At 70.2% G+C, this 57,671-nt stretch carries 43 protein-coding genes and 2 pseudogenes; 26 read left to right on the forward strand and 19 right to left on the reverse strand.

Going from position 1 to position 57,671, the window contains the following annotated elements; translation table 11 throughout:
- Nucleotides 1-778: CofH family radical SAM protein (locus ABZX30_RS17590; RefSeq protein ID WP_355934361.1), on the forward strand; the 778-nt coding region annotated here is incomplete at its 5' end.
- A 217-nt stretch (nt 779-995) separates the two neighbouring features.
- Entirely contained in the window at nt 996-2,120 is a 1,125-nt protein-coding gene (locus ABZX30_RS17595) for an ADP-ribosylglycohydrolase family protein (protein ID WP_355934363.1), read from the forward strand.
- A 14-nt stretch (nt 2,121-2,134) separates the two neighbouring features.
- On the opposite strand, the gene ABZX30_RS17600 is transcribed toward ABZX30_RS17595, so the two are convergent.
- The 3 genes from ABZX30_RS17600 to ABZX30_RS17610 all read right to left on the reverse strand — a co-directional run bounded on the left by ABZX30_RS17600 (nt 2,135) and on the right by ABZX30_RS17610 (nt 5,159).
- The gene (locus tag ABZX30_RS17600; protein ID WP_355934365.1) at nt 2,135-3,706 is read right to left on the reverse strand and encodes a sodium:solute symporter family protein; all 1,572 of its coding nucleotides are present in this window, start codon (nt 3,704-3,706) and stop codon (nt 2,135-2,137) included.
- Nucleotides 3,707-3,944: 238 nt separating this feature from the next.
- Nucleotides 3,945-4,733 (reverse strand): SDR family oxidoreductase, encoded by a 789-nt coding sequence (locus ABZX30_RS17605; protein WP_355934366.1) that lies wholly within the window; start codon nt 4,731-4,733, stop codon nt 3,945-3,947.
- A 156-nt stretch (nt 4,734-4,889) separates the two neighbouring features.
- Nucleotides 4,890-5,159, reverse strand: a complete 270-nt coding sequence (locus tag ABZX30_RS17610) for a hypothetical protein (RefSeq protein WP_355934368.1) — start codon at nt 5,157-5,159, stop codon at nt 4,890-4,892.
- 620 nt (nt 5,160-5,779) lie between these two features.
- Between ABZX30_RS17610 and ABZX30_RS17615 the strand changes: the two genes are divergently transcribed.
- The 8 genes from ABZX30_RS17615 to ABZX30_RS17650 all read left to right on the forward strand — a co-directional run bounded on the left by ABZX30_RS17615 (nt 5,780) and on the right by ABZX30_RS17650 (nt 23,309).
- On the forward strand, nt 5,780-6,079 hold the full coding sequence (locus tag ABZX30_RS17615; protein WP_355934369.1) for a hypothetical protein: 300 nt from the start codon (nt 5,780-5,782) through the stop codon (nt 6,077-6,079).
- 108 nt (nt 6,080-6,187) lie between these two features.
- Complete coding sequence (locus ABZX30_RS17620) at nt 6,188-12,574, forward strand: protein kinase (RefSeq protein WP_355934370.1); 6,387 nt, start codon at nt 6,188-6,190, stop codon at nt 12,572-12,574.
- Nucleotides 12,575-12,603: 29 nt separating this feature from the next.
- A complete protein-coding gene (locus ABZX30_RS17625) occupies nt 12,604-15,585 on the forward strand; it encodes a helicase-related protein (RefSeq protein ID WP_355934372.1) in 2,982 nt (993 codons plus the stop codon).
- Complete coding sequence (locus ABZX30_RS17630) at nt 15,585-19,742, forward strand: DNA methyltransferase (protein ID WP_355934373.1); 4,158 nt, start codon at nt 15,585-15,587, stop codon at nt 19,740-19,742. Before ABZX30_RS17625 ends, ABZX30_RS17630 begins: the two co-directional genes overlap by 1 nt.
- 194 nt (nt 19,743-19,936) lie before the next feature.
- Complete coding sequence (locus ABZX30_RS17635) at nt 19,937-20,959, forward strand: hypothetical protein (RefSeq protein WP_355934375.1); 1,023 nt, start codon at nt 19,937-19,939, stop codon at nt 20,957-20,959.
- Between the two features lie 3 nt (nt 20,960-20,962).
- The gene (locus ABZX30_RS17640) at nt 20,963-21,433 is read left to right on the forward strand and encodes a hypothetical protein (RefSeq protein WP_355934376.1); all 471 of its coding nucleotides are present in this window, start codon (nt 20,963-20,965) and stop codon (nt 21,431-21,433) included.
- Entirely contained in the window at nt 21,426-22,010 is a 585-nt protein-coding gene (locus ABZX30_RS17645; protein ID WP_355934378.1) for a hypothetical protein, read from the forward strand. Before ABZX30_RS17640 ends, ABZX30_RS17645 begins: the two co-directional genes overlap by 8 nt.
- Before the next feature lie 189 nt (nt 22,011-22,199).
- The gene (locus ABZX30_RS17650; RefSeq protein WP_355934379.1) at nt 22,200-23,309 is read left to right on the forward strand and encodes a hypothetical protein; all 1,110 of its coding nucleotides are present in this window, start codon (nt 22,200-22,202) and stop codon (nt 23,307-23,309) included.
- 245 nt (nt 23,310-23,554) lie between these two features.
- On the opposite strand, the gene ABZX30_RS17655 is transcribed toward ABZX30_RS17650, so the two are convergent.
- Complete coding sequence (locus ABZX30_RS17655) at nt 23,555-23,764, reverse strand: DUF397 domain-containing protein (RefSeq protein ID WP_355934381.1); 210 nt, start codon at nt 23,762-23,764, stop codon at nt 23,555-23,557.
- Nucleotides 23,761-24,636 carry a helix-turn-helix transcriptional regulator gene (locus tag ABZX30_RS17660; protein ID WP_355934382.1) on the reverse strand — a complete coding sequence of 292 codons (876 nt, stop codon included), beginning with the start codon at nt 24,634-24,636 and terminating at the stop codon, nt 23,761-23,763. The genes ABZX30_RS17655 and ABZX30_RS17660 overlap by 4 nt, the downstream gene beginning before the upstream one ends.
- 208 nt (nt 24,637-24,844) lie before the next feature.
- Here ABZX30_RS17660 and ABZX30_RS17665 point away from each other — a divergent pair, with 208 nt between their 5' ends.
- The 3 genes from ABZX30_RS17665 (at nt 24,845) to ABZX30_RS17675 (ending at nt 26,157) form a co-directional block, all read left to right on the forward strand.
- A complete protein-coding gene (locus ABZX30_RS17665; RefSeq protein ID WP_355934384.1) occupies nt 24,845-25,330 on the forward strand; it encodes an ATP-binding protein in 486 nt (161 codons plus the stop codon).
- A gap of 219 nt (nt 25,331-25,549) precedes the next feature.
- On the forward strand, nt 25,550-25,903 hold the full coding sequence (locus ABZX30_RS17670) for a hypothetical protein (protein ID WP_355934386.1): 354 nt from the start codon (nt 25,550-25,552) through the stop codon (nt 25,901-25,903).
- The gene (locus ABZX30_RS17675; RefSeq protein ID WP_355934387.1) at nt 25,903-26,157 is read left to right on the forward strand and encodes a hypothetical protein; all 255 of its coding nucleotides are present in this window, start codon (nt 25,903-25,905) and stop codon (nt 26,155-26,157) included. The genes ABZX30_RS17670 and ABZX30_RS17675 overlap by 1 nt, the downstream gene beginning before the upstream one ends.
- A gap of 13 nt (nt 26,158-26,170) precedes the next feature.
- Here ABZX30_RS17675 and ABZX30_RS17680 read toward each other — a convergent pair whose 3' ends face one another.
- Genes ABZX30_RS17680 through ABZX30_RS17690 form a run of 3 tightly spaced genes read right to left on the reverse strand, consistent with a single transcriptional unit; the run spans nt 26,171 to nt 27,773 of the window.
- On the reverse strand, nt 26,171-27,025 hold the full coding sequence (locus ABZX30_RS17680; RefSeq protein WP_355934389.1) for a helix-turn-helix transcriptional regulator: 855 nt from the start codon (nt 27,023-27,025) through the stop codon (nt 26,171-26,173).
- A gap of 6 nt (nt 27,026-27,031) precedes the next feature.
- Complete coding sequence (locus ABZX30_RS17685; RefSeq protein ID WP_355934390.1) at nt 27,032-27,547, reverse strand: DUF6879 family protein; 516 nt, start codon at nt 27,545-27,547, stop codon at nt 27,032-27,034.
- The gene (locus ABZX30_RS17690; protein WP_355934392.1) at nt 27,522-27,773 is read right to left on the reverse strand and encodes a hypothetical protein; all 252 of its coding nucleotides are present in this window, start codon (nt 27,771-27,773) and stop codon (nt 27,522-27,524) included. The genes ABZX30_RS17685 and ABZX30_RS17690 overlap by 26 nt, the downstream gene beginning before the upstream one ends.
- A gap of 309 nt (nt 27,774-28,082) precedes the next feature.
- Here ABZX30_RS17690 and ABZX30_RS17695 point away from each other — a divergent pair, with 309 nt between their 5' ends.
- Together ABZX30_RS17695 and ABZX30_RS17700 are read left to right on the forward strand one after the other, a co-directional pair.
- On the forward strand, nt 28,083-28,583 hold the full coding sequence (locus ABZX30_RS17695) for a hypothetical protein (RefSeq protein ID WP_355934394.1): 501 nt from the start codon (nt 28,083-28,085) through the stop codon (nt 28,581-28,583).
- Between the two features lie 78 nt (nt 28,584-28,661).
- Nucleotides 28,662-29,315, forward strand: coding sequence for a class I SAM-dependent methyltransferase (locus ABZX30_RS17700; RefSeq protein WP_355934396.1), 654 nt, complete (start codon nt 28,662-28,664; stop codon nt 29,313-29,315).
- A gap of 139 nt (nt 29,316-29,454) precedes the next feature.
- Here ABZX30_RS17700 and ABZX30_RS17705 read toward each other — a convergent pair whose 3' ends face one another.
- From ABZX30_RS17705 to ABZX30_RS17725, 5 genes are all read right to left on the reverse strand, one after another.
- Entirely contained in the window at nt 29,455-29,640 is a 186-nt protein-coding gene (locus ABZX30_RS17705) for a DUF397 domain-containing protein (protein ID WP_355934397.1), read from the reverse strand.
- A complete protein-coding gene (locus ABZX30_RS17710) occupies nt 29,637-30,521 on the reverse strand; it encodes a helix-turn-helix transcriptional regulator (protein WP_355934399.1) in 885 nt (294 codons plus the stop codon). The genes ABZX30_RS17705 and ABZX30_RS17710 overlap by 4 nt, the downstream gene beginning before the upstream one ends.
- A 207-nt stretch (nt 30,522-30,728) precedes the next feature.
- Nucleotides 30,729-31,928: an ATP-grasp peptide maturase system methyltransferase gene (gene tgmC / locus ABZX30_RS17715; protein WP_355934401.1), complete on the reverse strand. Its 1,200-nt coding sequence runs from the start codon at nt 31,926-31,928 to the stop codon at nt 30,729-30,731.
- Nucleotides 31,906-32,907 (reverse strand): ATP-grasp ribosomal peptide maturase, encoded by a 1,002-nt coding sequence (gene tgmB, locus ABZX30_RS17720; RefSeq protein WP_355934402.1) that lies wholly within the window; start codon nt 32,905-32,907, stop codon nt 31,906-31,908. The genes tgmC and tgmB overlap by 23 nt, the downstream gene beginning before the upstream one ends.
- A gap of 3 nt (nt 32,908-32,910) precedes the next feature.
- On the reverse strand, nt 32,911-33,177 hold the full coding sequence (locus tag ABZX30_RS17725; protein ID WP_355934404.1) for a putative ATP-grasp-modified RiPP: 267 nt from the start codon (nt 33,175-33,177) through the stop codon (nt 32,911-32,913).
- Nucleotides 33,178-33,336: 159 nt separating this feature from the next.
- Between ABZX30_RS17725 and ABZX30_RS17730 the strand changes: the two genes are divergently transcribed.
- The 3 genes and pseudogenes from ABZX30_RS17730 to ABZX30_RS17740 form a co-directional block, all read left to right on the forward strand.
- Nucleotides 33,337-34,707, forward strand: coding sequence for a Tat pathway signal protein (locus ABZX30_RS17730; protein WP_355934405.1), 1,371 nt, complete (start codon nt 33,337-33,339; stop codon nt 34,705-34,707).
- 70 nt (nt 34,708-34,777) lie between these two features.
- Entirely contained in the window at nt 34,778-35,017 is a 240-nt protein-coding gene (locus ABZX30_RS17735) for a DUF6087 family protein (protein ID WP_355934406.1), read from the forward strand.
- A 101-nt stretch (nt 35,018-35,118) separates the two neighbouring features.
- Nucleotides 35,119-35,412 (forward strand): annotated as a pseudogene (locus ABZX30_RS17740) (ATP-binding protein); the annotation flags it as partial.
- Nucleotides 35,413-35,607: 195 nt separating this feature from the next.
- Here ABZX30_RS17740 and ABZX30_RS17745 read toward each other — a convergent pair.
- Both ABZX30_RS17745 and ABZX30_RS17750 read right to left on the reverse strand, forming a co-directional pair.
- Nucleotides 35,608-37,752, reverse strand: a complete 2,145-nt coding sequence (locus tag ABZX30_RS17745) for a tetratricopeptide repeat protein (RefSeq protein WP_355934408.1) — start codon at nt 37,750-37,752, stop codon at nt 35,608-35,610.
- Nucleotides 37,749-38,159 carry a hypothetical protein gene (locus tag ABZX30_RS17750; RefSeq protein WP_355934409.1) on the reverse strand — a complete coding sequence of 137 codons (411 nt, stop codon included), beginning with the start codon at nt 38,157-38,159 and terminating at the stop codon, nt 37,749-37,751. The genes ABZX30_RS17745 and ABZX30_RS17750 overlap by 4 nt, the downstream gene beginning before the upstream one ends.
- A 237-nt stretch (nt 38,160-38,396) precedes the next feature.
- On the opposite strand from ABZX30_RS17750, the gene ABZX30_RS17755 reads away from it, so the two are divergent.
- The 7 genes from ABZX30_RS17755 to ABZX30_RS17785 all read left to right on the forward strand — a co-directional run bounded on the left by ABZX30_RS17755 (nt 38,397) and on the right by ABZX30_RS17785 (nt 48,360).
- Nucleotides 38,397-38,666 carry a hypothetical protein gene (locus ABZX30_RS17755; RefSeq protein WP_355934465.1) on the forward strand — a complete coding sequence of 90 codons (270 nt, stop codon included), beginning with the start codon at nt 38,397-38,399 and terminating at the stop codon, nt 38,664-38,666.
- Complete coding sequence (locus ABZX30_RS17760; protein ID WP_355934411.1) at nt 38,659-39,270, forward strand: DUF6879 family protein; 612 nt, start codon at nt 38,659-38,661, stop codon at nt 39,268-39,270. Before ABZX30_RS17755 ends, ABZX30_RS17760 begins: the two co-directional genes overlap by 8 nt.
- Before the next feature lie 954 nt (nt 39,271-40,224).
- Entirely contained in the window at nt 40,225-42,645 is a 2,421-nt protein-coding gene (locus tag ABZX30_RS17765) for an AAA family ATPase (protein ID WP_355934413.1), read from the forward strand.
- Nucleotides 42,642-43,049 carry a hypothetical protein gene (locus ABZX30_RS17770; RefSeq protein ID WP_355934415.1) on the forward strand — a complete coding sequence of 136 codons (408 nt, stop codon included), beginning with the start codon at nt 42,642-42,644 and terminating at the stop codon, nt 43,047-43,049. Before ABZX30_RS17765 ends, ABZX30_RS17770 begins: the two co-directional genes overlap by 4 nt.
- Nucleotides 43,050-43,158: 109 nt before the next feature.
- The gene (locus ABZX30_RS17775; protein ID WP_355934416.1) at nt 43,159-44,976 is read left to right on the forward strand and encodes a DUF4357 domain-containing protein; all 1,818 of its coding nucleotides are present in this window, start codon (nt 43,159-43,161) and stop codon (nt 44,974-44,976) included.
- On the forward strand, nt 44,973-46,184 hold the full coding sequence (locus ABZX30_RS17780; RefSeq protein ID WP_355934417.1) for a restriction endonuclease: 1,212 nt from the start codon (nt 44,973-44,975) through the stop codon (nt 46,182-46,184). Before ABZX30_RS17775 ends, ABZX30_RS17780 begins: the two co-directional genes overlap by 4 nt.
- Nucleotides 46,185-46,224: 40 nt before the next feature.
- Nucleotides 46,225-48,360, forward strand: coding sequence for a UvrD-helicase domain-containing protein (locus tag ABZX30_RS17785; protein WP_355934419.1), 2,136 nt, complete (start codon nt 46,225-46,227; stop codon nt 48,358-48,360).
- Nucleotides 48,361-48,389: 29 nt separating this feature from the next.
- Here ABZX30_RS17785 and ABZX30_RS17790 read toward each other — a convergent pair whose 3' ends face one another.
- Together ABZX30_RS17790 and ABZX30_RS17795 are read right to left on the reverse strand one after the other, a co-directional pair.
- A complete protein-coding gene (locus tag ABZX30_RS17790) occupies nt 48,390-50,051 on the reverse strand; it encodes an N-6 DNA methylase (RefSeq protein WP_355934421.1) in 1,662 nt (553 codons plus the stop codon).
- A 141-nt stretch (nt 50,052-50,192) separates the two neighbouring features.
- On the reverse strand, nt 50,193-51,050 hold the full coding sequence (locus ABZX30_RS17795; protein WP_355934423.1) for a hypothetical protein: 858 nt from the start codon (nt 51,048-51,050) through the stop codon (nt 50,193-50,195).
- Nucleotides 51,051-51,226: 176 nt separating this feature from the next.
- On the opposite strand from ABZX30_RS17795, the pseudogene ABZX30_RS17800 reads away from it, so the two are divergent.
- Nucleotides 51,227-51,777, forward strand: a pseudogene (locus ABZX30_RS17800) (hypothetical protein); the annotation flags it as partial.
- Here the strand turns inward: ABZX30_RS17800 and ABZX30_RS17805 are convergent.
- On the reverse strand, nt 51,728-56,677 hold the full coding sequence (locus ABZX30_RS17805) for a trypsin-like peptidase domain-containing protein (protein ID WP_355934424.1): 4,950 nt from the start codon (nt 56,675-56,677) through the stop codon (nt 51,728-51,730). The pseudogene ABZX30_RS17800 and the gene ABZX30_RS17805 sit on opposite strands and share 50 nt — an antisense overlap.
- Complete coding sequence (locus ABZX30_RS17810; protein WP_355934426.1) at nt 56,667-57,671, reverse strand: serine protease; 1,005 nt, start codon at nt 57,669-57,671, stop codon at nt 56,667-56,669. Before ABZX30_RS17810 ends, ABZX30_RS17805 begins: the two co-directional genes overlap by 11 nt.

Genomic DNA, 57,671 nt, shown 5'->3' on the forward strand with positions numbered 1-57,671 from the left:
GGCGGTCAAGTCCCGGGTCCCCGGCATGCACGTGCACGCCTTCTCCCCGATGGAGATCGTCAACGGCGCCACCCGCACCGGCCTGTCCGTCCGCGAGTGGCTGACCGCCGCGAAGGAGGCCGGCCTGGACTCCCTCCCGGGCACGGCGGCGGAGATCCTCGACGACGAGGTCCGCTGGGTGCTCACCAAGGGCAAGCTGCCCACGGCCACCTGGATCGAGGTCGTCACGACCGCCCACGAGCTGGGCATCCGCTCCTCCTCCACGATGATGTACGGCCACGTCGACCAGCCCCGCCACTGGCTCGGCCACCTGCGCACCCTCGCCCGCATCCAGCAGCGGACCGGCGGCTTCACCGAGTTCGTCACCCTCCCCTTCATCCACACCAACGCCCCGGTCTACCTGGCCGGCATCGCCCGCCCGGGCCCCACGACGCGGGACAACCGCGCGGTCACCGCCATGGCCCGTCTCCTCCTGCACCCCTGGATCCCCAACATCCAGACCAGCTGGGTGAAACTCGGCACCGACGGCGCGGCGCAGATGCTCCGCTCCGGCGCGAACGACCTCGGCGGCACCCTGATGGAGGAGACCATCTCCCGCATGGCGGGCTCCTCCTACGGCTCCTACAAATCCGTACAGGACCTGATCGCGGTCGCGGACACCGCGGGCCGCCCCGCCCGGCCCCGCACCACCCTCTACGGCGAGGTACCGCAGGAACGACAGCGAGCGGCGGCGGCCTCGGACGGACACCTGCCCGAGCTGCTGCCGGTGCTGGACTGACACCCGGGTGCCGCGGTGATGCCGATCGCCGCGACCTTGCGGACGGTGATCACCGCGGCGGCCACCAGGATGCTGTCCCAGGAGACCTCCGGCACCCACCTCCCGCGTTCACCCGACCCACACCCCGCCCCCCGGTCCGGCCCCTCTACCGACCGTCTCCGTTCGATTACAGTGCTGGGGCGTCGTACGTGCGGACGGTGCCGTGTGGGAGGTCAGGGTGGGTGCGACAGCCGGTGCCGGGGCCGTCTGGGGGCGGGCCGAGCAGCAGGACTTCCGCAGCCGGGTGCGCGGGACGCTGCTCGGGGTGGCCGTCGGGGACGCGCTGGGGGCGCCGGTCGACGGGCTCGGGACCGAGGAGATCAGGGCGGGGTACGGGGCGGACGGCCTGGTCGACCTGGCGGTGGGGTACGGGCGGCGCGGTGCCGTCACCCATCACACGCAGCTCACCCTCTTCACCGTGGACGGGCTGATACGGGCCCAGGTGCGGCGGGACACCGGGGCCTGGCATCCGCCGACCGACGTGCACCGGGCGTATCTGAGGTGGGCGGCGACGCAGCGGGACTGGGGGCCCGACGAGCGGCGCAAGGAGGACGGGTGGCTGGCGCGGGAGGAGTGGCTGTACGCGCGGCGGGACCCTACGCGGGCGCTGCTGCTGGGGCTCGGTGACGAGACCATGGGCACGCTGGAGTCGCCCAAGAACGCGGAGGAGCTGGGGCCCGAGGCCGTGGCCCGTTCCGCGCCGTTCGGGCTGCTCGTCGGCTGGGAGCCGCAGCTGGTGGTGCAGCTGGCCGTGGAGTGCGCGGCCCAGACCCACGGGCACCCCGTCTCCTGTCTGTCGGCGGGCGCGTACGCGGTGATCGTGCACGCGCTGGCCCGCGGCGAGAGCCTGGACGGCGCCGTGCAGCGGGCGCTGGCCCTGCTCGCCGCCCGGCCGGGGCACCAGCCCGTGTCCGACGCCCTCCAGTACGCGCTGGGCGCGGTACGGCAGGGGATGCCGTCGCCGGCCCGGGTGGAGGAGCTGGTGGGGGACGGGGCGGCGGACGGGATGCTGGCCGGCGCGGTGTACTGCGCGCTGGTGGGGGAGGACGTGCGGCACGGGCTGTGCCTGGCGGTGAACCAGGCCGGGCCCTCCGGTGCCGCCGGGGCGCTGACCGGTGGGCTGCTGGGGGCCCTGCACGGCGAGACGGCCCTCCCGCCGGCCTGGCTGGCCGAGCTGGAGGGCCGTCCCACGATCCTGGAGCTGGCCGACGACTTCGCGATGGAGATGACCCAGGGGCCCGCGCTGCACGGGCCGGCCGGGTCTTCTCCGGGGTGGCTGGCGCGCTACCCGCGGGGCGGGTAGCCGGCCGCGCGGGGTCAGTCCTTGACGGGGGCGCCGACCATGTCGTCGTCCGCACCGGAGGGTGCCGGGACCGCTGCCGCCGCCCCGTCGTCGTCGGTGTTGATCTTCTCGATGACCGCCAGGCGTTCCGGGGTGTCCTCCGGCTTGAGGTAGCCGACGAGGATGTACAGGACCAGCGAGACGGCCAGCGGGACGGAGACCTGGTACTGCAGCGGGACGCCGCCGTCGACGCTCCAGTTGATCGGGTAGTTGACCAGCCAGAAGGCCAGCAGGCCCATCGCCCAGCTGGTGAGCGCGGCCGTCGGGCCGGAGCGGCGGAACTGGCGCAGCAGGCCGAGCATCATCGGGATCGCGATCGGGCCCATCAGTCCGGCCACCCACTTGATGACGACGGTGATGATGTCCTTGAAGGTGGGGGAGTTGACCTGGGTGGCCACCGCCATGGACAGGCCGAGGAAGACCACCGTGGTGACGCGGGCGGCGATCAGGCCGGACCGTTCGCCCCACGCCCGGGCCCGCTGCGACAGCACCGGTGCCACGTCCCGGGTGAAGACGGCGGCGATGGCGTTGGCGTCGGAGGAGCACATGGCCATGGTGTGGGAGAAGAAGCCGACGATGACCAGTCCCAGCAGGCCGTGCGGGAGGAGCTGTTCGGTCATCAGGCCGTAGGAGTCGGAGCCGTCCGGCTTCTGCGCGTGGACCAGGAGCGGGGACATCCACATGGGGAAGAAGAGGACGACCGGCCACACCAGCCACAGGACCGCCGACAGCCGCGCCGACCGCTCGGCCTCCCGGGCGCTGCCCGTCGCCATGTAGCGCTGCGCCTGGTTGAGCATGCCGCCGTTGTACTCGAACAGCTTGATGAAGAGGAAGGCGAGCAGGAAGACGGTGCCGTACGGGCCGACGATGGGCTTGGCGTGGTCGTGCAGGGCGGGCTCGCTCCAGGCGTCGAAGAAGCCGATGCCCTTGTCGTTCAGCTTCAGCACGACCGCGACGAACATGGAGACGCCGGCCAGCAACTGGATGATGAACTGGCCCAGTTCGGTGAGCGCGTCCGCCCACAGGCCGCCGATGGTGCAGTAGACGGCGGTGATCGCGCCGGTGATGAGGATGCCCTGGTTCAGGCTCACCCCGGTGAAGACGGACAGCAGGGTCGCGATCGCGGCCCACTTGGCGCCGACGTCGACGATCTTCAGCAGCATGCCGGACCAGGCGAGGGCCTGCTGGGTGGGCAGGTTGTAACGGTTCTTCAGGTACTCCAGGGGCGAGGCGACATGGAGCCTCGACCGCAGCCGGTTGATGCGCGGTGCGAACAGCTTGGAGCCGACGGCGATGCCGAGGGCGATGGGGAAGGACCAGGTGACGAAGGAGGTGACGCCGTAGGTGTAGGCGATGCCCGCGTACCCGGTGAACAGCACCGCGCTGTAGCCCGACATGTGGTGCGAGATACCGGACAGCCACCAGGGCATCTTGCCGCCCGCGGTGAAGAAGTCGCTCACGTCGTCCACGCGCTTGTGCGACCAGACGCCGATCGCGACCATCACTCCGAAATAGCCGATGAGCACGACCCAGTCGAGACTGTTCATGCGCCCCCCTTCAGGGTCCGCCTTGTGAACTCCACTCAGCTGGCTGGCACTTCGCATGAGCGGAGTGTGGACGGGGAAGGCCGCGAAGTGCCCGCTCATCGTGGTTGCGGTTACGCGGGCACGACAAGCGAGCGTAAGGTCAAGAGCAGGCAAAAATGTTCTGCTTACTGACCTCGGTTCACCCATATGAACAGTTTGTGTGGCTGAAAATGAGCGCTCCCGCTTCCTGGGCAGGGGCTCAGCGCATCAACTCCCCGGCGTTCACCAGCAGCGACTGTCCCGTGATGGCCCGCGCCCGGTCCGAGGCCAGGAAGGCGGCCGCGTCGGCCACGTCCCCGTCCGTGGCCAGGTCGGGCAGCGCCATCCGGCCGGTCAGCCGGCCCAGCACCTCCGCCTCCGGGACGCCCTCCGTGTGCGCCGTGAACTGCACGTACGCCTGCACCGGCGGCCCCCACATCCAGCCAGGCAGCACCGTGTTGACCCGGATCCGGTACGGCCCCAGTTCCCGCGCCAGCGAGTACATCGCACTGGTCAGTGCCCCCTTGGAGGCCGCGTACGCCGCCTGCTTCACCTGGGTGGGCGCGGCCACCGCCGACTGCGTGCCGATGAACACCACCGAACCGCCGCCGCCCTCCTTCAGGGCCGGCAGGCAGGCCCGGGTCATCCGCAGCGTGCCCAGCAGGTTGACGTCCACGACCGACTGCCAGGTCGTGAAGTCGGCGTCCTCCAGCCCGCCGAAGTACGAGTCCCAGGCGGCCACGTGCACCACGGCGTCGATCCCGCCGAACCGCTCCCGCGCCAGGGCGGCCAGCGCCTCGCACTGCCGCTCGTCGGTGATGTCGGTCGCCCGGTACGCGGTCCGGGCCCCCTCCGGGTCGATCTCGGCCGCGCTCTTGGCGAGGTTCGCCCCGGTGCGGGCGCCGAGCACCGCGTTCCCCCCGTCCCGCACGACGGCGGCGGCGACCTGGTGGCCGAGCCCGGCCCCGACCCCCGACACGACGACCGTCTTGCCCTCGAGCAGTGACATGGCCGACCTCCCGACTCCGCCCGCTTGAGCTGATGACCCGTCAGATTAGGCGGGAGCGCGGGAAGGTGGAAGAGGGCCGGTGCGGCCCGGCCTCGACGCACGCCGGCACCGCCCGAGGGGCGGAGCCGGCGGATGTTCACGGCCTCACGGGGAGGGTCAGGGATCGGTGGCGGCGTCGGTGTGCGCGTCGGGGATGAAGACGGTGTCGAAGCCGAGGCCCTTGGCGCTTCTCCGATGGACCAGGACGACGCCGGGACGGCCGAGGTCCAGGCGGTGGTAGCGGCCTCCCTTCGCATCGGAGGTGTAGAGCTGCGGTCTGAGCCTGGGTGCCTTGTTCTGCAGTGTGCCGAGCAGCGAGAACTGCGTGTGCTTGGAGTGGGCTATCACGCCGATGGTGTGCTGCGGGTGCTGCTTGGTGAGCAGCATCACCAGGTCGGCGGCCCCGCGCTGCGGAAGGCGGTGCAGCCGTGCGGGCGGGCCGTCCCGTTCGGGGATCGGAGGCAGACCGGTTCCGGTGTGGAAGTGGGCCGCGAAGGACGCGATCTGCCGGGTGTTGCGGTGGTTGCCGTCGAGTTCGTGGCGCGCGCAGCGGCCCAGGCGCTCGGCGATCTCCGCGAGTGTGGAGTTGGCGTCGCCACGGCGTCGGCGAATTCGCCGGTTTCCGGCAGGACCTCCTGCTCCGCCGCCCCCGGCCCGCTCTCCGCCGTTCCCGGTTCGCCCTCCGCCGCCCCCGGCCCGCTCTCCGCCGCCTCCGGTTCGCCCTCCGGCGGCGACGAGACCACCTCCGCTGTGGGCTCTTCAGCCGGGGTTACGGCATCCCTCACCCTTGCCCCGGACCGAAGCTCGTCCGCTTCACGTGCGGTCAGCCCGGCCAGCCGGATCACTCCGTCGAGCGTCTGGGACGTCACATATCCGTCGGCGTCCGTGTAGCGCATCAGGAGCGCTCGCACCCGCCCGACACGGGCCGACACATTTTCTTCACGGAATCTTGCAACCTTTTCTGCATCTGACGAGTCCGCGTCTACGTGCACACGTGCGTCACGGACATGCAGACCCAGTCGGCCCAGCTCGCTTCGCAGCCGGTCCTGCTCGACCTGACCGAGCCTCATGGGGCGCACGTGCTGCGCGAAGGTCGACTCCGGCACGACGCCGTCCACGGCCGCATGTCTCAGTCGAGCCAGCAGCTCCCCGATCGCGACCTTCAAGCCGGGCCCGCCCGCCCCGCCTGCGAGTCGATCGTGCACGCCACCCACCCCCGTTCGCTTCACGGCGAGATTAAGGGTGACGTGTTGACGATGTCAACGGATGAATACTCTGTGCAATGCAAAGCGATTCGTGTACTGTGACGGCTGCCTCACTGTCCGTTCTGACACGATGGGCCGTGCGGCAGCAGACCAGGGGGCGCGTTCCGTTCCGGAAGCGCGAGAACGCGAGCAGTAGGCAGAGGAGCGGCAGTGAGCCACGAGCTCGTCGACGGCAGATTCCGCATCGGGCGCGTCATCGGCAGGGGCAACATGGGGGAGGTCCACCGGGCCGAGGACCTGCGCGCTCCCGAGGGCTCGCCCGAGCGCACCGTCGCCGTGAAGACGATCCTGCGTCGTCGCACCGGAGGCCGGATCGACACCGGCGGCGACACCAAGGCCGTGGAGCGCTTCGCCCGTGAAGTGAACATCATGCGCCTGCTGGAGCACCCCAACCTCACCCGGCTCGTCGCGGGCGGCATCGCCACGGACTGCGACGACCTGCCCTATCTCGCCATGGAGTACCTGGACGGCGAGTCGCTGCGTGACCTCATCGAGGAGGAACCGCAGCTCCCGGTCGCCTGGGCCGCCGCCATCGGCGCCCAGATCGCCGCCGGCCTCGCCGCCGCGCACGCGAAGGGCGTGGTCCACCGGGACCTGAAGCCCGCCAACGTCATGCTCACGCGGGGCGGCACGGTCAAGGTGCTCGACTTCGGCATGGGCAGCATCGTCGACGACCCGGACCAGACCCGCCTGACCAGCACCGGCGTCAGCGTGGGCACCGCCCGCTACATGGCCCCCGAACAGTGCCAGGCCAAGCAGGTGACCCAGGCCGCCGACCTGTACGCGCTGGGCTGTGTGCTGTACGAGATGCTGGTCGGCGTTCCTCCGTTCACGAGCGAGTCGGCGTACGAGCTCGCCGAGCGGCATGTCCACCAGGAGCCCAGCCCCGTCCGCGCGATCCGCGGTGACGTCCCCGCCGAACTCGCCCGCCTCGTCGACCGGCTGCTGGCCAAGGACCCGGCGAACCGCCCCGCCGACGCCGTGACCGTACGGGACGCCCTGCTTCCCCTCGCCGTACCGGCGGACGAGACCTGCCTCGTCCCCTCGTGGAGCGAGCAGGACCCGACGCTCCCCCTGCGCGAGGCCGCCCCGGCCCCGGTGACCGTCCCGCTGCAGCAGCCCGCCCCGGTGACCGGCTCCGGCGCCGGCATGGACGTCTTCGGGGTCCACCAGAATCTGATCCGCGACTACCGCTCCTTCACCGAGGGCGGCACCGTCATCCGCGACGAGCGCATCAAGGCGTACGTCGAGAAGGACCTGGACGACAAGTCCCAGTGGCCGAACCCCTGGCTGTCGCTCAACCCGTTCTTCCAGGGCGGCGGCACCGTGGTCGAGCTCGCCCAGCAGAAGGTGCTGCACCCCGAGTGCGCCCGCATCTTCCAGGCCAAGAAGACCGAGGGCGGCACCGTCTGCGACGGCCGGCCGCTGCTCCTGCACCGGCACCAGCGCGACGCCATCGACGCCGCCGCCTCCGGGGCGTCGTACGTCCTGACGACCGGCACCGGCTCCGGCAAGTCGCTCTCCTACATCGTCCCGATCGTCGACAAGGTGCTGCACGAGCGCGACGAGGAGGGGCCGGACGCTCCGAAGCGCGTGCGGGCGATCATCGTGTATCCGATGAACGCGCTCGCCAACAGCCAGTTGCGGGAACTGGAGAAGTACCTCCGCGACGGCTACGGCGCGGGCCGCGAGCCGGTCACCTTCGCCCGCTACACCGGCCAGGAGGACGACGAGAAGCGCAAGGAGATCCGCGACAACCCGCCGGACATCCTGCTCACCAACTACGTGATGCTGGAACTGATGCTGACCCGCCCGGCCGACCGGGCGAGCCTCATCAGGATGGCGCGGGGTCTGGAGTTCCTCGTCTTCGACGAACTGCACACCTACCGCGGCCGCCAGGGCGCCGACGTCGCGCTGCTGATCCGCCGGGTCCGCGAGGCCTGCCAGGCGGAGCACCTGCAGTGCATCGGTACGTCGGCCACCATGTCGACGGAGGGCACGCTGGAGGACCAGCGTCAGGTGGTCGCCGGTGTGGCGAGCACGCTGTTCGGCACCACGGTCCGCCCCGAGCACGTCATCGGCGAGACCCTGGTCCGGGCGACCGGCGAGCCGCCCGCCACCGTACCGGCCGAACGCCTCACCTCCCCGGCCCCGCGGGCCTACGACGACCTGGCGCGCGACCCGCTGGCCCGCTGGATCGAGGACCGCTTCGGCCTCGTCGCGGACGACGCCACGGGCCGCCTGGTACGCCGTCCGCCGACCCAGATCGAGGTCGCGGCACGCGAGTTGCACGAGACCTCGGGCGTCGACGAGGAGAGGTGCGCGAAGGCGATCCGCGCCACCCTGGAGGCCGGCTCGCAGGCGCTCAACCCGCGGAACGAACGGCCGCTGTTCGCGTTCCGCCTGCACCAGTTCCTCTCCAAGGGCGACACCGTCTACGTCACCCTGGAGGACAAGTCCTCCCGCCACCTGACCCGCTCCTACCAGCTCGAACAGCCCGGCAGCGGCGGCAAGGTGCTGATGCCGCTGGCCTTCTGCCGGGAGTGCGGCCAGGAGTACCTGACCGTGTGGCGCACGGAGAAGGACGGCGACGTCCGCTACGAGGCCCGCCGCGACACCTCGGCGACCGGCGGCCGGCAGGGCGACGGCTACCTCTACGTGGACCACGAGCGGGAGTGGCCGTCCAACGTGCAGTACGCGGTGAACGACCGTCGGCTGCCCGAATCCTGGCTGGAGTTGGACGACAAGGGCCAGGAGGTCGTCAAGCGCGCCTACCGCGACCGGGTGCCGAAGACCGTCACCGTCGACCCGTTCGGCCGCGAGGGCCAGGGCGAACTGAAGGCCGCGTTCATCCCCTCGCCGTTCCTGTTCTGCCTGCACTGCGGTGTGGCGTACGAGCAGACGCGCGGTCGGGACTTCGCCAAGCTGGCGACGCTGGACCAGGAGGGCCGCTCCTCCGCGACCTCGCTGGTCTCGGCGTCGATCGTCCGCTCGCTGAAGTCGGTGCCCGAGGAGGCCCTCGACAAGAAGGCGCGCAAGCTCCTCACGTTCGTCGACAACCGGCAGGACGCCTCCCTCCAGGCGGGCCACTTCAACGACTTCGTGCAGATCACCCAGTTGCGCGGGGCCCTGTACCGGGCGGCGCTGGACGCCGGCGAGGACGGGCTGCACCACGAGGAACTGGCCTCGGCGGTGACCAACGCCCTCGCCGTCGCACCCGCCGACTACACCGGCGAGGCCGACCTGCCGCCGTCGCTGGCCCGCAACGCGGCCCGCACACTGCGGGACGTGGTCGCCTTCCGCCTCTACCTGGACCTGGAGCGCGGCTGGCGCATCACCATGCCCAACCTGGAACAGACGGGCCTGCTGGAGATCGACTACGAGGACCTGGACTGGGTCGCCGCCAAACAGGACCGCTGGGAGGGCACGCACCAGGCGCTGCGGGACGCCGACCCGGCGCTGCGGGCCGAGATCACGAAGACCCTGCTGGACGAGATGCGCCGCTCCCTCGCCATCGACGTGTCGTACTTCCGCGACGACGCCTTCGACTCCCTCCAGCGCGCCAGCGAGGAGCGGCTGGTGGACCCGTGGGTGCTCTCCTCCGCGGACAAGCCCCGGATCGGCACCGCCTTCCCGCACCCGTCCCGGCCCGGCACGGACCGTGCGAGCCTGTTCCTCTCGGCGCGCGGCAAGTACGGCAAGTACCTGCGGCGCACGGACCGTGCCTTCCGCGACCTGGACCAGGACGACCTCCAGCTGATCATCGCCGAGCTGCTGAAGGTCCTCACCAAGGCGGGCCTGGTGAAGGAGGTGGAGGCCGCCCCGCAGCGCACCGGCCGCTACCGCCGGACGTCGTCCGGCGCCACGACCGGCTACCGGGTGGCCGCCCAGTCGCTCGTCTGGCGCGCCGGCAAGGGCGAGTCGGGCGCGCACGACCCGCTGACCCGCACCTACCAGAGCGGCGACGGCCCGCGCATCAACACGTTCTTCCTCAAGCTGTACCGGGAGACCGCCGACGCCCTGTCCGGCCTGTACGCCCGCGAGCACACCGCCCAGGTGTCCCCGGAGGACCGTGAGGCACGCGAGGAGGCCTTCCGCAAGGCGGAGCTGAAGCTCCTGTACTGCTCTCCCACGATGGAGCTGGGCGTCGACATCTCCGAGCTCAACGCGGTGATGATGCGCAACGTGCCGCCCACGCCCGCCAACTACGCCCAGCGTTCGGGCCGCGCGGGCCGCAGCGGCCAGCCCGCGCTGGTGACGACGTACTGCGCGACGGGCAACAGCCATGACCAGTACTACTTCCGCCAGCCCTGGCGCATGGTGGCGGGCGCGGTGGCCCCGCCCCGTCTGGACCTGGCCAACGAGGACCTGGTCCTCTCCCACCTCCAGGGCATCTGGATCGCCGAGGCCGGCCTGCGCCTGGGCCGTTCCGTCCCGGACGTGCTCGACGTGTCGTACCCGGACTCCGGCGACCGCCCGGACCCGGCCCTGCACCTGCTGCCGGACATCCGGGACGCGGCCCACGACGACGGCGCCCAGCGGCGCACGGTCGACGCGGCGCTGCGCGTCCTCGGCCCGCTGTTCGGGGACTTCGCGGACACCACGTGGTGGCACGACGACTGGATCGACGACAAGGTCCGCACCGTCGCCGAGCGCTTCGACCGCGCCTTCGACCGCTGGCGCAGCCTGTTCCGGGCCGCCCTGGACGACCAGTACGTCCAGAACAAGCGGCGCCTGGACTACAGCCTCACCGAGGGCGACCGCATCCGCGCCAACGCCCGCCGCCGCGAGGCCGAGACACAGCTGAACCTGCTGATGAACGAGAGTGCCGACAGCAAGTCGGTCCTCTCCGACTTCAACCCCTACCGCTACCTGGCCTCCGAGGGCTTCCTGCCCGGCTACAGCTTCCCGCGCCTGCCGCTGGCCGCGTACATCCCGACGATCGGCCGCCGCCGCGGCGACGGCGACTACCTCCAGCGCCCCCGCTTCCTCGCCATCCGCGAGTTCGGCCCCGGCGCGCTCATCTACCACGAGGGCGCCCGCTACCAGGTCACCCGCATCCAGCTGCCCCCGGACTCCTCCGGCGAGCTGACCACGGGCGAGGCCCGCCGCTGCGCGCACTGCGGCTACCACCACGAGCCCAAGGAACGCGAGGACCGCTGCGGCTTCTGCGGCGAGCCCCTGGGCGCGGCGACCTACGGCCTGCTGCACCTGCACACCGTGTACACCACCCGCCGGGAACGGATCTCCTCGGACGAGGAGGAGCGGCGCCGGGCCGGCTTCCGGCTGGAGACGTCGTACCGCTTCCACGACCACGGCATCCGCAAGGGCCGCCTCAACGCGACGATCGCCGACCCGGACGGGCAGCTGGCGCAGATCGCCTACGGCGACTCCGCGACCGTCCGGATCACCAACACCGGCCGGGTGCGCGCCCGTACGGACGAGCCGCCGGGCTACTGGCTGGACCTGGCCGACGGCCGCTGGATGAAGGACAAGGACGCGGCCGAGGCGGTCGGCGACTTCAGCGAGCTGCCGCCGGTGGACGAGGACGGCAACGAGCGCCGCCGCAGGAAGCGGGTCATCCCGTTCGTGGAGGACCGCCGCAACATCCTCGTCGTCACCCTCGACGAGGCGCTGCCCGAGCCGATCGCGCTCACCCTGATGTACGCGCTGGAGCGGGGCATCGAGGCCGCCTTCGAGCTGGAGGACGCCGAGCTGTCCAGCGAACTGCTGCCGCCGGACGACGGCCCCAGGCGCCGCATCCTCTTCATGGAGGCGGCGGAGGGCGGAGCCGGCGTGCTGCGCCGCCTCCAGGCCGAGGACGACGCCGTCGCCAAGGCGGCCCGCCGCGCCCTGGAGATCTGCCACTTCTCGGCGGACGGCAAGGACGAGGGCGACGAGGCCCACCGCCCGGGGCGGGCCTGCGCGCGCGGCTGCTACGAGTGCCTCCTCACCTACGGCAACCAGCTCGACCACGCCCAGATCAACCGGCACACGGTGGCCGCCCTGCTGGTGCGGTTCGCGTCGGCGACGGCGGCCCGCGCGTCACGCGGGGAGTCCCGGTCGGAGCAGTACCGGCGGCTGCTGGCCGCGTCCCCCGCCGATCCCACGCCGGTCGAGGCGTCGGCGTCCGAGCTGGCCGAACTGGCCGCACAGGGCGAACCGGCCGCACAGGGCGAACCGGCCGCACAGGGCGAACCGGCCGCACAGGGCGAACCGGCCGCACAGGGCGAACCGGCCGCACAGGGCGACTTCCTGGGCTGGGCGAAGGCACGCGGCCTGCGGCTTCCGGACGAGAAGGACGTGTTCCTGACGGAGGCGAACGCGGCACCGGACTTCGTCTACCGGCTGCCGGGCGCGAACGTCGCGGTGTTCGTCGACGACCCGGACGCCGAGGCTGACGCGCTGCGAGACGCCGACGCCGAGGAACGGCTGTTCGACGCCACCTGGGACGTGGTCCGCTTCCCGCACGGCGCCGACTGGGACGCCATCGCCGCCGCCAACACCCGCTACTTCGGCTCCCCGGCCGCCCACTAGGCGCTCATCAGAAGGATGTGACGATCGTTATGGCATTCACGTTCTCCGCCGGATCCCTGGTGAAGGCCCGTGGCCGCGAGTGGGTGGTGCTCCCCGAGAGCGAGCCCGACCTGCTCGTCCTGCGCCCGCTCGGCGGCTCGGACGACGACATCGCCGCCGTGCTCCCGTTCGAGCCCGTCGAGGAGGCCCGCTTCGCGCCGCCCGAGCCGGCCGACCTGGGCGACCAGCGGGCGGCGGGACTCCTGCGTACGGCCCTGCGGGTCGGCTTCCGCTCGGGCGCGGGCCCGTTCCGCTCGCTGGCGGGCATCGCGGTCGAACCACGCGCGTACCAGCTGGTGCCGCTGCTGATGGCCCTGCGCCAGAAGACGGTACGGATGCTGATCTCCGACGACGTCGGTATCGGCAAGACGATCGAGGCGGGCCTGATCGCGAGCGAGATGCTGGCGCAGGGCGAGGCGAGCGGCCTGGCGGTGCTCTGCTCCCCGGCCCTGGCCGAGCAGTGGCAGCAGGAACTGCGCGGCAAGTTCGGCATCGACGCGGAGCTGGTCCTGTCCTCGACGGTGTCGCGGCTGGAGCGCGGCCTGGACCTGGGGCAGTCGTTGTTCGACAGGTACCCGAACGTGATCGTGTCGACGGACTTCATCAAGTCCACGCGCCACCGCGACGACTTCGTGCGCCACTGCCCCGACCTGGTGATCGTCGACGAGGCGCACACGTGCGTGGCCGCCGACGACACCTCGGCGAGCGCGCAGAGCCAGCTGCGCTACGAGCTGCTGCGGCGCGTGGCTGAGGATGCCGAACGCCACCTGCTCCTGGTGACGGCGACCCCGCACAGCGGCAAGGAGTCCGCGTTCCGGAACCTGCTCGGGCTGGTCAAGCCGGAGCTGGCGCACGTGAACCTGGAGTCGGAGACGGGCCGGAAGCTGCTCGCCCAGCACTTCGTGGCCCGCAAGCGGGCGGACGTCCGCCAGTACCTCACGAAGGAGGACGGCCTGGCCGACGACTCCCTCGCCGAGCGCACCGCGTTCCCCTCGGACCGCTTCTTCAAGGACGAGACGTACAAGCTGTCCCCCGAGTACCGGGCCCTGCTGGACGACGCGATCGCCTACGCGAGCGAACGGGTCGAGGAGGCGGGCGGCCAGGGCAGGCGGGAGGCCCGCATCGCCTGGTGGTCGGCGATCGCGCTGCTGCGCTCTCTGGTGTCGTCCCCGGCCGCGGCCGCGCAGACCCTGACGACGCGCTCGGCGGCGGCGATCGCGGCGTCGGCGGAGGAGGCCGACAAGCTGGGCGCCCCGCTCAACAGCGACGCGGCGGACAGCGACGCGCTGGAGGGCATGGACGTGGCCCCGGGCGCGGAGACGGACGAGGGTGCCGGAGAGGGGGCCGACGACGGGCCGGTGAAGTCGCGGCTGTCCGAACTGGCAGCCCTGGCAGCCCAGTTGAAGGGCCCGGAGAAGGACCTCAAGCTGAAGGCGCTCATCAGGCACCTCAAGGCGTTGCTGGCCGACGGCTACAACCCGATCGTCTTCTGCCGCTACATCCCGACGGCGAAGTACCTGGCCGAGCAGCTGGAGAACGACCCGGAGACCAAGAAGCGCGGCCCCCTGGGCGCGAAGACGGTCGTCAAGGCGGTCACCGGCGAGCTGTCCCCGCAGCAGCGCATCGAGCGGATCGAGGCGCTGGCGGCGGAGGCCGGCGAGGACGCGGCGGCCCGCCGGGTCCTGATCGCCACGGACTGCCTGTCGGAGGGCGTCAACCTCCAGCACCACTTCGACGCGGTCGTCCACTACGACCTGGCCTGGAACCCGACCCGCCACGACCAGCGCGAGGGCCGCGTGGACCGCTACGGCCAGCGCCGCGACGAGGTCCGCGTCATCACCCTGTACGGCGACGACAACGGCATCGACGGCAAGGTCCTGGAGGTGCTGATCAAGAAGCACCGCCAGATCAAGAAGGACCTCGGCATCTCGGTCTCCGTCCCCGACGAGCTGTCGACGGGCGTGACGGACGCGATCGTGGAGTGGCTGCTGATGCGCGGCCGGGAGAACGAGGACGCGCTGTTCAGCGCGGACGCGTTCAAGGTCAGCAAGGAGAAGCTGGAGAGCGACTGGAACTCGGCGGCGGAACGCGAGCGGACGTCCCGTTCCCGGTTCGCGCAGCGCTCGATCCATCCGGAGGAGGTGGCCCGCGAGGTCGCCTCGATCCGGGAGGCGCTCGGCGGGGTGGGGGAGGTCCGGACGTTCGTGCGGGAGTCGCTGGGCGCGCTGGGCGCGGTGCTGCGGGGCGCCGATGCCGATGCCGGGGACTTCACGGCGCAGGTCGGCGGCACTCCGGCGGGCCTGCGGGACGCGCTCGCGCCGGTGGTGGGCGTGGAGGTCGTCGAGAAGGACCGCGAGATCCCGTTCCGGAGCGATCCGGCGGTGGCGCGGGGGGAGGCGGCGCTGGTCCGCACGGACCCGGTGGTGGGCGCCCTCGCCTCCCACGTCCTAAACGCGGCCCTGGACACCCAGGCCGAGGGCGCCCGCCCGGCCCGCCGCTGCGGGGTGGTCACGACGGACGCGGTGACCACGAGGACGACCCTGCTGCTGGTCCGCTACCGCTTCCACCTCACCCTGCCGTCCCGGAGCGGCGAACGGCAGCTGGTGGCGGAGGACGCGCGCCTGCTGGCCTTCGAGGGTGCGCCGAAGAACGGGGCGTGGCTCGCGCCGGAGCAGGCGGCCGCCCTGCTGGAGGCGACGGCGTCGGAGAACACCGACCCGCACTTCGGGGAGCGCACGATGACGCGGATCCTCGGCCAACTGCCCGACGTCAACGGCTATCTGGAGACCTACGGCGACGAACTCGCCGCCGAGCTGGACGCGGCCCACCGCCGGGTGCGGGCCGCCTCCGGCGAGATCGTCCGGGGCCTGTCGGTCACCGCCCAGAAGCCCGCCGACATCCTCGGCGCCTACGTCTACCTGCCCGCCGCCGCTTCTGCTTCTGCTTCTGTTCCGGTTGGAGTGTCCGCCTGATGTCCGCCACCACCCGCAACCAGGTGTTCACCGCCGTCCACACGGTCGGGGGGCTGCTGCCGGCCGACATGCTGGTGCGGATCTCCGAGGGCAAGGATGTCCCCGGTTCCAAGCCCGCCGACTACGGCCTGCCGTCGTCCCGTTCGGTGCGGGACGAGGCCGAGCGCGGCTGGGAGTACCTCAAGCCACTGTGGCGCGAGCTGCGCAAGCGCCTGCCGGAGGACCGGGAGACGGGCGTACCGGCGAGTGACCCCACCGGGCTCGCGGAGAACGACTGGCTGACCCCGCTCTGGCGGGAACTGGGCTTCGGTCGCCTGACGCACATCGGTGCGGCAGGCATCACCGCCGACTCGGACGCGGAGAAGAAGTTCCCGGTCTCCCACCGCTGGCACCATGCCCTCATCCACCAGACGGCATGGAACGCCGAGCTGGACAAGCGGCCGGGCGGCGCCGGCACGGTCCCGCCGCAGTCGATGCTCCAGGAGTGCCTGAACCGCACCGAGGCCCACCTGTGGGGCGTCCTGACCAACGGCCGCCAGGTCCGCCTGCTCCGCGACTCCAGCGCGCTGGCCACCGCGTCGTACGTCGAGTTCGACCTGGAAGCGATCTTCGACGGTGAGCTGTTCAGCGAGTTCGTGCTGCTGTACCGCCTGCTGCACGCGTCGCGTTTCGAGGTGGCGGAGGGGGCGGCGCCGTCGACGTGCCCGCTGGAGGCGTGGCGTACGGCGGCGATCGAGTCGGGCACGCGGGCCCTGGAGCACTACCGCGACGGCGTCCAGCGGGCGCTGGCCGCTCTCGGCACGGGTTTCCTGCGTCACCCCGGCAACACGGAGCTGCGCGAGAACCTGGACCCGGCCGCGCTCCAGTCGGCGCTGCTGCGCATGGTCTACCGCCTGATCTTCCTCTTCGTCGCCGAGGACCGCGAGGCCCTGCTGACGCCGGACGCGGACGAACAGGCCCGTGACCGCTTCACCCGCTACTTCTCCACGGCACGGCTGCGTGAGCGGGCCGTACGCCGCCAGGGCACCGCGCACAGCGACCAGTACGAGGCCCTCCAGCTCGTCCTGAACTCGCTGGGCGACGAACAGGGCCGCCCCGAACTGGGCCTGCCGGGCCTCGGCGGCCTCTTCAACACCACCGAGGCGGACACCCCGCTCCGTGGCGCCCGCCTGGCCAACCGCCACTTCCTGGAGGCGGTACGGCACCTCGCGCGCGTCCGCGACGCGAACTCCGCGCGCTGGCGGTCCGTCGACTACCGGCACATGGGCGCCGAGGAACTGGGGTCGGTGTACGAGGCGCTGCTGGAGCTGGTGCCGAAGCACAGCGCGTCGGAGCGTACGTTCGAGCTGGTGGACCGTGCGGGCAATGACCGTAAGAAGACCGGAAGTTACTACACCCCCACCGCGCTGACCGAGGCCCTGCTCGACTCCACCCTCACGCCCGTGATCGACGAGGCGGTGCGGCGCGGCGAGCGGCGGGCCCAGGACGAGGGCCACTCCGACCCGGCGGACACGATCGTCGGGGAACTGCTCTCCCTGACGGTCTGCGACCCGGCCTGCGGCTCCGGCCACTTCCTGGTCGCGGCGGCCCGGCGCATCGCCAAGCGGGTCGCCTCCGTGCGGGAACGTAACCCCGAGCCCACGGTCGAGGCGGTACGGCACGCCCTTCACGAGGTCGTCGCACGCTGTGTGTACGGCGTCGACCTCAACCCCATGGCGGTGGAGCTGGCCAAGGTGTCCCTGTGGCTGGAGGCCATGGAGCCGGGCCGCCCGCTCGGCTTCCTGGACGCCCACATCCGGCACGGCAACGGCCTCATCGGCGCCACCCCGGCCCTGATGCGGGACGGCATCCCCGACCGGGCGTTCAAGAAGACCGAGGGCGACGACGAGGGCTGGGCGAAGCAGCTCCTCTCACGCAACGAACAGGAACGCGCCAACCAGGGCAGCCTGTTCGAACTGGAACCGGAGACCCGCGTCGCCAACACGTCCTTCGCGACGGGCCTGCGCCGCATCACCTCGGCACCGGCACGGACACTGGCGGACGTGCGGCGGAAGGAGTCGGCGTTCAAGGAGTGGTCGACGTCCGCCGAGTACCTGCGGGCGCTGCACCTGGCCGACGCGTGGTGCGCGGCCTTCGTGTGGGTGAAGCGGGAGGACGTGCCGCCGGCCATCACGCACCGGGTGTTCCGAGGCCTTGAGGACCCCGAGGGCGACGCGGCCCCGCAGTCCACGCACGACGAGATCGTCCGGCTGCGGGAGCAGTACGCGTTCTTCCACTGGCACCTGGAGTTTCCGGAGGTGTTCAGCGTGCCGGAGGACGGTACGGGCGCCCGTGCGGAGGACGGTGGGGTCGATCCGGCCACGGGGTGGGCGGGCGGGTTCTCTTGTGTGGTGGGGAACCCGCCGTGGGACAAGGTCGACTTCATGGACAAGGAGTACTTCAGCGTCGTGGAGCCGGAGATCGCGGCGATCTCGGGTACGGCTCGGCGAACGCGGATCGCTGAGTGGGAGCGGGAGCATCCGGCGGAAGGGACTCGATATCGTGCAGCGCGCCGCACAGTGAAGGGAGCTTTCCATTTCGCCGGTGACTCGCGGGTGTTCCCTTTCTGTGCAAAGGGGTTGACGGTCAAGGGCGTCAACTCGCTCCAGACGGACGCCTTGTTCGCCGAGCGCATGTCGAATGTAGTGGCGTCGGAGGGGCGGTTCGGAGCAATCCTGCCTACGGCTATCGCGACGGGGGCAGGATCGCAGCACCTGTTCTCAGACTTCACGCGGCGGGGGGCGTTGATCTCGCTCTACGACTTTGAGGTCAGACGCCCGAGGTCCGCAGCGCTCCCCCGGGGTGGTAAGTGGTTCGACATTGATTCCAAGCAGTCGTTCTGTTTGCTCTCTCTCACCGGCCGGGGCTTGCGAAGGTCCGCTGCGCGATTCGGATTCTCTCTTGGCGATATCACCGACCTTGAGGACCCGAACCGCGTCTTCGCACTGACTCTTGAGGATATCGCCCTCATTAATCCCAATACGGGTACACTCCCGAAGTTCCGCTCTCGTCGAGATGCCGATCTGACGGCGGGTATCTACCGGCATATCCCCGTACTCTGGGACGAGAAAAGCAGGGGAGGGAACCCGTGGGGAATGAAGTTCAAACACCTCATCAACATGACCGATGACTCTGACCTCTTCCGTAGCCGTGAACAGCTTGAGGCTGAGGGGTGGACGCTGCGGGGCAGCGTTTTCGAGCGGGACGGCGAGCGGATGCTTCCGCTGTACGAGGGTAAAATGGCTCACCTCTTCGACCACCGCTGGAACTCCTACACCGGCACAGGAAACGAGGAACGCCGCCGGATCGAGTCCGTCGAGAAGAACGATCCCTCGCTTTGCGCCGCCCCCCGTTACTGGGTCGCAGAGCGCGGGCCAATCGCCACCGTGCGGAAAGGCAAGCAGGTAGTCGAACGCGGCGTCACTGAGCGACTTACCGAGGCTTATTGGGAAAGGGGTTGGCTACTCGGTTGGCGAGATGTTACATATTTCACTAACGAACGCACCGCCATCCCGGCCTTCCTGCCGTGCACTGCGGTCGGCAACACCTATTCCTTGATGCTCCCGGGAGTCGCATCCCCGCTGATCGCAGCTTTGCTCGCCACACAGTCTTCTCTAATCTTCGACTTCGTGAGCCGGCAGAAGATCAGCGACGCCCACATGAAGCCGTTCATCTGGAAGCAACTCCCCGTCCCCACCCCCACCGCCCTCGAACCCCACCTCCCCTTCCTCCTCCCCCGAGTTCTCGAACTCGTCTACACGGCCTACGACATGACCCCCCTCGCCCGCGATCTGGACGACGAGGGCGAGCCGTTCCGCTGGGACGAATCGCGGCGTGCCCAACTGCGCGCTGAGCTGGACGCGTACTTCTTCCACCTGTACGGCATCTCCGCCGAGGACACCGACTACATCCTGGAGACCTTCCAGTCGGAGTCGGGCGGTCTGAAGAACAACGAGATCGCCAAGTACGGCGAGTACCGCACCAAGCGGCTTGTGCTCGCCGAGTACGACCGCATGGCCACCGCCGGCCTGAGCCTGGAGAAGTCCCTCGTGGACGGCGAGACCTACACCTCGCCCCTCACCCCACCTCCCGGCCAGGGCCTCCGCCACGGCGCCTGACATCCATGTCCTCCCTGGTCACCCGGTGGCCCGCCCGCATTCCGCACCCGTGGGCGGGCCGCCTGGTGCCGCGCCCTCCCGCCCCACTGACCGAGGTGAGGTTCCCACACCCCACGCGTTGTCAGTGGCATAGGTCAGACTCGTAGCAACACGCTGACCGGCGCCACCAAAACTCGTCACTTCGAGGAACGCTCATGGCCCATCTGCACAACCAGTTCCAGGAGTTGCTCAAGCTCATCAACGTCGACCCTGCGGTCCTGAGCGCCACCCGTGAACGCCTGGCGCTCGCCCGCAAGCTGGCCGAGAAGCACCCCGAGGGCCGGAAATCCTACAGTTCGGGTTCGATCCCGGTCGGAACCCACATCCAGCCTCACTCAGGCGCCGTCAGCGACGGAGACGGCGGCATCATCCTGAACCGCGTCAAGCACCCTTCCCTCGGACCGGACGGCGATGGAGAGTCTCCGCATGACATCACCGATGAACTCGTCGCGTTCATTGGTCCGCAGCTCCGCGAGCCGGATCTGTACCCCAAGGCCCGAGTGCACAAGTCCCGACGAGGACTGAAGATTCACTTCGGTGCCCCGGTCAACGACACCGACATCACGGTCGATCTCATCGTGGCGCTGCAACGGCGGGACGGAAGCGGCCTGTGGATTCCCGACCTGGACAAGGCACCCCGTTCCGCAAACGCTTGGAGTGCAGGCGACCCGATCGGCCACGTTGACCTTCTCACCTCGGGACCCGACGCTCTGCGGCGCACCCGGCGCAGAGCGATCCGATTGCTCAAAGGGTGGAACGCGCAAGCCTCGAAGCCAGGCTTTTCCTCACACAACTTGTCGATGTGGGCGTACGAGTTCATCACCTCGGGAATGGGGCTTCCCGACGCCGTCCACACCGTCCTGGAGCAGGCCTCCGTCCGGCTCCGGGAAGAAACGCCGACAAAGGACCCGCGCACCTTCCTCACCCTCAAACCCCTGATTCCCCATGACCATGCCGAACGGCGTCTCCGAGTCGCCGCCTCGAAGCTCGGGGATGCGATCGATACCCCCGACGACACCGACGCCGTCCAGAAGGCCCTCGATCACCTCTTCCCCAAGACGATGAGCGAAGCCGCGAATGGCTTCTCCTCCATTTCTCTGCTCCGGACTACCGGCCAGCTGGGATTCTCGGGCCCGAGCTTGCTGATCCCGAAGAGCCGCTCATGGAGCAAGCCGTAGTCCATGGGCAGACATCAAAGCGTTCGCCGACCCTGGTTCGCGCGATCCATCGCCCGCATCAGGCTCCTGGACGACATACGTTCAACAGGGCTTGACGCTCGCGAGGTCGACAAGCCCGTAGCCTTCGAAGACGGCCTCCAGATCCAGGTCTACCCCCACATCCGCATCCTTCCGCTGCACAGTCTCCGCATCGTTTTCGACCCACAAGATCCGAAGACGCCACAGGTCCACGCGCGCGGACCTGGCTGTCCCGCGCACCGAAACTCCGACGGATCCCTGTGCCTCTGGTATCCCAAGGATTCAGCGACGCGCCGCTGGTCCCCCGGTGACAGCGGCGTGGCCCTGATCTCCATCATCGTGCGCCACCTGCGTTGGGAAGCGATGTATCGGGACACCGGCACCTGGCCAGGGTTCGAGGCGCCCCACGGGTACAACTCTCCGGGTCTCGACGAGAAAGACAACATCATTGGCTGACACGATCAAGACCTTGGGCCCCTACGCAGCCGTCCTCGCCGCCCTCATTACCGGCCTCACGGTCAGCGTCCAGTGGAGGATCGTCCGCCGTGCACAACAGCAGGACGAGAAGCGGAAACTCTTCGCCGAGGCGTACGAGGCCTGCATCGAGTATGCGGAGATGCCTTACGCAGTCCGTCGTCGTCGCACCGACGCCGCTGCGGAGGAACGTATCCGCCTCTCGGAACAACTTCGGGAAATCCAGATCAAGTTGGCCAGGTTCGAGGCATGGGTCAGATTTGAATCCCCGGAGGTCGGAGCCGTCTACGACGCACTTGTCACCCGGACCAGAGAGACAGCCGGCCGTAGCATCAAGGGTGCGTGGCTGGCCGACGGTGCGTCCGCCGACTCCGCCATTATCATCCCTACGTCGGTCGTCGACCTGCGTGAGCTAAACGAACCCCGCGAACGATACATGGCAGCAGTGGAAGCACACCTTCGCCCTCAGAACCGTCGCGCCCGGCTCGTCGCGTACATCCCCCGCCCTCGCCGCCGTGCCCCACTGTGGTCCGCATCTCAACGCGACGATCATTCATGAGGGGAGTCGACAGGTCCTCGGTCGCCCCCTGCCACCAGGCGCCCTGGTGCAGTACGCAGAGGACGAGGACACACCGGCGCCGCGTCGATACTCCGAACTACGGTGACGCCCCCGCCTCACGCCTCCACAGGACGCATCGCCCGCACAGAGACCGCCGCCCCGACAGAAACGAACCTGGGAGAACTCACCATGACCGAAGCTCCGATCGACGCTGCCGATTCCGATGCCGACCGGGAAGCTGTCGAGCAAGAGCGTTCTGAAATACGCGAGTTCGTCAGAGGCCTGAGCGCGGACGACATCAAGTCGGGCAACTGGTTCACCAATCTCTGCGCCCAGGCCATGAGTTCCTATACCGCGAAGGTCGACTGGCAGTACTTCCAGGAGCGGTATGAGGGCGTACCCCCGGATGGCATCGTCGATCAGCGGATCAAGATGGCGGCCCGGTACGCCGCGATCGAAGGCGGGCTCTCCGCCGGCGCCTACACGGCGGCCGTCGCCTCCACCATCGGGACCCTTGGCGGGGCCTCGCCGGCCACCGTCCCGGCCGCCGTCGCGACGCTGATGGTCGATGTCGCGTTCACCACCCGGCTCCAGCTCCGCCTGGCCTACGACATCGCAGTCCTCTACCAGGTTCCGCTCGACCTGTCCGACCCCGATGACCTGTGGAAACTCATACGAGTGGCCTTCACGATCAAGAGCGGGGAAGTGGTCCGGGAAGGCGTGGTCAAGGCGGTTCCAGTCGTCGTGCGCCCGGTGATCAAGCGCTTCTACTCCAAGGGGGTACTGACCGCCGCGAAGGGGCTCCCCTTCGTCGGGAAGTACCTCCTGCAGCGCAACGTCATCAAGATCGGCATCCCCGTGGTCGGCGTTCCCCTCGCGGTGGTGTTGAACCGCTATACGACGTTGGTCGCGGGGCGGCACGCGCAAGCCGTCTTCCGGAACGAGGCACGGGTGATCGAAGTCGCCGAAGGGCTGAGCAAGCGGAGTCGACACCCGCAGTTGATGTTGTGGGTCGCGTGGCTCGTCATCAGAGCGAACCGCAAGATCGCCGACGATGAGGCACTGTTGATGCGCCACATGGTGAGGCTGGTCCGGGAACAGCACCAGGTGGTCGACGAAGAGCTCGCTCGCCTTGTCGACATCGACCCCGCCGAGGTGTGGCGACGCCTGGACCACGAGTCAGGGGATCTGAGCGACCTCCTTGACGTGGCCAACCGGGTGGCCGCTGTGGACGGTGACCTCAACGCACGCGAGAGAGCAGTCATCTCCGAGCTTCAAGATCGCTGCCATCGAGGCTGACATCGTCATACGCCTCCTCCCGCAAGCGCGGCCACGTCAGGTGACCGTCGCTGGGTGGAGGGATATTCGGCGCCGATGGATTCGGCGGCTCCTGCGCGGTGTCCCGCCCGCCTCTCCTGCCGCATCCCGGAGTCGGCGGGCGGCACAAACCGCTCAGCGACCCGACCAGAACCGCACGAACCGCGCCCAGCTCTCCCGGCCGACCGCGAAGGCTGGGGCGGCTCACATGCTGGGGGATCCTCAGCTCATACGCCGAACTCCCCTCCCTTGACTCCCCTGGTGAACGCCTCCCACTCGCAGGGGGCGAAGAAGAGCATCGGCCCTCTGGGATCCTTGCTGTCACGTATCGCGCGTCCCCCGTCGGCGGTGTGCGCCACCTCTACGCAGTCCGTGTTCGCTCCCTGCGATGCCGAGGACTTCTTGAAGGTGGTGACAACGTCCCGGTTACTGCTCATTCTTCCTCTTCTTCCTGCGAGATCTTGCTGATTGCCGTCCGGAGAAACGCGAGGCTGTCTTCGGGGTTCAGGGCAGCTGACCGAAGGGCGTCGAAGACGTACGCGTAGTTGGCCAACTCGTCCGCGTCCTCGATGATGACCGTGTTGTTCAGACTGTCGATGGCCACGACCTCGGGCGCCGACTCGTTGCCGAACGAGAAGGTGACGAAGTGCCCCGCGAGCCTGGCCGGCCCCCACTGGTTCTGCGGCAGCACCTGAATCGTCGTGTTCTTCTGTTGGGCGATCCGGATGACTTGCTGAAGCTGCTCACGGTGAGCCGAACGGTCCGGCATGGGGGATGTCAACGCGGGTTCCCAGACGACGGCGGCGAACAGCGCCCCCGCTTCCTGAATCGCTCGCTGGCGCTCCTGCCGGATCTTGACGATTTCCTCGATGTGATCGTCAGGCACCACGAGCGGACCGGCTTCGATGAGAGCGCGGGTGTACGCCGGAGTCTGCAAGATCCCAGGAATGAACACGTTCTGCCACGTGCGGATGAGGGAGGCGTCCGCCTCAAGCGTCACGAAGTCGGCAAACCCGCCGGTGATCGTGGTCTGGTAGTCCACCCACCAGCCGCGCTTGTTGCTCTGGCGGGCCAAGTACTCAAGCTGGGAGCGTCGTTCGGTGTCCTCGACCTGGTAGAGATCCAGAAGGATGCGCACGTCCCCGACGCGTGGGGCCGACTGGCCGGATTCGAGACGGCTGATCTTGGATGTCGAACAACCGACGGCCTCGGCCGCGTCCTTCAGATCAAGTCTCAGGCCTTCGCGGAAGTTGCGCAGCGCAGAGCCGAGCCGCCGACTACGGACCGTTGGCCGCCCGCCTGGTGGCATGCCATCCCCTTTCTCCGTTGTGCCCAGTCTGCACGGCAACGAGCCGTGGTCGCCAGCATGTTGCCACGTTGAGTAACTTGCAAGTTTGCATTGAGGTTCGATTGCAAGTCGCCTGTGTCCCGCGCTACTTTCATTGCGTCACAACTCGTGCCTGATCGAGCACACAAGGTGACCTTGGTTCCGCATGTCCACACACTCAGGGGGGCATATGTCCGGACGAACGCACAGCCAGAGGTTCCGGTTGCGTCTAGACTCCGTGCCGGAGGCTCGACGCCACGTACAGGCGACGTTGACTCACTGGAAGCTCGCCGCAGTCACTGACGATGCCGAGCTGATCATCAGCGAACTGGCGACCAACGCCGTCCAGCACGCGAGGGGCATCGGTGAATTCTTCGAGGTCGGGTTAAGGCGCCGCAACGGCGTGCTGATCCTCGAAGTCTCCGACTCGTACCAGTGGCAGACGCCCGAGAAGCGTGAGGCGGACCCCGAGGACATCGGCGGGCGCGGACTGGTCATTGTCGACTCCCTGTCGGACAACTGGGGTGTGCGACCCCGAGAGTCCGGCAAGACAGTCTGGGCTCACCTGGCCATCAGCGGCAGAGAAGTGGCCTCTGTCGCTGGCCTTGCCGCGACGCGGGAGGAGCCGTGCGCCGAAGCGCGATGCACCGTCGCATGCACTCGTTCGATGTTCTGAGGCGGCGATCGTGGTTGTGGCGAACCTCTACACGGCTGCCACCTGTGCTGTAGCCGCACTCGAACCCGGCAAGTTCCATCGCGCCCGTGGTCCACGTCGGCCCCTTCCCGTACGGTCTCTGCCCCCTCCCAGACCTCCGCCCAACTCCTCCCCTGCACAAAAGAACCCCCGCGACGCGGCGAACGTCCGGGGGCATGGCCACCAGCCTCCAAGGAGCTGATGACAGTGAGCATTATCCACACCCTCGTGCTGCGGATCCTGGCCGTTCTCGCCCCCGGCACCGGCAGGCGCCGGGCGGACACACGCCCCGCCGGGCAGACCGCCGCGCATACGCCGGAGGCGCCCCGCGCGACCGCGTCGTGGCCCCCGCTGCGGCGGTCGCCGTACGGCGTCGAAGAGCCGTTGCCCGGCGAGACGACGGCTGTGGTCAGGCCCTATGTCGTTCTCGCCGAACGGGAGCGCGAGCGGGCGTGTGAGCGGGCGCGGCGGCGGCGCCGTGTCGCCATGGTCCTGGCCGCCGACTTCGGCATCGACCTTGACCGGCATGTGGTCGGCGCCGAGGCGGTGGCCTGATGAGTGAGCAGAGCGAGCCGCACGAGCCGAGCGAGGGCCCCGAGACCGTCCCGGGTGGGACGCGTACGCCGGTGCGTATGTGTGTCCGCTGCTGTGCGATCACCGATACGCCTGTCGTCGTCTCGGTGATGCACCAGGGCTCCGGTCCCGGATTCACGGTGTACGCGTGCCGGGACTGCGCCCCGCACTTCCCGCCGGTACCGGACGTGCTGTCGCTGCCGCCCGCGTCCCGCCACAGCGGTGGCGAGCGGTGAGCAGCGGCCGGGGTCAGCCCAGGGCGTCGATGGCCTTTACGATCAAGGCGCGCGCGTCCGCCCCGTACACCGCCAGTTCTGTGAGCCGGGCGAACGCCCGCAAGTACATGTCGAGTTCACTCGGCGCCGTGATGGTCACCTTCGCGGCGAGCAGCTCCACATGGATCCGCGAGTCGTCGAACACCGTGAACTGCTCCAGCGGCCATATGACCTCCTCCCGCGCGGCCGTGGCCGGGATGATGCCGAGCGACATGGACGGCAGGGACATCGCGGCCAGCAGGTTGCCGAGCTGGCCGGACATCACGTCCTGATCGCCGACCCGGTGATGGAGGACGTTCTCCTCGACCAGGGTCGCGAACCGGTGGTCTCCCTCGTAGATGACGCGCGCACGGCGCATACGTACCTCGACCGCGTCGGCCACGTCGTCCGGGGTACCACGGAAGTCCGCGATCGTGCGCATCAGCGCCGTCGCGTAGCCGGGTGTCTGCAGGTAGCCGGGCACGACGTGGGAGGCGTACACGCGGAAGTGGCGGGTGCGCTCGTACAGCTTGGCCGAGGACTCCGCCAACTGCTTCATGCCCGTGCGCTGGAGCCGCTTCCACTGCAGGTACATGGCGTCGGCTTGCCGGTTGGCCGCGATGAGGTCGTCCGCCTCGTCGTGCGCGCCGCAGGCCGCACACCAGACGCGGATGTCGGCGTCGGCCGGCGCGGTGACGGCGTTCTCGATCCTCGACGACTTGGCGACGGACCAGCCCGCGAGACGGGCGAGCTCCTTGCCGGTGATGCCCGCGTCCAGGCGCAGCTCCCGCAGCCGGGCCGCGAGAGATGCCCGTGCCTCCTGCACGCTGGACGTGGGGAATATGGACATGGACGGTTACTTGACCTCGTACTCGTCGTGGGGGGTGGCCCGTTCCCAGATCCGTTCGTACGCGGACGCGTGCTGGGAAACCGTGCCACGCTCGTCGCAGAGTTCCTTGCCGACCCATTCGCCGTCGCCGGAGAAGTGGTGGACGCGTATCAGCCGCCCGTCGAAGATCCACAGGTCGGTGCCCGGGACGAGCAGGTCCCACGCGCGGTGCCTTGGGAGCCAGCGCACCTCCTCGCCAGCTTCCACGTTGGCGCGAGTCTGGTGGTGCTCCCACGCGATGTAGTCGGTGACCGGCTCGGACACGATCCTGACGCGCCGCACGTGCACGCCGCGGGCGACGGCGTCCGCGACGTTCTGGTGGTAGGGACGCCACCAGGAGTCCCGGTCGTCCCAGTCCACGCGCCGCCCGTCCTGCCAGGCTTCGAAGCGGGGGTTGGTGAAGTAGGCGTCCCGCATCTCCAGATGGGCGGCCGACTGCTTGGTGTCGGCGAGGAGTTCAGCGAACTCCGGGATCGAGCTCATCGCATGCCTTCCTGATGATCGGGATCATACGGGCCGGGATCCTGATGACGGTCTCGCCGGGCGGGATCGGCGCCCTCGCCGGGGACAACGCGTCGCATGTCGCGGTTGTCTCGTCGTCGGCCCGGTAGCTCTGGATCAGCAGGTCGTCCGTGCTGGTGTCCACCCAGACTGTCGGGCATCCGTCCTCGTCTGTCTCGGGGTCGATCCCGACGAACTGAATGTTCATGGTGGCTGGTCTCCCGCGCTAGTCGGTTGCAGCGATTTACACCACCATCGTGCGCACGCTTCGCGTGGTCAAGAGCGCATGTCGCTTGCGAACAGCATCCTCAAACTGCTGTGTAATTCGGTGCAACTTCGTGGGCCTTGCCGATGAGGGGTCCCTACGGTCAGGGAAGACGAGGGAACCCGGCGGCCTCGCGAACGGCTCCGGGCGGCTGAACTCCCGCCCCCCCCGGCTGCCCAACTCTGGACAGGTCGAGCAACCGGGCGGGTTGCACCACACAGCACGGCAACGACATCCCAGAAGGGCAGGTCAATGACCGTCACACTCGAACCGCCCGCCAGGACGCTCACACGGGACCCGAAGGAGCTCCTCAACGCGGTCGCTCCGCACATCACCGAGTTGACCGTCAACGTGTTCGACTCCGGCATGAGCCTGTGGGACCGCGAGGTCTCCCTGCTCCTGCGCGACCACACCATGGTCCGCGACATGGCCGAACGGATCCTCGGCAACGCCGTCATGTACGTCATGGGCTCCATCGAGAACCCCGACGTCCACCTGGGCGTCGGCAAGCTCGTCGACATCGGCGTCCACCAGCTCATCCTCGACACACCCGTCTGGTGGGGCCTCTGCCGCCTCTACAACGGAGGCCGGTTCAAGCACCACGCCCCGTTCATCGAGCGCCGCCGCGACGGCATGTGCGTGCGCACCGGCGATTTCCTCCGCTCCCAGGGCTGGGCCATCGACGAGGAGCTGTGGGCCATCGACGGCACGGACTGCTCCCCCTGCGACGACAAGGTCCCCGACAGCCACTGAGCCCGGCTACAGTCGCCCCCGTCCTCACGGCTCCCCGAGGGCGGGGGCTCCCGCATCCCGACGACCAGAGGAACAGCTGTGCCCGTACCGCACGATATCGCCGCCGAGACCGAACTGTGGGACACCTACGCCGAGTCCGCGTTCAGGGACGACGCCGAGCCGTCGTTCTGCTGGACCCAGTACGCCGGCCACGGCCCCGGGCCCGAACTCCTCGGCAGCCCGGAGACCGTGCTGGAGATCGGATGCGGCACCGGCCGCGCCCTCGCCCACCTCGCGCAACAAGGCGTCAAGGCCACCGGGGTCGACCTGTCGCCGCGCATGGTGGCGCTCGCCGGCGAGAAGTGGGCGCCGCTCGGGGTGCGGATCGAGCCGGGAGAGATCCTCGACTGGCTCGCCGCCGACGAGGGGCGGTACGACGCCGTGTACTCCGTCTTCGGCGCGGCCTGGTTCACCGACCCGTCCCGCCTCTTCCCCCTCGTCCGCAAGCACCTCGTCCCGGGCGGCGTCTTCGTGTTCTCCCAGCCGCCGGCCATCCCGGGCGCCTACGGGCCGCAAGGCATGTACAAGGGCGGGTTCGCGGGGAAGGCCATGTTCACGTACCGGTACAGCTACAAGCCCGCGGTGTGGGAGCGGCACCTGCTCCGGGCTGGTTTCACCTCTGCTGAGGCGACGGTGGTGGACGCCCCGAAAGCCGGGCACATCGGCACGCTCATCGTCCAGGCTCGCGCCTGACAGCCGCGTCACGGCCCCGGCCGGCATCCTCCGTAGCCGACCGGGGCCACTTCATGGTCCACGGAATGGTCCCGGGCGAGGTCGACATGCGCGCGATGACGCTCCGCAAGATCTCCTGAGCGCCACCCCCGTGAGTCGCTCAGACCTCCGACACGAACCCAACGAACCGCGCCCACTCCGCACGCCCCACAGCGAAGTGCGGGCGAGTCACGTCCTTGGAGTCCCGGACGCATATGGCCTGTTCGGTGACGGCGATCTCGATGCAGCTGTCACCCGAGCTGCCGCTGTAGCTGGACTTGAACCAGGCGAGTTCCGTCGTGCTCATAGTTCTCCTCGCAGTCGCTCCAGTAGGCCCCGCGAGTCCTGGGGGTTCAGGGCCTGCGAGCGCAGTGTGTCATAGCGCTGCTGGAGGGTGCGCACCTCTTTGCGGTCGGAGATCAACCGGCCGTTCTCCTGCCCTTCGGAGTACGCCAGCCGCCGCCCTTCCGGCGTCTCCAACAGCTGCACCGAACCGTCCATGCAGGCATGGAACTCGGCCTCGGTCGGCATGACTTGGAGCATCACGTTGGGCGGCGCCGTCAGCTCCAGCACGAGGTCCAACTGCCCCCGCAGCACGTCACGACCCCCCAGCCTGCGCCGGAACACGGACTCCTCCACGATGAAGTGGAACGGCACCGTCGGCCGGTCGTGAAGCATCCGCTGCCGCTCCAGCCGCGCCTCGACCTGGGCCTCCGTCTGCTCCTCGGTCAGCAGCGGAAGCCGGTTCTCGAACAGGGCCCGCGCATACCCCTCCGACTGCAACAACCCCGGCACCAACCGGCACTCGTACGTGTACAGGCTCACCGCCACCCGCTCCAGCCGAGCCCACTGCCGGAACCAAGCCGCCAGTCCCACATCCCCTCGCCCACGCGTCACGTACTGCGACGACTTCCGTAACGCCCCCGTGTTCCCCAGCAGCTCCTCCGACCGTTCCACATACGCCTCGTCCGCCAGCCGTCGCCCCAACTCCACGGACGCGACCGTGTGTTTGGAGTACCGCACCAGCTCCGCGAACTCGGCCCTGCTGTACCCCGCGTGCTCGCGCAGCGCCTGGGCCACCGCCCCGAACGTCCGCAGACTGTCCGAGGGATCGGGCTCACGATCCGGCTCACCGCCGGCCGGCTCCCCGTCGCTGTCATCGGCCATGATGTCGATACCGCCCGTCATACGCGGCCACCTCCCGTTCCGTACCTACGTCACGCACTGTCCGTCGCCCCACACCCGACGGCACCCAGCGTGACGCAAGGCCTCGCGTACGATCCACAGAAAGTGTGCGTACGCTGACACAGCGTACGCACCGCATTCCAGGTCCCCCGCAAGGTCTCGAAGATTCCCGGACCACCAGGGGTCCCGGAGCCCGCAGCCTGCGGGCTCTCAAAGCCTGGGCAGCGGCAGGTCGGGCAACTGCGGGTGCCGCAGACGCTGTCCGCCGTCGTACACGTGCAGGGTGAAGGTCTCCGGCCCCGGAGCGCCGGCCGCGTCGTAGTCGTCCAGAACGCGCTCAACCCGCTCCCACAGCCGCACCGGTCCGGCCTCACACACAGCCCAACCCTCCCCGTCGGGGGCAAGGGTGGCGGCTGAGCCGGTGACGACGTCCACCAGGTGCACCACCTCGCCGATGGTGACCATCTGCGCGTCGGGCACCGCGCTTTGGGCGAGGAACCGCACGTGGAACGCCTCTTCGGTCGCCGCCGTGATCCGCTCTGGGCCGTACCGGGCCGTACGGCCCTTCTCGGGCAGGCCCGCGGCCCAGTGGGCGGGATTGCCGAACGCCGGGGCCGCGTGCGTCCGCGCGGACATGAAGGACACGGTGCCGGGCAGCAGTCGGCCCTCGGCGGTGCCGTCTCCTGCGACCGTGAGCAGGACGCGGGCGTATCCGTAGAGCCAGCCCGAGAGGGTGAGAAGGATCTTCCCTCCCGGCCGCGCCTGCGCGATGAGCGCGGGTGGTACGGCGCGGAACGAGCAGGCTGCCACGATCCGGTCGAAGGGCGCCTCCGGCCAGTACCCGTACAGCCCGTCCGCCACCGCCAGGGTCGGCGTGTAGCCGCAGCCGTACAGCGTGCCGGCGGCCTGGTCGAGCCGGTGGGGGTCGACCTCGATGCTCGTGACGTCGGCGGAACCGAGGCGTTCGCATGCGAGCGCGGCCGAGTAGCCCGTGCCGGTGCCGATCTCCAGCACCGTGTGCCCGTCTTGCAGATCGGCGTCGACCCACATCCGCACCACGAGCGACGGCAGCGTGGACGAGGAGGTCGGCGCTCCTCCGTGCCGCGCGGCGGGCCGCTTCCAGTCGGGTTCGTCGCCGTCGAACTGTGTGACGAGCGTGGTGTCGGAGTACGCGGCGGCCAACCAGCGGGCGTGGTCGAGTTCGGCGGTGACCGGCTCCCACACGGTCAGGCCCCGCTCGTCCCGCTCGCCGGCGGGCAGGTAGAAGCCGGGCACGAAACGGTGCCGGGGCACCGTCTCCACAGCCGCCCGCCATCCTGGGGCGGTCAGGACGCCGTCCTGGGCGAGGGCATTGGCCATCGCCTTGCGCAGCCGCGCGGCGTCGGTCTCAAGGTCGGCGGGCATCGTCATCGCCTGCCACCTCCTTCCCGGTCAGGATGTCGGCGAACGCCGCGGTGATGGCCGGCGCGTCGGGCAGCCAGCCCCATTGCCCGTTCGGATTGCACTCGATCGCGGTCCAGTGTTCCGGGGCGTCCCCGTCGCCGGTCAAGGCGAAGTCGAAGCAGCCGAAGGCCAGACTGAACGAGGCAAGGTAGTCATGGAGTGCCGCTTTGATCGGGGCGGGCACCGTGATGGGGGCGTGGATCAGGTCGTCCCAGTCGCCCCGGCGCCAGTCCAGCGCGCGGTCCGGGGCGGCGATCCGCTGGGCGAACACGCGGCGGCCGACCACGGTCACCCGCACATCGCCGGTCTTGGGGATCTCGGCCTGGAACAGGTGCGCGGTCACCGCGAGCGAGTCGTCGAAGGTGTCGGGGTCGACGCGCTGGGCCCAGATCGCCCCGGCGCGGCCGTCCTCGGAACGAGGCAGGCCGCGGAACGTCTTGTAGACGACGGGCCCGTGGTCGGCGGCGAACTTCCGCGCGGCCTCCGCGTCGTTGGTGACCAGGGTCGGCGGAATCCGGAGCCCGAGCTCGGCGAAGCGTTGGAGCTGGGCGGGTTTGAAGTCGGCGCGGGTCACCGCACAGGGGTGGTTGACGTACAGCGCGTCGTGCAGGTCGTTGAGGACGCCGCCGAGCCCGTGCCTCGCCTCTGCGGCGGCGAACTCCCGCTGCTGCCGGGCGGGCAGGTGCTCGTACCGAGCGGCGTACGGGGTGGGGCGGCGGTAGTAGACCGCCGCCACCTCCCCCAGCTCCACCTCCCGGCTCGCCGTACGTAACCGCCCGCCCCAGGTGGGGCTGTCCACGCCGATACGGAACCCGAAGGTCAGGGCGGGCCCGATATCGGCGGGATCCATGCGTACGACGGGCACCTCGCGCTCGTGCAGCGCGGCGATGACCCGGTCCGCGGTGACGTCCTCCAGCGCGGTGACGACCAGGACGGTGGAGGCCATGGATCAGTCCGACTCGTAGTCGGTGGTGTGGTCGTCCTGGGTCTGCGGCTGCGGGTTCTGCCCGTCGCCGCCCCCGGACATCGAGGCGGTGCCGGTCGTCTTGGAGGTGCCGTGCTTGCCCATCTCCACCGGCCGACCGGCGATGTCGGCGTAGCGGGCGGTCTGCGTGGTCGCATCGAGCGTCACCGTCGCGTACGCCGGCGGGCCGACCGGCAGCCGGTCGGTGACCAGCCGCATCGCCCACGGAACCTCGGGTGCACGTGTCGCCATGCGTTGTCCTCTCCCCTTATGCCGGTAGTGGTCAGCCGGGCGGCTGCCGCCTCAGCAGAATCGCTGTCCCGCACCCACCATGACCAGTACCGTAGGGGTCGCGAACCGTGGCGAAATCGCCACGCTCCGTATACGGCGGACGGGGAGGGCGCACCAGTGATGGTCAGCGGATCCGGCAACCCGCATTTGGCACTGTGGATCGCGGCGACAGGCCTGTCCCATGGGGAGATCGCCCGGCGCATCGCCGCAGTTGCCAAAGTCCGAGGTCACCGGCAGATCGCGCCGGACGCGACCCGCATCCGGCGCTGGATCGACGGGGAGAAGCCCCGCCCGCCGGTGCCCGCACTGCTCGCGGAAGTCCTCTCCGAGGCGGTCGGCCAGCCGCTCACGCCCGGTGATCTCGGTCTGACGGGTACCGGGGTGGTGCTGGATAGCATTCAGCTCCCGCTGCTGACCGAGGCAGCCGCCCAGACACTGGCCGGATGGACGCAGATGGACCTGTTCATGAACCGCCGTGACACCCTCAAGCTCGCCCTCGGCGCCCCGCTGATCCTCGCCGCCGAGCGCATGCTCGGCGGCACCGCCCGCGCACTGAACCATGAGACGAAGGGCTTCGACGCCGACACCGTCAGCGCGCTGGAAGAGGTGACCGCCTTCTTCAGCAAGGCCGACGCATCCAAGGGCGGCGGCCTGTACGGGTCGGCGATCGTCGCCCAACTCGCGGAGGTCGCCCGCCGCATCCAGGACGGCGTCCCGCCATCCCTCCGCGCGCGGGTCTTCGCGGCGACCGCCGACCTGGCGGCACTGGCCGGGTGGGTCAGCCACGACTGCGGCCGGTATCCGCAGGCCCAGCGGTACTGGAGCTATGGCACGTACGCGGCGGGCGAGGCCGGACAGCCGGACCGCGGAGTGGAGATCGTCACCCGCATGTCGCACCAGATGATCTATCTCGGGCATCCCGAGGACGCCCTTGGCCTCCTCCGCGTCGCCGCGAGGAAGGCGAAGCTGCCGGCGACGAAGGCGCTGGTCGCCTCCCAGACCGGCCGGGTACACGCGGCCCTCGGCGAGGAGCGCCTGGCCGAGCAGTACCTGGGCCGGGCGGACGAACTCCTGGTGGACGGCCTCGGCGACGACGTTCCGACGTGGGTGCGCCACTTCGACGCCGCCGAGCACGCCGGCGCCCGCGCGGTTTCTGCCCGTGACCTCGCCGGACTCGACCGGGGGTCCCGCGTGGCGAGCGTCCACTTCGAGGACGCGCTGAGGCTCAGGAGGCCCGGGTTCGAGCGGGTGAAGGTCATGGACCGCGTCGGCCTGGCCGCGGCTCTGTTCGACGAGGGCGAGGTCGAGCGAGGGGCCGCCGCAGCCCACCAGGCCCTCGACGACGCCGCCCGCATCGACTCCGCGCTCGTCGTCTCCCGGCTCAACACCCTGCTGGACGCCGCCCGGCCGTACGAGACCGCTGAGGCCGAGGACGTACGGACGCGGGCGCGGGATCTTGCCGCCGCCCGGCCGACCACGATCGCGGCCTGAGACCATCGAGCGCATGGGCAAGCACCGCCGACCCGGACCCCCGAACCAGCCATCCCGCGCGGTCCCACGCGTGGATGCCGACGACCCTCTGTCCGCGTACAGCAAGCGGCGCCGCCCGCCGATGGACATCTTCCGGCGCCACCGGCCTTTCCACGGCGGGGCCGGTCACCTCCGGCCGGACGGGCCGCGAGTGCTGGAGGAGTGGGACGATTTCGCGTACCAGGTGGTCGGCACGGCGCCGAACCTCACGGCAGCCCAAGAGTGGGTGAACGAACTTCACAGCGACGACGACTCCGCCACCCCCGGTTGAGGCGGTTGCACGCGCCCGTCGCCAGAGTGTGCCCGTACGTTGACGCACCGTACGGGTCTTGTCCCTGGAACGCGCCCCCACGCGCCCGCCACGGTGGCCCCATGAGCGCAGCCCTTCCCCAACCGCTGAGCACCGTGGCCAGGTTCGCCCAGCTCCTGTCCTCCACCCGCCGAGGCGCCCGCCTCGCCCGCCTCCTCGCCACCACCCAGCTCCCCGCCTGGGACCTGTCACCCGATGTGACAGAGCGAGCCGAGCAGATCGTCGCCGAACTCGCCGCCAACGCGGCCCTGCACGGCCGCGTCCAGGGCCGCGACTTCCGGCTCGCCCTCACCCTCGACACCATGACCACCGGCCTCCTCCGCATCGCGGTCACCGACGCCAAGGGCGGGCAACTCCTCCTCGTAACAACCGGCGCATTGTTTCGCATGGCCGGTGGTCAGGTCCCGCGCGTCCTCAGCAGGCAGCCACTCCGCCAGTCCGAGGCGTGCTCCGCAGGTGACGCGGCAGGCGGCCACCCTGCCCGGAGTGAAGGAGAACACCCATGGCCACAGTGGGGTTCCTCGTCGGCCGTCAGCGACGTCGGGCACCCGTCACGCTCCGGGCGGACGCCACTGCCCCGACGTGAAATCGCTCAGCAGTTGCCGGCTGGCAACGGTGAACGGGTGGTCGGACCCCAGGCCGCGTTCCCGCCTGGCCAGGACATCCGTCATCATCTCGATCGCTGCTTCCACGTGGCCCCGTGCAGCCTGGGTTCGGGACAGAAGCTGCTGAGCCGAGAGCGCAATCGGGTAGTCGGGGCCGAAGCGTCGCCGGTACGCCTCGGTGACGAGCCGTATCTCCTTGTCGGCCTCGTCGAAACGCCCCAGTAGGTACAGGACCCAGGCGTGGTTGTGGTGGGCGCCCAGGGTGACGGTGTGGTCGGGGCCGAGGAGGCGGACACATTCCGCGGGCAGGGAAAGCAGCGTGCTGTCTTCTTCGGTGACGATCTCGGACGCAGAGAGCAGGACGAGCAGGCTTGATCGCGAACGCAATGTCAGGGGGTGGGCAGGGCCCAGTGCCCTTCGCCTGCCGGCGATCGTGGCGCGGAGGAGCGAGATGGCCTCGTCCCGTTTCCCGATATTTCCAAGCACGAGTTGAAGGCCGTGGCTGCTGTCCAAGGTGTCGGGGTCGTGGGCCCCGAACAGTCGCTGCTGAGCCGCGTGGACGCGCGCGAGCAGCGGTTCGGCCTCGGTGTACTTGCCCAGCCGGAAGAGCGCGCGTCCGGCCCTGGAGCGGGCGGCCAGTACGAGACGGTGCTCCGCGCCGAGCCGCCGCTCGCCGAGGTCCGCAGCGGCCCGGGCAGTCTCCCAGGCGGACAGGTAGTCTCCCGTGCGGTGCAGGGCGATGGACAGCCTGATCGCCACGGCCAGTGCGTCAGCCGATGTCGGCGGGTCGCCGGCGCGCCGCAGCAGGGCGAGCCCGTGGGGCACCAACAGTCGAAGCAGCGGATCGTATGGGCCCGCGTCGGGCACGTCGGGCACGGCCGCGTCGACCAATCGGACCGCTGTAGTGCTGAGAACCGGGGCCATTTGCGCCGGGGTCGCCGCCGCGACGCTGTCAAGCAGCACCCCGTGACTCTGTGCGCATCGCACACCGACTTCGACCAGTTCGGTCAGCGACTGGTCGAGCAGCGCCCTGAGCGCGGTTTCGCAACGGGCATGGGGGAGGACGCCGCTGATCTCGGCCCGATTGAGCAGGGACAGCGGCAGCGGCTCGGGAGCGAAGCGAGCCAGCAGCCTCAGCAGCATGGTCGCTTCGGGCAGCCCTCGGTCCTCGAACGCGTCGAGTGTCAGTTGCCACGTCAGGCCGACCAGGTGCCGAGGATCCTCCTCCGACAGGGCGTCGGCGCCTTGGTCGATGAGCTCGACTCCTTCCCCTTCCTCGAGACGGCGCCCGTAGGTCTCCATCGTCCAGGGATCGAGCACTTGCTGGGAAAGGAAGCCGCCTGCCAGCGTGAGGGCAAGCGGCAACCGGCCGAGCCGTTCCGCGATCTCCGCCGCCTCCTCCTGTGTCCCACTGTGAGGAGCGAGATCGCACAGCACCCGCGCGGCATCCTCACGCGGCAGTACGCCGATGTGCTGTAGCTCTGCCCCCGGCCACCAGCGGGCGGCTGAGCGGCGAGTGGTCACCAGCACCGTGCCGCGTGGACTGGTGCGCAGCCAGCTGCCGTCCCGGAGGATCTCGGGCTGGTCGGCGTTGTCGAGCACCAGCAGCCAAGGTTCGGCGGAGCGGTCGAGATACTGCCAGACGAGATCGGCGGCGGGGCGGAGTCCGTTGCGTGCGGCCAGCAGTTCGCCGTCGCCGGCACCACGGTCGGCCGCCACGGCGAGCATGCCGGCACGCAGGCTCGCGCGGTCGGAGGCGCCGACCCACAGGCCAACCCTGCCGCATTCGTTGGTTGCCATCTGGAAGAACGTGTAGGCGACCGCGGTCTTGCCGCAGCCGCCCATGCCGTACAGCACGTAGACCTCGCCCCCACGCCCCGCCCGCACAGTTTCTCGCAGCCGTTCCAGCACCTCGGTGCGGTCGCGCAGAACGACCGGGGGCCGACCGACTGCCGGACGGCGCACAGAGTCGGGGCCGCCGGGCGCGGCCGGCTCATCGCCGTAGTGGTGGTGTTCGCTGATGTGCTGGTCGCCTGACGCCTGGTAGACGCGGCCACGATGCTCGGCGTGGCCGTCCATCGCGCCTGTCATCGCTCCGCGTTGTGCTGGTCTCGTCCGGCCTGATAGATCCGGGCCTGGCCGGACGCGCTCGCGTGCTGGTTGACGGCAAGGCCCGTCGCGCCCCTCGGCTCAAGTTCGTCGAGGAGTCGACGCAGCTCCACAGCGACGCCGGGCTGGGCGGTGAGCAGACGCCGGAGCCGTCCCTGCCACTCCAGGTGCAGTTCGCCGAGCGTCTCCTGGTCGTCGGCCTCGCCGGCCGCCAGAGCATCTTCGCGGGTGGCTTCCAGTTCGGCGGCGACAGCCTCGGCACGGTGCGGCTGCGTTCGGCGCCACAGTTGCGTGATCCCCTCTCGCGTGCGCTCCCAGGCGTCGGTTGCCATCAAGGTGACCAGTGGGACTCCCGCGCTCTGCGCGAGTAAGGCTGTCTCCGGGTCCACAGTCCTCCCCTACCCAAAACCTTCCAAATCTTCAGACTGTATGTTGAATAGTCCGCATTATCGCGCTTTGGTACCGTGCTGCTTCGTGACCACTACTCATCGTCGCACCCTTGAGTCGGATGGAACAACAAGGAGTCATCCGCGCAACACTTCAACACGTCCACTTATGGCATGGCCAAGCCGATACGCGCAGCGCTACAGTAATGGAACTCTGGCCCAATCGAGGGGGCGATGGCCATGACGAGGCCGTGGGAAGCCGATCCGGCCACGACGTTCAAACGGCGCCTGGGGAAATCACCGCAGGAGTTGGGAAACACGACCGACAATCCCGACTGCCCCGACATCTGGGAACTCGAGAACGGGGACATCGTCGTCATCGGCCGTGATCTCACGGAGTCCCTGGGCGGCAAGCTGCCGGCCGGAGTCTCTGTCGGAGCGGACGAACGACTTGTAGTGATTCCAAGGAACATGTTGATTGCGGCGAAACCGGATATCCCGAATGTTTGACTCCTTCCCGCGTGGTTTTTCCGAACGCATGGATCGCCGCACGTACCATGCGGACTTCCGCCGGGTCTACGAGAGCGGAATTCGCTGCCTGAACAAGCTGGAGCGAGGGCAGAACTTCAAAGAACGCGGCTTCGCCAGCTGGGAAGCCTTCGCCGCCGGCGAATGGGATCGTGCATTGTCCCTCATCCAGGAGAAGCGCGATGTCTACGCCCGGCAATTCCGCGAGGCGACACGGCTGGACATTCTCGAGCGCCGCCTTCGCGTGGTGGAGTTCCCGGTGACTCCGTATGTGCAATGGGAGCTCTACGTCCTGCGTCTGCGCGTGGAGTTGGGCGACAACATCAGAGTGCTCGATGCCCGCAAGATCTCGGACATCGAGAAGGACCGCCCTGTTCCTGAGGTGGTGATCCTCGGGGACGTCGCCATGTACGAGGTGCTCTATGACGATGACGGGAACGCGATGGGTGCCAATCGCTTCACCGATCGAGCACTGATCCGGGATACATCGGCCGGGTTCGACGCACTGTACGAGCGCGGGGACGACTTCCACGTTTTCTTCGACAGGGAGATCATTCCTCTCGCCCCGCCCGCAGTCGCCTACTGAGCAGAGTGCCGGCACTCCCACGTTCGGTGCCGGTCGCTGCCGCGCAGCCGGGCGGGGCGGAACAGGACGGCGGGAACCGACCTCCCTGTTCCGCCCTCTGGCCGCCCCATGTGGCAGGTATGCCGATTCACAGCCCCTCGTTACCCGGTTCCGGTTCGTCGTCCGGTACGGCGATCGGGTCATCCGGCGCGTCCCCGGCCTGGCCTGCTCCACGGAAGCCGCCGTGCCCAAGAGTGCCGCGAGGCGCTGACGCATGCGCGGACGGCGGGCCTCGGAGAACGCCGGGAACCCGGTCACATCCGCGGGCAGGCCGGTGGCGTCGTACTCCCTCAGCCAGCTTTCGCGTGAGGTATCCGAGTCGAAGTGCTTCCGGAACCAGGCGGCCGGAAGGCCGGCCTGCTTCGCGATGTTCTCGGGTTCCCTCATTTGCGGGTTCGCCGCTCTGTCCACGCGGTCCTCGACAAGCGACAGCGCACGCGGGAGGGGCGCTGTGAAGGACCCGCACAGGCCGATGTTGAGCGCCGTCAGTCGCTGCTGGCCATCCAGGAAACGCGTACGGGACTGGCGATCGTCGCCCGGCCGATGACCCGTCGCAGGCCCCGTGTCGGATTCCGGAAGCATCCGCGTGTGGTGCAGGGGAAGACCTCCTCTTCCTCCTCCCACGTGCGTGCCGCCTTCGACCGGCCCGCCGGGAACGCCGTCCGCTGCTCGGTGATCACCCAGCTCAGGGCGGTGCGATCCCCGATGATCAGCAGGTGCGCGGGGGCATGCGGTCACTTCAGCGGCCTCGATCGGCCGGTCCGGGACTCCCCACGCGTACACAATTTCGAATAACGAGAATCCTGCCAACGCGTTGACAGTGCTAACAGCGAATCCTCATGCTTGAGGTGCCAACAAAGCGCATCAGTAGCCCGCGTGGCCCCTCCTGCCGCGCCCACACAACGGGGAACGACCATGACCCATCAGCCTCCCGCGTCCCTGCGCGATCTCCTCCTCGACCGGCTGCACCACTCCGGCCTCGCCCCCGAGGTGCAGGAGCTCTTGCACGAGCTGGTCCCCGACGAGGCGGCCAGGAGCAGCGGAGGGCGAACCGGACCCGTGCAGCTCCGGTCCATCACCGCGGCGGGCTGGCGCGGCATCGGACCGCGGACCACCCTCGAACTGCCGCCCGGACCCGGCCTGGTCGTCGTGGCGGGGCCGAACGGCTCCGGCAAGTCGAGCTTCGCCGAGGCCGCCGAGACCGCGCTGACCGGCCGCAACTCCCGGTGGGACGGGCGGCGGGCCACCGACTGGCAGAAGGGCTGGCGCAACCTGCACAGTCCCGACGTCACCCCCGAGGTCTCCGTCGTGCTGTCCGTCGGCGAGCAGGGTGAAGCCGTCACCTTGCGGCGGACCTGGCACGGGCCCAAGGTCGACGAGGCGCGCACGCGGGTCGAGGGGGCGGACGGCTCGGAGCGGAAGCTGGAGGAGGTCGTCGACGCCGAGGCGCTGGATCTCGCCCGGCCCTTCCTGCCGTACAGCGAACTCGGTTCGATGATCAACGGCACGCTCGGCGGGCTGCACGACGCCTTCTTCAAGCTCCTCGGGCTCGAACTGCTCGCCGAGCTCGACGGCCGGGTCAAGGACGCCGTGAGTGAGTGCAAGCAGACGGTCGATCGCACGGACGCGCTCACCGCGCGGCTCCTCGGCGATCTGGGCGCGCTCGACGACCCCAGGGCCCGCGAGGCGGTCCAGGCGCTGTCGGGAGCGAAGCCCGATCTCGGCCGGGTGCGTGCGCTGCTGGAGAGCCGTGCTCCCGCCGCGGAGGCGGAGCTGGCCCGGCTGCGGCGGCACGCGACTCTCACCGGGCCGGACCTGGCGGAGGTCGGTGGTGCTGTCGCCCGACTGCGGGAGGCCGCCGCGCGTGCGGAGGAGGTCCGGTACGGCACTGCCGAGGAGGCCCGTCGCATGGCCCGGTTGCTGGAGGCCGCGATCGAGCACCAGCGGCGCTCCCGGAACGCGGACTGCCCGGTCTGCGGAGCCGGGAACCGGCTCGACCGGGAGTGGGCCGAGCAGGCACGGGCGGAGGTGGAGCGACTCCAGACGGCCGCAGCGGACGCCGAGGCCGCCCGGCAGGAGGTGGCGGTCTCGGTTCGGGCCGGCCACGGCCTCGTACAGCCGGTCCCGGTGTGGCTGCGGGGCGAGCCCTCCTCCCCGCTTGCGGCGGTGTGGCAGGAGTGGACCCGGTGCCGGGACATCACCCACCCCAGGGAGCTGGCGGACCGCCTCGAGCGTGCCGCTGCCGCGCTGGACGACGCGTGCCGGCAGGTGCGGGAGGAGGCGGCCCGGCGGCTCGCCGAGCACGACGGTGCCTGGCAGCCGTTCGCCGTACGGCTCGCCGAGTGGCTGGGCGCTGCGGAGGCGAAGGAGGCCGCACTCGACCGGGGCAGGCACGCGCGCAAGGCGCGGACCTGGCTGCGGCCGATCATCGACGAACTGCGGGACGCGCGGCTGCGGCCCTTCGCCCGGCGGTCGCAGGAGGTGTGGCAGCTGCTGTGCGAGCACAGCAGCGTCACGCTCGGATCCGTCACCCTCGCCGGCACCCCCGGCCGCGGCAAGGTCGTCCTCGACGTCTCCGTGGACGACATGTCCGCGCCCGCCTACAGCGTGATGAGCCAGGGCGAGCTGCACTCCCTCGCGCTCTCCCTGTTCCTGCCGCGTGCCACGCACGCCGACAGCCCGTTCGGCTTCCTCGTCATCGACGACCCCGTGCAGTCCATGGACCCCGAGAAGGTCGAGGGTCTGGCCCGGGTGCTCGACGCCTGCGCCCGGGACAGGCAGGTGATCGTCTTCACCCATGACACCCGGCTCCGGCAGGCTGTCGCGCACCTCGGCATCAAGGCGACCGTCCTGCGCGTGAGCCGCCAGACCGACTCGGTGGTGGGCGTGGAGGCTCTCACCGACCCGGTGGAACAGGCTCTCGCGGAGGCGCGGGCCATCTCCCTGGACCCCAACCTGCCGCAGGCCGTGGCCGATCACGTGCTGCCCGCCATGTGCCGGGTGGCGGTGGAGGCCGCCTGCCTGGAGACGGCGCGACGCAGGCTCCGCGACGAGCAGGGGCTCGGGCTGCGGGCGGTCGAGGAGCGCGTCCAGTCCCTCGACCGCACCAAGTCGTACGTGTCCCTCGCCCTGCTCGGCGACGAGCAGCAGCACGCCCGTGCGGCCGTCGAGCGGATCTGTCCCGGCGGCTGGACGCTGATCGAGACCTTCAACTCGGGTGCTCACACGTCCCTGCCGACCATCGACGACCGCAGGAGTCTCGTCCGCCGGACCAAGGTGCTCGCGACGGCCATCCGGAGCGGCAGCGGGAGTCAGAACGCCGGGGGTGCCCGATGAAGGCGTCCCCGGAGACCCTCGTGACCGCCGCCGCCCGTCTCCTGCTGCGCGAGCCCGGCACCGTGAACACCCTTGCCCCCGGCCTGCGCGCCCGTGCCGCCGCGGTCCTGCTCCGCATGGCGCTCGACCAGGCCCTGGACGCCTACTGGCAGCGGGTCACTCCGTCGATGACGCGGATCGGCAAGCACCGGATGCTGTGCCTGGAGTGGTACGCGGGACACGACACCGCCCGCCGGTGCCGCACCACCTGGTCGGCGCTGAGCGCTGCATGCCACTACCGCACGTACGAGCTGCCCCCGGCGCCGGCGGAGATCCACACCCGGTTGCTGGAGGTCACCGCTCTCCTCGCGGCCTTGCGCGGTGGACCGGACAGGGCGTCCGTCACGGCAGCGGGAGACACCTGAGGACGCGTGACGCGTCCCGGTGCGCACTCCCCTCCGGGCGCCCCATGTCGGAGGCGCCCCCTATCGTTCTGGATGAACGCACCTTGCACGAACGGGGGAAATGGTGACTATGGCCGACGCCGGCACGCCGTACCCGGAGTTCCGGCTGAAGCTGCCGGGCGGCGGCCCCGAAGCCCGGGGACGGCTGCTGACCGAGAAGGGGACGAACGGCAGCCAGAAGTTCGTCGTCCTGGCCGGGTCGCCGGGGCGCCCGGAGGTCGTGCCGTCCTTCCCCGTCCGCATGCCGTCGTCCTACCGGCTGAGGCAGCGCCTGATCGAAGACGACATCTTCGTGGAGTCTGAGACCTGGCCCGGCTGGATGGAGCTCGTCGAGGACGTCGAGTGCAACTCGCCGTCGGCCGCCGCCGAGATCCTGGTCGGTCGCAGTGCCAACGGATGGCTGGAGTGGAAGACCGCCGACGGCCATCCGCTCTCCGACTACCTCGACCAGGTGTGGTGGGGACCCAACCGGGCCTGGCTGGTACGCGGATCCAATGTCTCCGGACTCGATCTCGTCCGGCGTCTGTGGCTGCCCGAGGGGCTGGTGACCCTGCGCGCGCGTCACCTGCGACAAGGTGTCGGGCAGGGCATCAGCAAGGACCGGCTGCGCACCGCCGTCGAGGAGGACTACGCCTCCACCGCGACGTACAACCAGAAGGTGCAGCTGGTCGAGGAACTGCACATGTTCCTCTCCCGGATGAGACCGGGCGACACCATGTGCACCATCTCGGGCGGCCGGCTGTACGTCGGCAAGATCACGGGAGCGGCCGAGCAGCTCGCTTCCGAGGACGGCCGGTTGGATCTGCGCCGGCCGGTGGACTGGGCGGAGGACGGGCACGCGTACGAGGACCTGCCCGAGGCGCTCCAGCAGAAGCTCTCCGCACAGCATGACGTCGTCGATCTGAGCGCGGTGAAGGATCTCATCGACGGCCTGGGGATAAGCGACGAGGACCTGATCGAGGAGGCCGAAGCCGCCGACCGGGACCCGAGCGTGGAGATCCCCGCGCTCACCGCCCGGCGCGAGCTGGAGCTGCCCGAACCCACGGACGAGTTGGCCGGTGAACTCCTCGTGCACGACGCCGCCTGGCTGCGCGAGGTGCGTGATCTGCTGTGGGACGAAAGGCAGTTGGTGCTGTACGGCCCGCCCGGGACCGGCAAGACGTATCTCGCCCTGAAGCTGGCCGAGTTCCTCGGCGGCGGGCCCGAGCAGGTCAAGCTCGTGCAGTTCCACCCCTCGTACGCGTACGAGGACTTCTTCGAGGGCTTCCGGCCGCAGGAGGACCCGCAGAGCCGGGAGGTCGCCTTCCGGCTCACCGCCGGCCCGCTGCGTGAACTCGCCGATCTGGCCGCGCGCGAGGGCAACCGGCACATCCCGCACTTTCTGATCATCGACGAGATCAACCGCGCCAACCTGGCGAAGGTCTTCGGCGAGCTGTACTTCCTGCTGGAGTACCGCAACAAGTCGGTCCGGCTGACGTACTCCGGTGACGACTTCGCGCTGCCGCCCAATCTCTTCGTGATCGGCACCATGAACACCGCCGACCGGTCGATCGCCCTCGTCGACGCGGCGATGCGCCGTCGCTTCGCCTTCGTCGAACTGTCCCCGCGCACCGAGCCGACGAGCGGGCTGCTGCGCCGCTGGCTCGCGCGCGAGGGCCGCGACGCCGAGCCGGCCGACCTGCTCGACCGGCTCAACTCCCGTATCGACAATGCCGACTTCCGTATCGGGCCCTCGTATCTGATGAAGGCCGGCGTCTATCGGGAGGGCGGCCTCGAGCGGACGTGGCGGACCAAGATCCTGCCGCTGCTGGAGGAGTACCACTACGGGGAGGGCGTGGACATCGAGAAGCGGTACGGTCTGGCGGCTCTGCGGGACTCGCTCGGGTGACGCACGTCATCGAACTCGTCGAGCACGCACCGGCGGTAGGCGTCGCGCTGCCGGACGCGGTCGGACGGGCACTGGCGGCCGGGGACGTCGTGGACGCGGCTCCTGATCCGTACGTCCCGGGGCACTGGTCCCTGCGGGCCGGCAGCAAGGTCGGTGCCGTGGCGGTCGCGGTACCGGGCGGCGACGGGCCGATCACCGTACGCGTCGCCCCCAAGGTCCCCATCGCCCGGCTGTTCTTCCTGCTCGGGTACAGCCTCGCCCCGAAGGGCGGCCGGCGGGACGGGGAAGTCGAAGTCACCGCGCACCGCGATCTGCTGCCCGCGCTCGCCCACGCCGTGGAGCGGCAGATCGACCGGGCCCTGCGGCAGGGGCTCCTCCAGGGGTACCGGGTGACCGAGGAGACATCCCTGGTCGTCCGGGGCCGCATCCGGGAAGCCGAGCAGATACGGCGGCGGTTCGGGGCGACGCTGCCGTTGGAGGTGGAGTACGACGAGTTCACCACCGACATCGCGGAGAACCGCCTGCTGCGCGCCGCCGTCGAGCGCCTCCTGCGGTTGCCCGGCGTCCCCCACGACGTGCGTCGCGGACTGCTCCACCAGCGCGCCCGCCTGGCCGATGTCACGGTGATCGTGCGCGGTCGGCCGTTGCCCGCCTGGCAGCCGAACCGGCTCAACGCGCGCTACCAGCACGCCTTGCATCTCGCCCGGACCGTCCTGGAGAACGCCTCCGTCGAGCATGCGCCCGGCGGGCTGCACGTCGACGGGTTCCTGTTCGACATGAACAAGCTCTTCGAGGACTTCGTGACGGTGGCGCTGCGGGAGGCATGCCGTGGTCTCGGGCACTCGGCGCGGCTCCAGGATCCGCATCACCTCGACGAGGCGGCGGCGATCCGCATGAGGCCCGATTTCGTGCTGTACGAGCCGGGCGGTGCCCCGTGCGCCGTGGTGGACGCCAAATACAAGGCCGAGAAACGGGACGGTTTCCCGGACGCCGACCTCTACCAGATGCTGGCCTACTGCACCGCCCTGGGCCTGCGCGAAGGCCACCTGGTGTACGCCAAGGGCAACGCGCCGCACGCGGCCCACACGGTGCGGCACGCGGGCATCGTCATCCACCAGCACGCCCTCGACCTCGACCAGGAACCCTCCGGGCTGCTCTCGGACGTGGAGAAGGTGGCCGCCCGGCTGGTGAACACCCAGCGCGTATGATCGACTGCCGAGTGTCCGTTCAGGGTGGGGAGGGCGCCTCGTGCCGCAGCTCGCGTTCGCGAACAGCTTCTGGGAGAGCTACGACGTCCTGGAGCGGCCCGTCAAAGCCGGCGTGCGCAAGGCGATGCAGAAGTTCCAGCAGCTCACGGTCCCCGAACTGCAGGCGGACAAGGGCCTGCACCTGGAGTCCGTGGAGAACGCCCGCGACCGTCGCATGCGGACCATTCGCATCAACGACTTCTGGCGGGGTGTCGTCCTCGCCCCTGACGACGGCAGCGACGTCTTCCTGCTCGTCAACGTCGTCCCGCACGACGACGCCTACACCTGGGCCGCGAAGCGGCTGTACACGACGAACTCCGCGACGCGGGCCCTGGAGGTCCGCAACGTCGCGGCGATCGAGCAGCTGACCCCGGCCCTGGAGAAAGCCGCCGCGGCCGCCGACTCACTGCTGTTCGCGAAGTGCTCCGACACGGTGCTGCGCGAACTCGGCATCGACGACCAGGTGCTGAGGGCGGTGCGGACCATCGTCGACAAGGCGCAGCTGAGGGCCTTCGAGACGCTGCTGCCGGAGGACCAGTGCGAGGTGCTGCAGTACCTGGCCGAGGGGTTCAGCCCCGAAGAGGTGTACCGGGACGTGGTCGCCGTCCGGCGGCCCGTGGACGCGGGGCCCGACCCGGACGAGAGCCTGGCCGCCGTCATCGCCAACACCACGAGCCGCATCACCCCGGTCACCGGCCCCGAGGAACTCGCCGAGATCCTGGAGAAGCCGTTCGCGGCCTGGCGGGTGTTCCTGCACCCCTCACAGCGCCGCGTCGCCTACCGGGTGTCGTACGGGGGACCGGTACAGGTCACCGGCGGCCCGGGGACCGGCAAGACGGTCGCGGCACTGCACAGGGTCAAGCACCTGCTCACCCGCTCCTCGGACGCCCGCGTCCTGCTCACCACCTTCACCAACGCCCTGGCCGCGTCGCTGCGGGAGAACCTGTCCGTCCTCCTGGACGACGACGAGTCGCTGCTCACCCGCGTCGAGGTGACCACGGTCAACGCCTACGCACACGGCATCGTGACCCGCCTCGACGGCCGGGCGCCCTCCCCGATCGGTGACCGGGAGGAACGACAGGTGTGGCAGCGGGTCGTCAAGAAGCTCGGCCTGCCCTGGACGGAGCAGTTCCTGGCCCAGGAGTACCGCCACGTCGTCCTCGCCCAGGACCTGCGCACCCTGGACGACTACCGCGCGGCCTCCCGGCGCGGTCGCGGCAGCGCGCTGTCGCCGACCAGGCGGGAGCAGCTGTGGCCGGCCGTCGAGCTGTTCGAGTCCCTGCTGCGCGACCAGCAGGCCACCACCCATCTCAAGGTGTGCGCCCGTGCGGCCGAGCTCCTGGCCGCGTCCTCACCCACGCACGACCACGTCGTGGTCGACGAGGCACAGGACCTGCACCCGGCCCAGTGGCGCGTTCTGCGCGGCGCGGTGGCGCCCGGCAGCGACGACCTGTTCATCACCGGCGACCCGCACCAGCGGATCTACGACTCGAAGGTCTCACTCGGTTCGCTCGGCATATCGGTGGCGGGGCGCACGCACCGCCTGCGCATCAACTACCGCAGTACGGAAGAGATCCTCGCCTGGTCGACGGGCATCCTCACCCCGGTGTCGGTCGACGACCTGGGCGGCGAGGGCAGCGACACGCTGGCGGGCTACCGGTCGCTGCTGCACGGCCGCAGGCCGCACGTGGACGGGTACGGGGCGGAGCAGGCGGAGATCGCGGCGCTCGTCGAGCGCGTCGAGAACTGGATCGCACAGGGCATCCGGCCGTCGGAGATCGGCGTGTGCGCCCGCTTCAACGTGCTGCTCGACAAGGCCTACGACAGGCTGGCCGCGGCCCGGGTGCCGGTGGTCCGGGTCAGGGACAGTCCGGGGCCGGACAGGGAAGGCGTACGGCTGGCCACCATGCACGCCATGAAGGGGCTGGAGTTCCGCTGCGTCGCCGTCCTCGGCGCGACGGCGAGTGCGCTTCCCTTCGCCCGCGAAGTGACGCCGGCCTCCGTGGACGCGCTGCAGCACGACTCGGACCTGCTCCGGGAGCGGTGCCTGCTGTTCGTGGCGTGCACACGGGGGCGGGAGGCGTTGGCGGTGTCGTGGAGCGGGGCAGCCAGTCCGTTCGTTCCGCAGCCGAAGTGACAGCGCTGTCCTGGCGATACGACGGAAAATCACTCTTCGGGTGAGAGAGCCCCGTTGCCGAGCCCGTCCCTGGCGAGTGCAGCCGCCTGCTTGCTGAGTTCGGCCACCCTCCGCGCCCGCTCCTCGAACTCCTGCAGGGCTCGGAACGCCGCCCCGTAACGGCGTTGCTCGGCGATGTCCATCTGTGGGATGCGGGCACCCTTGCCGTCGAGCCGGTAGGTTCCGCTGGCGCTCGTGGACCGACGGGTGTTCGCCGCGCTGCGCAGAAAGCCCTGGAGGTAATCGGTGTCGAGCTGATCGCTCACCGAGACCGGCTCCGGAGCGCCGTACTCGATCAGCCCGGCTCGCGCGAGGTCGGCGACACTGACGGACGGCCCCTCCAGCGCACTTGGACCGGCGCCTGCCGTCAGAGCAGGCAACAGATCGGCCAGGAGCCGCACCTGCTCCGCCAGCTCCTGCCGCAGAGCCTGGTACTCCGTCGTGTAGTCGCGGTGGGACTCCTCGACGTGACGGCCGGGAGTGAGATCCACGGCGTCGTCGAGCAGTTCGATCAGAGGCACGTCCGCCGTCTGGTCGGGCCCTGGCTCCAGTGGGCCGTCCGGATCGCTCGCCGTCAGATCGACCATGCGCACCTTGGCCACGGCGTCGTCCGGGGACTGCGGGCGACGCAGACGCCAGAGATGCACGGGGAGCGCGTGCGAGGCAGCGATCCCGGGGGGGAGGGCGATGACGTCTGTGAGGATGCCGCGTCGCACGAGCTCGGCCCGGATACGGCGACCGGCCTTGCGGTAGGCGACCGAGGCGGGCATGACCATGAGGACGCGGCCGCCCGGCGCGGTGTGTGCGTAGGCGTGCTGCAGCCAGGCGAGTTCGCCTTCGGCACGCGAAGGTGTACCGAGCTCCCACCGGGGATCGAGGAGCAGATCCTCGCGTCCCCAGTCGGTGGTACCGACAGGCGGATCACAGACGACGAGATCGGCCTTGAGATCCGGCCAATGGTCCTCGCGCAGGGAATCTCCGATGCGGACGTCGACGCCGGGGCGTCCCGTGAGATCGGCTCGCAGCCGCGCGAATCGAGCACTGCGGGCGTCGGCCTCTTGACCGCACCGCTTCGGCCCGAGTTCGGGCCCGACAGTCAGCAGGAGCGTCCCGATGCCGCACGCCGGGTCGAAGAGGGTCGCATCGGCCGCCACCTCACCTGCGAAGTGCTGCACCGCGTGGACGATACGCGGAGAGGTGACCTGGTCGGAGCCTGCCCGGCGCACCGAGTCGGTGAAACGCTCCGTGAGCGCGCTCACCACGTCACCAGGTGATCCACTGTCGCTGAGCTGCCGCGCCAGCCGAACGGCATCTGTCGGCAGGGCTGCGGGGGCCCGGCCCTCGTGACCGGCGAGCAACTGGGCTACATCGGCGAGTCCGCCGATCATCTCATCGCCGTAGGCCCCTCGCAGGGTCTGCCACAACTGCACCTCTTCCGAGACGTCCTGGCCCTTGCGCTGCTTGTCCAGCCACGTCTGCACCGCGGCCAGGTCGAACAGCGGACTGTTCACACCGCCGCCGACTGGTGTCGGGAAGTCCTCGTACCTCCGACGCCAGTTGGAGACCGCGGCACGCGTGACACCGGCGAGCCTGGCGATCTCAGAGCCGGAGACAAGCGGTCCACCGACTCGCGGGGCAGGTTGGTCTACCATGCGTGTCACCGTACACGGATCCGAGGACCCCATCAATCTAGAGAGTCCGTTGACATCGTACACGACTCAATGTGTGGCGCCTGGGTCGCATGAGGAACGAGGGCGGCGCGTGTGCGCCGGCCCTGGATGGCACCCGGCGGCTCACCGCAGATCGTCCACGTATCGGTCCGTCCCGGGCACCGTCGGTATGAACGGAGCGACGAACTGCACTTCGCCCAGCCCCGAAGCCGCCACGGACGTGCCAAGGTCCGCGAAGTGCTCGCGCCAGGGGACACGGGGATCCTGCTCGAGGAACCACAACAAGGTCAGCCGGGTTCCGACTCCCTCGACCTGCTTGACGTAGGTCATGCGGTCCAGGGGCAGGGGAGTCGGCGTGAAGAGAGTCACCATGGCCGCGGGCGAGCCCGCCAGCCGTTGGGGAAGCTGGTCGTCCCGGAGCCAGGCAAGCAGATCCGTGCGCCTGGCGGGGGAGCCGGCGTCGATGACCTGGACGACGAGCCCGGCGTAGGGGTGGTCGAGGGCGTGGATGTCGCGAGGGCCCTCGTCACCGTCGCGGTAGACCGTCGCCGCGTGGTCCTGGAAGGCCGTGAAGACGTGGGTGCGGTCCTGGAAGACGCGCTGGTCGCGGTTGAGGCGTCTGTTGATGCCGACGGTCCACCGCATGTGGTCGGCGTAGCGGCCGGCAGTCATCCAGTAGACGGATATGTAGCATCCGGCCGTCACCGGCTGCGCGACGGCGGAGGTCTCGGGATAACGCAGTAGTTGCAGGTCCCGCGTGGCGACCCAGCGGCGTCCCGCGTACATCCACGGCATGGCCATCGCGCCGGCGATGAAGTGGTCGTCTTCGTACCAGCGATTGTACTCGCGCTCCCGGCCGGGGTGCGGCTCGACCATGGTGATGAGGGCGTGACCGAGGTCGGCTCCGTAGGGGCCGACGGCGGCCAGTTCCGCGTACAGGTGGCTGCGGGTTTCTTCCGCGTGCGGCGCGTCATCTGTCATGGGTCCGGTTTAGCTGACGAAGCATCAGATGGCGAGGGGTGTTCCGCTCGGCTCTGCCCGGAGTTCGGTGATCTCGTACGCCAGGCCGGCAGGTGGATCACAGCGCTACGCCCCGTCGGGGCCCGGGCGGGGCACGGAGGGCGTGAACGCCGGCGGTATCAGGCGACAGGGGAGCGGTCACCGACGGCCGCTACGACGACCACATGAAGTGGACCGTCGCCATCAACCGCGGCGCCTCAACCGCGATGCCCGCGTCTACCGGGACCGCACCCACGTCTTCACGGCCTTCCAGGACCACGAGGCCACGGTGTACCGGGACGGCGCGGCCGGTCCCCGCGACTTCCACGCCCTCGACCACCCGTACGCGGGCCTGGTCCTCGAGGCCGTCGACGCCGACGGCGCCGGGCAGCGCGCCGAACTGCTGGAGCGGCTGCGCTCCCGCCGGCCGCCCCAGCGCCTCGCCGGTTCCCCGGCGGCGACGGTGACCGTCTTCCGGCCCACCCCGCTCCCCGGCGACCGCATGACCTGCGTCAAGCAGGTCGAGGGCGTCGAGACCCGCCTGACCCTGCTGCGGTTCCTCCAGGCGGCTCCACGGGAGTGCCGGGAGCGGTACTGCACGGGCCTCGACGAGCAGATGGCCGAGTCGGGGCCGGGGCGGGTGGAGCTGGTCGCGCCGTTCATCCCCACGGTGGCGGGGACGGACCGTTGCGTGGACAAGCTGCGGTGAGGTCCGCGAACAGTTCGGGCCAGCCGCCTTCCGAGGAGTGCCGCTTGTGCTGGTCCAGGATCTGGTGCACAGCCCGTTGCAGGCGGGGGCCGAGGTCCGGCCGGCCCGCCACCTCCCTGAGCGCGGCACGCAGCTCGGGCGTGCGGTTCACCGGGACGCACTGGAGCAGATGTCCGGCGAACACGTCGTCCAGCCACGGCAGATCGCGGACCATCCGCAGCTGCGTGTCCGTGCCGCAGCCCGGGACGAAGGACCACATCGCCCCCCGCCACGCCTGGGCGACGTCCTTGCGGCGCCCCGAGCCCAGGGCGCTCGCCCGCACCCGGCGGCCGACGTCGAGCAGCAGGCCGGTGGACTCGTCCTCGGTGAGCGGGGACTCGCGCCGGTCCGTGAAGAAGTAGTTGCACAGCTTGATGACGGCCTGCGCGTCGACGGGCTCGTGGAATGCCAGCCGTAGCGCCTCGGGGACGTCCGAGGCCGCGCCGTGCACGCCGTACCACCACACGCACCACAGGCGTGCCTTCCAGCCGAGTTCGCTCCCGCAGTCGAGCGTGCCGTCGGCGCCGCACTGTGCGCGCAGCAGCCGCAGGGCGTCCCCGGGCGGATACTGACTCCGCTCGAGTCCGGCGCCGACGAGTTCGACGAGCCACCCCACGGCCAGTGGGTCGGGGATGCGGCCGGTCCACGCCGCGAGTTCCTCCCAGGGGAGGTCCAGGGTGGTGCCTCCGTGCCGCAGGACGACGAGCAGTTCCGCCAGAGTGCGCAGCCTCGTACGGGCCTCGTGGCTCATGCCGTCCGGGCGGACGGGCGGCACGGCGGTGCGCAGGGCGTCGAGGGCTGAGGCGGCGAGCCGGACGAGCGAGGCGTCGTCGAGCGCCACGCCGTTCACCAGCATCATTTTGGCCTGCTGGAGTTCGCCGATGCGCAGGAGCAGGTCCATCATCAGACCGGCCTCGTGGAGGGTCGCGGGGTACTTGCTGTACGGGTCCGCCCAGGCTGTGACGTCCACCCTTCGCACGGTGAATCGGCCGGGGAGTTCAGCGATCGCCGTGCAGGCCCCGGGGATGCCGGCGGCGGCGCCGCGCACCAGCAGGGGGAGCAGGCACGCGCTCGACCGCCAGACCTGTGCGGGGTCCCGGCCGGACGACTCCCCTGCGGCGGCCGCGCGGCCTGCCACGTCGGCGACCCGGTGCAGCGGCAGGTCGAGCCGCTCCAGGGCGGTGCGGGCGACCTTGGCGCGGATGCCGGCGATTCCTTCGGGCTCGGCGATCGGCATGCCCTGGACGAGCCAGTCGACGGCGAGATCGCGCACGGCCCGGCCCACGGGGGCCTCGGAGTCCAGCAGGCGGGCCAGGGAGCCGCGGGAGAGGTCGGCGATCCGCTCTCTGCTGGTGACCTTGACCAGGAGGCCGATGAGGGGGGACGGGTCGGCGTCGGCAGGGCACACGTCCGCTGCCGCGGTGAGGAGCGCGCCGAGCAGCGAGCGGTCGGCCGTCGTCGGGCCGTCGGTGGTGGACAGCCGGGCCACCAGCGCGGCGAGCCGGTCCACCAGGTCGGGGAAGGCGAGGGTGCGCAGATGAGGCAGCTGGACGGCGGTGTGCGCCTTGATGAGTGCCGCGGACGCCACGGTGCTCTCGCCGAGCAGGTCGTCCGCCCAGGCGGCCCAAGTCCGCGGGTCGCCCTGGAGCTCGCTCGACGAGGCCATGTCCGAGAGTATTTCGGCGACGTAGGCGTGCTTGCCGGCGGCGAGGGCGGCCCGCGCCACGGACCTGACGAGCGGGAAGACCTCCCCGGGTCGCACGGGCAGGAGGCGGACGAGGAAGCCGGCGAACTCACCGCGGGTGGACAACTCGTGGCCGCCCTCGGCCGCCCGCTCCACGAGCCCCGACATCCGTACCGTGCTGACGACCTGCCCGGGATCCCGGGGCAGCAGGCGGTCGAGCACCTCCAGGACCGCGAGCCAGGCGTTGTCCGCGCGGGCCGCGGCAGCCTTGAGGCAGGCGGCGTCCCGGGGCCCGTAGCCGCGTCCCGGGGAGGGCAGGAGTTCGAGGAACTGTCGCAGGGCCGGCAGCGCCAGCCCCGCGGACCCGAGGATGTGCAGCAGGTCGGGAAGCATGTCCCGAGTGGGCAGGGAACTCTGGGCGCAGACCGACAACACGGTGCGCCGCAGCCCGTACCGGACCGTGGTGCGCTCGGCGTCGAGGTCCTCGGCGATGGTCCTGAGCAGCTTCCCGACCATGACCGCCGCAGGGTCCGCGGCCTCCTGCGAGCGGTCGGCACACAACCAGGCCTGCTCCAGCACCGCCAGCAGGAAGTAGTCCTCGCCGTCCGGAACCTGGAGCCGCTCGACGAGCGCGCCGAGCCCAGCGGCACCGCGGCCGTGGACGAGGGCACGGCTCGCGGCGTACTCGAAGAACGTCTGGTGGAAGAACTGGAAGACGCCGCCCGCGAAGTGCCCCACCCCGCGGGCCTCCAGGAGCGCCACCTCCTCCTTCAGTCGCGCGGCCGTGAGGGCGGCGGGCAGCCGGACCCGGTCGACCCACGCCTCCGGACGGCCGGTCCGCAGCATCTCCAGCGCGAGCGCCATGGCCGTCTCGCCGAGGTCGCGGTCGTGGCCGGATCGGTCGCCCCTGGGATCCCAGGAACGGCGGTCGCGGGTCACCCGCTGGTCCCAGTAGGTCTCGTACAGGCCGGTGGTGTCGACCACGTCGGGGACCTGACCCGGCGTGTAGATCTCGAAGAGCATGCGGAGGGTCAACGGGCGCAGACACAGGGGGTGCAGGGAGATGTCCCGTGCGACGATCGCCAGCATTCTGCTGATCAGGTCTTCTCTCAGCTGGGGATCACGGGTGAAGAACCTGCTGTGGGCGAGCACGGCACGCTCGAACTCGCTCGTGGCGTGCGGGCCGTCCTCGGAGCCGGTGCCGTAGTCCCCCAGCGGCAGCCGCCGCCATTCCGGTGGCAGCTCCGCCGCCTCGGCCACCCGGGAGGTCATCGCGACGGCCGCGCCCGCGTCTCCCGCCGCGTGTACGACGGTCACCAGCCGCTCCCAGTCGTCGTCGTTGTTGACCAGCACGTCGACGGTGTCGATCAGGACCGTCACGCTCCGTCCGTCACCGTGCGCCTGCCGGACCGCGTCGACGAGCATTCCCGGGTCGACTCTGGTGCCCCCGGACGGGCCGCTGACCAGCCAGGTCGCCTTGAGGAAGAACACCTCCCCGGTGGGTGTCCCGCAGCGGCGCCGGGCCAGGCTCCACAGGATGCTGGTCTTGCCGCATCCGGCCTCCCCGACGATCACGACAGGGGTGGCCGCGTCGCGGTCCAGCCGCTCCAGCAGCTCCTCCTCCAGGTCACGGGTGACGTAGAGGCCCGCCGCGAACTGGCTCTCCTCGCCGTCGGTGAACACGGTCCCGGAGACGGTGCCCGCCGCTTGCCGCGCCCGGTCACTGAGCAGACGCAGCCGGGGCAGGGGGTCGCCGGAGCGGAAGCGGAGGGCGGGTTGCCGGGAGACGGGGGCCGGGGGGCCCTCGGAGGTGGACGGGGCAGCGGCGAGGGCGGAGGTGAGCCGCTCCCGCACGGCGGTCTCGTCCGGGTGGCCGCGGGCATCGCGCGGGGCGCCGGAGGCGGCGGTCACGTCACGCAGGTCCACCGGGGACAGCAGGGCCAGGCTCCCCGCGGCCTCGCCCTCCACCAGGACGGGTACCAGGCGGCTGGGGGCGCTCGCGTGGTCGAAGTCGTGGACGATGTGGTCGCGTTCGTCCGTCATGGCGGAGGTCGCGAGATAGGCGGGACTGACGAGGGCGAGCACCCTGCCGCCGCCGTCCACGTGCTCCCGGACCGTGCGGTGCCCCGGACGGTCGGCGGCCGGGCCCATCAGCACGTGGTGTCCCGAGGCGACCAGGACATCGTGCACGAACTCGGCCCACGCCTGGTCCTGGGGCACCCAACTCAGCATCAGCGCAGGTGTTCCGGGGCTCGGCGGAGAAGGCGCGGGGGGAGGCGGGTCCAGGATTCGGGCGTGCGGCCCGCGTGCCACGGCCCGTGCGATCGCGGACGCCGGAACGCCTTGGTTGACCGCTCCCGCGGTGTAGTGGTGGAGACCGACGAGTCGGCCGCGGAGGTCGACGACGGGGCCACCGGACGACCCGGGCGTGGTGTTCACGTCCGGGTACCGGATCCGCGTGCCCCGGTCGTTGATCCGGGTCTGGCCAGTCGTGTACGTGATGCGCGTCGGCTCGCCGAGCGGGTGGTGCACGACGAACAGCAGGCGCGCACTGCGGAAGTCGTATGTGTGCTGCTCCAGCAGGTAATGGCCGCGCGGGCCGGGGGCCGGGGGCCGGGCACCGGGGGCGTGGGGGACGTGCCCGCCCCCCGTGCGCAGGAGGGCGTAGTCGAGGTGATCCGGCGACGCGTCCCAGGACAGTGGAGAGGAGGCCAGTTCGGCGGCGGTGGGCGGGCTGCCGTCGAGCAGTTCGGTCAGCGGCACCCGTACACCCCGCTCGTGGGGTGCGGTCCGGTCGACCGCCGAGGGCGTACGGAAGTCGAAGCGGGCTTCCAGGGAGTCCGGCAACTGCCCGGACCCCAGCGCGGGACCGAGCACGTGACCGGCTGTCAGGACCACGTCGGGCGCCACCAGGAACCCGGTCCCCACGGGCCGGCCGCCGATCTCGATGCGTGCGACCCGGCTCATCATGTCCAGCAGGACCCGGATGAGGTCTTCCGGGTCGATCAGACCGGCGGTGGCCCGGGTGATGGCCTCCAGACCGGCCGCCGCAACCACGTCGTCGGCGGTGCACGCGGCACCCTCGTCCCAGGAGGCGGCAGGACCGGCCGCGCACGCGCCGTCGGCGGCATCCGGACCGGCCCCGCCTGTGCGTCGGGCGTCGGGCTCAGCGGCCATGTGCGCGGACGATGCGGGCCACGGCGGCGGCGTGCACGGCCACGTTGCTCCGCCCGGCCTCGCCCCCGAAGTGAAGACCGACCGCCTTGCCGGAGTCCAGGTCGATCAGGGCGGAGCCGGAGTTGCCGCCCAGCGTGGTGGCGTCGTGGTGGACGACATCGTGCCCCTCGACCGCGGTGACTTCTCCGGCGGCCAGCCGCTTGCAGTCGTAGATGCCGTCGAAGATCCGCTGCTGGTCGCCCGTGTCGGCGCGGGAGTCGCGTCCGGGATAACCGATCACCGCGATCCAGCGGCCCGCGCGTGCCCCGGACGGGTCGAGCGCGAGGGGAAGCGGCGCCGCCTCACCGTCCTCGCCGGTCGCGTCGATCCGCAGCAGGGCCACGTCGTGGCTGCCGTCCGGTTCGATCCAGACGACCTCGGCGACCCGGAACCGGGACTCCTCCGGCTGCTGGTACTCCTGGTACCAGTCCAGGCTGGGCCGGACGGTCCTGCCCGTCCAGGACTGCCGGAAGGCGAATCCCGTGCCCTCCCCGGCCCGTGCTGCGCGGGCGAAGCTCTCGGCGACATGACGGTTCGTCACGACGAGCCGGGGGCCCACCATCCAGCCGGTGCCCGCCCACCGCAGGGCGTGGTTGCGCAGGTCGACACGGCCGACACTGGGGATCGCCTTCTCCAGCGGGCGACGGGCGCGTTCCACGCGTGCCGCCACGTGAGTGCTGGTGGTCCTGCCGTCCGGCGGCAGCTTGAACGTGGATCTCTGCACCAGATGCACCGGCCGGGTGAAGCGCTCGATGATCGCCTCCAGGCCGGACCCGTCGGGCACCCAGAGGCCTTCGGTCATGCGTTCCACGGCCTCGGCGGCCCGGTCGACCGTGAGCCCGCCGTCCACGTCCTCGAATCCGCCGAGAGCGGCCGCGCCCGCCGCGATCTCGTCGAAGCGGTCGAGGAACTCCTGCCTGACCTCGTCCTCGGAGAACAGTCGCCGATAGTCCAA

This window comes from Streptomyces sp. NPDC004542 (assembly GCF_040610035.1).
In the GTDB taxonomy this organism is placed as follows: Bacteria; Actinomycetota; Actinomycetes; order Streptomycetales; family Streptomycetaceae; genus Streptomyces.

Coding starts and splice junctions, on each gene's coding strand:
- ABZX30_RS17600 (WP_355934365.1), bottom strand. CDS start 3,706: ATGAACAGTCTCGACTGGGTCGTGCTCATCGGCTATTTCGGAGTGATG.
- ABZX30_RS17605 (WP_355934366.1), bottom strand. CDS start 4,733: ATGTCACTGCTCGAGGGCAAGACGGTCGTCGTGTCGGGGGTCGGGGCC.
- ABZX30_RS17610 (WP_355934368.1), bottom strand. CDS start 5,159: ATGCTGCTCACCAAGCAGCACCCGCAGCACACCATCGGCGTGATAGCC.
- ABZX30_RS17615 (WP_355934369.1), top strand. CDS start 5,780: ATGCAGACCCAGTCGGCCCAGCTCGCTTCGCAGCCGGTCCTGCTCGAC.
- ABZX30_RS17625 (WP_355934372.1), top strand. CDS start 12,604: ATGGCATTCACGTTCTCCGCCGGATCCCTGGTGAAGGCCCGTGGCCGC.
- ABZX30_RS17630 (WP_355934373.1), top strand. CDS start 15,585: ATGTCCGCCACCACCCGCAACCAGGTGTTCACCGCCGTCCACACGGTC.
- ABZX30_RS17635 (WP_355934375.1), top strand. CDS start 19,937: ATGGCCCATCTGCACAACCAGTTCCAGGAGTTGCTCAAGCTCATCAAC.
- ABZX30_RS17640 (WP_355934376.1), top strand. CDS start 20,963: ATGGGCAGACATCAAAGCGTTCGCCGACCCTGGTTCGCGCGATCCATC.
- ABZX30_RS17650 (WP_355934379.1), top strand. CDS start 22,200: ATGACCGAAGCTCCGATCGACGCTGCCGATTCCGATGCCGACCGGGAA.
- ABZX30_RS17655 (WP_355934381.1), bottom strand. CDS start 23,764: ATGAGCAGTAACCGGGACGTTGTCACCACCTTCAAGAAGTCCTCGGCA.
- ABZX30_RS17660 (WP_355934382.1), bottom strand. CDS start 24,636: ATGCCACCAGGCGGGCGGCCAACGGTCCGTAGTCGGCGGCTCGGCTCT.
- ABZX30_RS17665 (WP_355934384.1), top strand. CDS start 24,845: ATGTCCGGACGAACGCACAGCCAGAGGTTCCGGTTGCGTCTAGACTCC.
- ABZX30_RS17670 (WP_355934386.1), top strand. CDS start 25,550: ATGACAGTGAGCATTATCCACACCCTCGTGCTGCGGATCCTGGCCGTT.
- ABZX30_RS17675 (WP_355934387.1), top strand. CDS start 25,903: ATGAGTGAGCAGAGCGAGCCGCACGAGCCGAGCGAGGGCCCCGAGACC.
- ABZX30_RS17680 (WP_355934389.1), bottom strand. CDS start 27,025: ATGTCCATATTCCCCACGTCCAGCGTGCAGGAGGCACGGGCATCTCTC.
- ABZX30_RS17685 (WP_355934390.1), bottom strand. CDS start 27,547: ATGAGCTCGATCCCGGAGTTCGCTGAACTCCTCGCCGACACCAAGCAG.
- ABZX30_RS17690 (WP_355934392.1), bottom strand. CDS start 27,773: ATGAACATTCAGTTCGTCGGGATCGACCCCGAGACAGACGAGGACGGA.
- ABZX30_RS17695 (WP_355934394.1), top strand. CDS start 28,083: ATGACCGTCACACTCGAACCGCCCGCCAGGACGCTCACACGGGACCCG.
- ABZX30_RS17705 (WP_355934397.1), bottom strand. CDS start 29,640: ATGAGCACGACGGAACTCGCCTGGTTCAAGTCCAGCTACAGCGGCAGC.
- ABZX30_RS17710 (WP_355934399.1), bottom strand. CDS start 30,521: ATGACGGGCGGTATCGACATCATGGCCGATGACAGCGACGGGGAGCCG.
- tgmC (WP_355934401.1), bottom strand. CDS start 31,928: ATGACGATGCCCGCCGACCTTGAGACCGACGCCGCGCGGCTGCGCAAG.
- tgmB (WP_355934402.1), bottom strand. CDS start 32,907: ATGGCCTCCACCGTCCTGGTCGTCACCGCGCTGGAGGACGTCACCGCG.
- ABZX30_RS17725 (WP_355934404.1), bottom strand. CDS start 33,177: ATGGCGACACGTGCACCCGAGGTTCCGTGGGCGATGCGGCTGGTCACC.
- ABZX30_RS17730 (WP_355934405.1), top strand. CDS start 33,337: ATGGTCAGCGGATCCGGCAACCCGCATTTGGCACTGTGGATCGCGGCG.
- ABZX30_RS17745 (WP_355934408.1), bottom strand. CDS start 37,752: ATGACAGGCGCGATGGACGGCCACGCCGAGCATCGTGGCCGCGTCTAC.
- ABZX30_RS17755 (WP_355934465.1), top strand. CDS start 38,397: ATGACGAGGCCGTGGGAAGCCGATCCGGCCACGACGTTCAAACGGCGC.
- ABZX30_RS17760 (WP_355934411.1), top strand. CDS start 38,659: ATGTTTGACTCCTTCCCGCGTGGTTTTTCCGAACGCATGGATCGCCGC.
- ABZX30_RS17765 (WP_355934413.1), top strand. CDS start 40,225: ATGACCCATCAGCCTCCCGCGTCCCTGCGCGATCTCCTCCTCGACCGG.
- ABZX30_RS17770 (WP_355934415.1), top strand. CDS start 42,642: ATGAAGGCGTCCCCGGAGACCCTCGTGACCGCCGCCGCCCGTCTCCTG.
- ABZX30_RS17775 (WP_355934416.1), top strand. CDS start 43,159: ATGGCCGACGCCGGCACGCCGTACCCGGAGTTCCGGCTGAAGCTGCCG.
- ABZX30_RS17790 (WP_355934421.1), bottom strand. CDS start 50,051: ATGGTAGACCAACCTGCCCCGCGAGTCGGTGGACCGCTTGTCTCCGGC.
- ABZX30_RS17795 (WP_355934423.1), bottom strand. CDS start 51,050: ATGACAGATGACGCGCCGCACGCGGAAGAAACCCGCAGCCACCTGTAC.
- ABZX30_RS17805 (WP_355934424.1), bottom strand. CDS start 56,677: ATGGCCGCTGAGCCCGACGCCCGACGCACAGGCGGGGCCGGTCCGGAT.